Source organism: Streptomyces sp. NPDC001599, from assembly GCF_042893535.1.
Classification (GTDB): Bacteria; Actinomycetota; Actinomycetes; order Streptomycetales; family Streptomycetaceae; genus Streptomyces.
Genome location: NZ_JBIAVA010000019.1, coordinates 1 through 57,671 on the forward strand (window position 1 = coordinate 1; position 57,671 = coordinate 57,671).

Consider the following 57,671-nt stretch of genomic DNA (forward strand, 5'->3'; position numbering starts at 1 on the left):
AAACTCGACCGCACCGCCCTCCCCGCACCCGCCTACACGGCATCCACCGCCGGACGAACCCCCCGCACCCCCCGCGAAGAAATCCTCTGCACCCTGTACTCGGAGATCCTCTCGGTGAACACCGTGGGCATCGACGACAGCTTCTTCGACCTCGGCGGTCACTCCCTCCTCGCCACCCGCCTGGTCAGCCGGGTCCGCACCACTCTCGGGCGGGAGCTACCGATCCGGCAGCTCTTCGAGACGCCCACCGTCGCGGGCCTCTCCCGTGCCCTGGACACGTCCGGCACCCTCCGCACCGCGCTCACCGCGAGGCCGCGCCCGGAGCGTATTCCGCTCTCCTACGCCCAGCAACGCCTCTGGTTCCTCCACCAGCTCGAAGGACCGTCGGCGACCTACAACATCCCCACCACCCTCCGCCTCACCGGCACCCTCGACCCCGACGCCCTGCACGCCGCGTTCAGCGACCTCCTCGCCCGCCACGAAAGCCTGCGCACCATCTACACCGAGGACGACCGGGGCGCCCAGCAGATCGTGTTGCCCGTGGAGGCCGTCGCGACGCCGTTCGCCGTCGTCGACGTGGCCGCGGAGGACGTGGCGGAGCGGGTGGCCGAGGCGGCGGCGCACGCCTTCGACCTGGGCGCGGAGATCCCCGTACGGGCGAGGCTGTTCCGGGTCTCGGAGCGGGAGCACGTGCTGCTGCTGCTCGTGCACCACATCGCCAGCGACGCCTGGTCCCGGGCCCCGCTGGCCCAGGACCTCACCACCGCCTACACCGCCCGCTGCGCCGGCGACGCACCCACCTGGCAGCCCCTGGCCGTCCAGTACGCCGACTACGCGCTCTGGCAGCAGGAGATCCTCGGCGACGACACCGACCCCGACACCCTCGCCGGCAGGCAACTCGCCTACTGGAAACAGCAGCTCGCCGGCCTGCCCGAACGCCTCGACCTCCCCACCGACCGGCCCCGACCGGCAGTCGCCGACCACACCGGCGACCGCGTGACCTTCACCCTCCCCGCCGACCTCCACACCCGACTGACCGAACTCGCCCGGGAGACCAACACCACGGCGTTCATGGTGATCCAGGCGGCGTTGGCGGCGTTGCTGACGCGGCACGGCGCGGGTGAGGACATCCCCATCGGCACCCCCGTCGCCGGACGCACCGACGACGCCACCGACCACCTCGTCGGCTTCTTCGTCAACACCCTCGTCCTGCGCACCGACACCAGCGGCAACCCCACCTTCCGCGAACTCCTCACCCGAGTCCGCGACACCGACCTCACCGCCTACACCCACCAGGACCTCCCCTTCGAACGCCTCGTAGAAGCCCTCAACCCCACCCGCTCCCTCACCCACCACCCCCTCTTCCAGACGATGCTCACCCTGCACAACACGCAGGGCACGAAGACGGACCGGTTCGCCGGGCTGGCGGCCGAGGTGGTGGCGTCGGAGTCGGTCTCGGCGCGCTTCGACCTGTCGTTCGCGCTGGCCGAGCACTTCGGCGCCGACCATTCCTGCCAGGGCATGAGCGGCGGCGTCACGTACAGCACGGCGCTCTTCGACCGTGCCACGGTGCGGGACCTCGCCGACCGGCTGGTGCGGTTGCTCGCGGCGGCGGTGGCGCACCCGGGGCGGCCCGTGGGGCAGTTGGAGATCATGGACGCGGCCGAACGGCGGCTGGTCCTCCGGGAGTGGAACGACACCGCGGCCGAGCCGCCCGCCGCGTCGGTGACCGGCCTCTTCGAGCGGCAGGCGCGGCGGTCGCCGGGGGCGACGGCCGTGGAGTTCGGCGAGGTGCGGCTGACCTACGCGGAGCTGAACGCGCGCGCCAACCGGCTGGCCCGGCATCTCGTCGCGCGGGGCGCGGCGCCGGGCCGGTTCGTGGCGGTGGCGCTGCCCCGCTCGGCGGAGCTGGTCGTGACGCTGCTGGCGGTCCTCAAGTCCGGGGCCGCGTACCTGCCGATCGACCCGCACTACCCGGCCGAGCGGGTGGAGTACATGCTGGCCGACGCGGGGCCCGCGCTCACGGTGAGCGAACCGGTGGCGGAGGCAGGGCTGTCGGGGTACGGGGACACGGACCTCGAGGCGGGCGAGCTGCGGGGTCCGGTCCGCGGGGCGCATCCGGCGTACACGATCTACACCTCGGGTTCCACGGGGCGGCCCAAGGGTGTGGTGGTGCCGCGCGGGGCGCTGGACAACTTCCTGGCCGACATGGGCCGGCGGTTCACGCCGGGGGCCGGTGACCGGCTGCTCGCCGTGACCACGGTGGGCTTCGACATCGCGGGCCTGGAGATCTTCCTCCCGCTGCTGCACGGCGCGGTGCTGGTGCTCGCCGACGAGGAGACCGCGCGCGATCCGCACGCGCTGCTCGACCGGGTGTCGGCGTCGGGGATCACCATGGTCCAGGCGACGCCGAGCCTGTGGCAGGGGGTCGCGGCCGTGGCCGGGGACGAGCTGGCCGGGGTGCGTGTGCTGGTGGGCGGGGAGGCGTTGCCGTCCGAGCTGGCGCGGGCGCTGGCGGACCGCGCCCGCTCCGTGACGAACCTGTACGGGCCGACGGAGGCGACGATCTGGGCGACGGCGGCCGACGTCGCCGAGTCCGGGCCGGTCATCGGCCGGCCGCTCGCCAACACCTCGGCGTACGTGCTGGACTCGGCGCTGCGGCCGGTCCCGGTCGGCGTGCCGGGCGAGTTGTACCTGGCCGGGGAGCAGCTGGCGCAGGGCTACCACCTGCGTCCCTCGCTGACGTCGGAGCGGTTCACCGCCGACCCGTACGGCCCGGCCGGTACCCGGATGTACCGCACGGGCGACCTGGTGTGCCGGCGCCGGGACGGTGCGCTGCGCTATCTGAGCCGGGTGGACCAGCAGGTCAAGCTGCGGGGCTTCCGTATCGAACTCGGCGAGATCGAGGCGGAGCTGTCCCGGCATCCGGCGGTCGCCGAGGCCGCGGTGACGGTGCGCGAGGACCGGCCGGGCGACCGGCGGCTGGTCGGCTACGTCGTACCGAAGGGACCGACGGGACCGACGGGTCCGACCGGTCCGACCGGTCCGGCGGCTCCCGCGGGACCGGTGCCGAGTGTCCCGGAGCTGCGGGAGCGGCTGCGCGGACGGCTGCCGGAGTTCATGGTGCCGACGGCGTTCGTGGTGCTCGACGCGCTGCCGCTGACGCCGAACAGGAAGCTGGACCGCAAGGCGCTGCCCGCTCCGGAGTACGACGGTGAACCGGTGGGCCGGGGGCCGCGGGATCCGCGCGAGGAGATCCTGTGCGCGCTGTTCGCCGAGGTGCTGGGCGTCGTCCGGGTCGGCATCGACGACGGCTTCTTCGACCTGGGCGGGCACTCGCTGCTCGCGAGCCGGCTGGTCAGCCGGATCAGGACGGCGCTGGGCGTCGAGCTGTCCGTGCGCCAGTTCTTCGAGACGCCGACGATCGCCGGGCTCTCCGGCGCCCTGGACCGGGCGGCGGGCGCACGGGCGCCGCTGGTGGCCCGGCCGCGTCCGGAGCGGGTCCCGCTGTCGCCGGCGCAGCAGCGCCTGTGGTTCCTGCACCAGTTCGAGGGGCCGTCGGCGACGTACAACATGCCGACGGCACTCCGGCTGTCCGGTCCGGTGGACCGGGCGGCGCTGGAGCGGGCGATCGGTGACGTGCTGGTCCGGCACGAGAGCCTGCGGACCGTGTTCGCAGCGGACGACGGGGGTTCGTGGCAGGTCGTGCTGCCCGCCGACCGGGCCGCCCGCCGCCTGGACGTGGTCGACGTGGCCGCCGGGGAGGTGGCGGAGCGGGTCGGCGAGGCGGCCCGGCACGCCTTCGACCTGACGGTCGACATCCCGTTCCTGGCCCGGCTGTTCCGCGTCTCGGACACCGATCACGTCCTGCTGCTGCTCATCCACCACATCGCGGGCGACGGCTGGTCGATGGCACCGCTGGCCCGTGATCTCACGGCGGCGTACGCGGCGCGCTGCGCGGGCGCGGCACCGGACTGGGAGCCGCTGCCGGTGCAGTACGCCGACTACGCGCTGTGGCAGCGGGAGGTCCTCGGCGACGAGTCCGACGCCGACAGCGTGGCGGCGCGGCAGCTGGCGTACTGGAAGGACGCCCTGGCGGGGCTGCCGGAGCAGTTGGAGCTGCCCACCGACCGGCCCCGCCCGGCGACCGCCGGCTACACCGGCGACCGCATCGCGTTCACGGTGCCGACGGCGCTGCACGCGCGGCTGACGGAGCTGGCGCGGTCCACGCACTCCAGCCTGTTCATGGTGGTGCAGGCGGCGTTCGCCACGCTGCTGACGCGGCTGGGGGCGGGCGAGGACATTCCCGTCGGCACGGCGGTCGCGGGGCGCAACGACGCCGCGACGGAGGAGCTCGTCGGGTTCTTCGTGAACACGCTGGTGCTGCGCACCGACACCGGCGGCAACCCGACCTTCCGTGAGCTGCTGGGCCGGGTGCGCGAGCGCGACCTGGCCGCGTACGCGCACCAGGACGTGCCGTTCGAGCGGCTGGTGGAGGCGCTGAATCCGGCGCGCAGTCTGGCCCACCACCCGCTGTACCAGGTGATGATCACCTTCAACAACACGGCCGGTGCGGGCGACCGCGCCGCTCCGGACGCCCCGGACGCCCCGGACGCGTCCGGTGAGGCGGGCGCGCTCGTGAACGCGACCCGGATGACCGCCGGTACCGGGGTGGCCAAGTTCGACCTGGCGCTGACCTTCGGCGAGCGGCACGACCCGTCGGGCGGGCCGGCGGGCATGCGCGGTTCGCTGGAGTACCGCACGGAGCTGTTCGACCGGGGAACCGCGGAGTCGGTGATCTCGCGGCTGCTCGGGGTGCTGGGCTCGGTCACGGCCGACCCGGACCGGCCGATCGGCGGGATCGGCCTGCTGGACCCGGCCGAGCGGCGGCAGGTGCTGCGGGAGTGGAACGACACGGCGCGCCCGCAGCGTGAGGGGACCCTGCCGGAGCTGTTCGAGGAGCAGGTCGCCAGGACTCCGCGCCGCCCGGCGTTCTCGGCCGGCGGGACGACGCTGACGTACGCCGAGCTGAACTCCCGCGCCAACCGGCTCGCCCACCTGCTCGCGGAGTCCGGGGCGGGGCCGGAGCAGGTGGTGGCGATCTCGTTGCCGCCGTCGGTGGAGATGGGCGTGGCGGTGCTCGCGGTGCTGAAGACGGGGGCCGCGTACCTGCCGGTCGACCCGGGCAGTCCGCGCGAGCGGATCGCCACCATGGCCGAGGACGCGGCGCCGGTGTGCGCGCTGACGACGTCGGCGGTCCCGGCCGGGGTGTTCCCGGCGGAGCTGCCCCGGCTGCTGCTGGACGACCCGGACGTCACCGCCCGGCTGGCCTCACAGCCCGCGCACGACCTGACGGACGAGGACCGCACGCAGCCGCTGTCGCCGTGGAACGCGGCGTACATCATCTACACGTCGGGTTCCACGGGCCGCCCCAAGGGGGTGCTCGTCGAGCACCAGCCGGTGCTGAACTACCTGGCGGTGTCGGCGGAGCTGTACCCGGGCGTGGCGGGCAACGCGCTGCTGCACTCGCCGCTCTCCTTCGACCTGACGGTCACGGGTCTGTTCGCGCCGCTGCTGAACGGCGGCTGCGTGCACCTCGCCGACCTGGAGGAACTGCACGAGCGCGCGCTGGACGGCGAGGTGCCCGACCTGCCGCAGACGACGTTCCTGAAGGCGACGCCGAGCCATCTGCCGCTGATCACCGGGCTGCCCGGGGTGTGCGTGCCGGACGGGGAACTGGTCCTGGGCGGGGAGTCGCTGACCGGCCGCGCGGTGCGGACGCTGCTCGCGGCGCATCCGGGGGCGCGGGTCCTCAACGAGTACGGCCCGACCGAGACGATCGTGGGCTGCACGACCTGGCGGGTCGAGGCGCCGGACGACCTCGCGGACGGCGTGCTGACCATCGGCCGCCCGTTCCCCAACACGCGCATGCTGGTCCTCGACCCGTACCTGCAACCCGTGCCGGCCGGGGTGCCGGGCGAGTTGTACGTGTCCGGGGTGCAGCTGGCGCGCGGCTATCTGAACCGGCCCGGGCAGAGCGCGTCCCGGTTCGTCGCCAACCCCTTCGAGGGGCCGGGCGAGCGGATGTACCGCACCGGCGACATCGTGCGCTGGAACCGGCGGGGCGACCTGGAGTTCATCAGCCGGGTCGACGACCAGGTGAAGATCCGCGGCTTCCGGGTGGAGCTGGGCGAGGTCGAGTCGGCCCTGTCGCGGCACCCGGGGGTGCCGGAGGCGGTGGCCGTGGTGCGCGAGGACCGGCCGGGCGACCGGCGCCTGGTGGCGTACCTGGTGACCGGGGCCGGACCGGTGCCGGTGCCCTCGGACGAGGAGCTGCGGGAGCGGCTGCGCGAGACGCTGCCCGACTACATGGTGCCGTCGGCGTTCGTGCGCCTGGCGGAGCTGCCGCTGACCGGCAACGGCAAACTGGACCGGGGGCGGCTGCCCGCGCCGGACTACGCGGCCGCCGGTACGGGCCGGGCCCCGGCCACGGCGCGCGAGGAGCTGCTGTGCGCGCTGTTCGCCGAGGCGCTGGGCCTGGAGTCGGTCGGTGTCGACGACGGGTTCTTCGACCTGGGCGGCGACAGCATCCTGTCCATCCAGCTGGTCAGCCGGGCCCGTGCGAAGGGCCTCGCGCTCTCCGTGCGGGACGTCTTCGAGCACCAGAGCGTCGCCCGCGTCGCCGAGGCACTCGATCTCGCCGAGGCGCAGGCCGCCGACGGCGCGGCGGGGCCGTCGGCGGGCGCCGTAGCAGGAGCGGCGGAAGAGGAGGAAGCGGCGTGCGGGCCGGTGCCCGCGACGCCGATCATGGGATGGTTCGCCGCGCTGGGCGGGCCGGTCGCGCCGTTCAACCAGTCGGTGGTGGTGTCCGTGCCCGCGGACCTCGACGCGGAGCGGCTGGTGGCCGCCCTCGGAGCGGTCCTCGACCGGCACGACTCGCTGCGGCTGCGGGTCGCCGCGGACTGGTCCATGTCCGTGCCCGAGCCCGAGCCCGGCGGCACGGACGCCGCCGGTCTCCTCACGCACCGCGCGGCCGGGGACGTCGAAGACGCCGGGCTGCACGCTCTGGTGGCCGAGGCGGCCGCCGCCGAACGCGACCGGCTGTCCCCGGCCGACGGGCGGATGCTGCGGGCCTGCCACGTCGACCGGGGGCCGGACCGGCCGGGGCTGCTGGTCCTGGTCGCCCACCACCTGGCCGTGGACGCGGTCAGCTGGCGGCTGCTCGTGCCGGACCTGGCCGCCGCCTACGAGGACCGCCCGCTCAGCCCGGCGGGCACCGGCTGGCGCCGGTGGGCCTCGGCGCTGCGGGACCTGGCCGGCTCCGCCGTCACCGAGGCCGAGACGGACCACTGGCTGGATGCGGCCCGCCTGGCCGCCGAGCCGGCGGACCCGGTACTGGATCCGGCGCGCGACACCCACGCCCGCTCGGGGCAGGTCGTCCTGGACCTCGACGCGGACACCACCGACGCCCTGCTCACCTGGGTGCCCGGGGTGTTCCGGGCGGAGATCAACGACCTGCTGCTCACCGCGTTCGGGCTGGCCGTCGCCGACTGGCGGCGCGAGCGGGGCGCCCGGGGTACGGCGCCCGTCACGGTGGACCTGGAGAGCCACGGCCGCCACGAGCACCTGGTGCCCGGCGCCGACCTCACCCGCACCACCGGCTGGTTCACGTCGATGCACCCGGTGCCGCTGCGCCCGGAGGTCGACGACCTGGAGTGGGCCGAGGTGTGGGACGGCGGTGCCGCGGCCGGGCGGGCCCTGAAGCGGGTCAAGGAGCAGCTGCGCGCCGTCCCGCGCGACGGCGTGGGCCACGGCCTGCTCCGTCACCTCAACCCGCGCACCCGGGACCGGTTCGCCGCCCTGCCGGCACCGGCGTACGGCTTCAACTACCTGGGCCGCTACACCGGCGGCCGGGGCGGCGGCGCACCGGGCGGCGCACCGGGCGGCGGTGCCGGGCCCGAGCCGTGGAGCGTGCTCGGGCGGGGCGTTGCGGGCCAGCACCCCGACACCCCGCTGGCGCACCCGGTCGAACTGGTCGCGGGCGCCCACGACACCGACGAGGGGCCCAGGCTGCACAGCGTGTGGACGTACGCGGACGCCGTGCTGTCCGAGGCCGAGGTGCGGCGCCTGGGCGAGGGCTGGTTCCGGGCCCTGAAGGCGCTGGTCGAGCACGCCGGGCGGCCCGAGGCTAGCGGTCTGACCCCCTCGGACGTCTCCCTCACCTCGCTCAGCGAGGACGACATCTCCCGACTCGAGAGCGAATGGGGTTCCCTCTGATGGCCAAGTCCGGCTTGGAAGACATCCTGCCGCTGTCCCCGCTCCAGGAGGGGATGCTGTTCCACAACCTCTTCGACGACGAGGAGCTGGACGCCTACAACGTCCAGGTCTTCATCGACCTGGAGGGCGGCACGGACCCGGAGCGGCTGCGCCGGGCCGGGCAGGCGCTGCTGGAGCGGCACGCCAACCTGCGGGCCGCCTTCCGGCACGAGGGGCTCAAGCGCCCGGTGCAGCTCATCCCCCGCCGGGTCGTCCTGCCCTGGGGCGAGGAGGATGTGGCGGGCGTTCCCGAGGAGGAGCGGGAGGCGGCGGCGGAGCGGGTCGCCGAGCGGGACCGCTGGACGCGCTTCGACCTGTCCCGCCCGCCGCTGATCCGCTTCACCCTGGTGCGGCTCGGCCCGGCCCGCCACCGGCTGCTGCTGACGCTGCACCACATCCTGGCGGACGGCTGGTCCATGCCGATCCTGCTGCGCGAGCTGATGACCCTGTACACGGTCCACGGCGACGGCACGGCCCTGCCCCGGGTGCGCCCCTACCGCGACTACCTGGGCTGGCTCGGCGGCCGGGACCGGGACGCCGCCAAGGACGCGTGGACCGAGGCGTTCGCCGGGTTCGACACCCCGAGCATCGTCGCCCCCGACCGGGGCGCCCTCACCGCGGCGCCCGAGCGGATCGACTTCTCCGAGGACGAGGCGGCGAGCGCCGCGCTGACCCGGTTCGCCCGGTCCAACGGGCTGACGGTGAACACGGTGATCCAGGGCTGCTGGGGGCTGGTCCTGTCCCATCTGACGGGCCGGGACGACGTGGTGTTCGGCGTGACCGTCAGCGGCCGCCCGCCGGAGCTGCCCGGCGTCGACACCATGGTCGGCCTGTTCATGAACACCCTGCCGCTGCGGGTGCGGCTGCGGCCCGCCGAGACGGTGACCGGGTTCCTGCGCCGGCTGCAGGGCGAGCAGGCGCGGCTCATCGACCACCAGTGGGTGGGCCTCGCGGAGATCCAGCGCTGGGCGGGCTCCGGCGAACTGTTCGACACGGCCATGGTGTTCGAGAACTATCCGCTCAACTCCAGCCGCGGCCGCCCCCCGGGCGCCGCGCCGGACGCGGACCTCCCGACCGTCCTCGGCGTCCGTTCGAAGGACCAGATGCACTACCCGCTGGGTCTGCTGGCCCTGCCCCGCGAGACCCTGCGGTTCTCGCTCGGCTATCTGCCGCAGGTCTTCGAACCGGCGCGGGTCGAGGCGGTGATCGCCGCGTTCCGCCGGGCGCTGCGCACCGTCCTGGACGGCCCGGACACCCGGGTCGGCGCGGTAGAACTGCTCGACCCGGAGGTGCGCGGCACCGTCCTGGAGAAGTGGAGCGGCTCGGACGACGTAAGGCCCGCCGAGCGGTTCACCGACCTGTTCGAGGAGCAGGTGGCGCGCACCCCCGGCAAGACGGCGCTGATCGCCCCCGACGGGCGGCTGACCTACGCCGAACTCGACGCCGCCGCCAACCGGCTGGCCCGGCGCCTGGTCGAGCTGGGCGTCGGCCCGGAACGGCACGTGGCGGTCGCGGTGGGGCGCCGCACGGAACTGGTCATCGGCATGCTGGCGGTGCTCAAGGCGGGCGGCGCCTATGTGCCGGTCGACCCGGAGTACCCGCCGGACCGCATCCGCCACATGATCCAGGACGCGGATCCCGCGCTGGTCCTCACCACCTCCGACGTGGACGACCGGATCGGCGAGGAGTGCTGCGGGCCGCTGACCTTCGTCATGGACGACCCCGGCACCGGAACGTCGCTGGGCAGGCACTCCGGGACCGTCCTCACCGACGCCGACCGCGCGGCGCCGCTGCTGCCGGACCATCCGGCGTACGTCATCTACACCTCGGGCACGACGGGCCGCCCCAAGGGAGTCGTCGTCGAGCACCGGGCCCTGTCGGCGTTCGTGCGGCACTGCCGGTCCTCCCAGGCGCCGGACATCTCGGGGCTGTCCGTGATGCAGGCGTCCGCGTCCTTCGACCAGAGCGTCGGCTCGCTGCACGCCCCGCTGATCAGCGGCGGCTGCGTCCGGCTGACGGATCTGCGCGCCCTCGCCGAGACGGCCGGGTCCGAACCCGGCTTCCAGCGTGCCACCTTCATGAAGGGCACCCCGTCCCACCTGGCGCTGCTGGCCACCATGCCGCCACAGGTCGCGCCCTCGGGCACCCTGACCCTGGGCGGCGAGGAGCTGCGCGGGGAGATCCTGGCGCCCTGGCGCGAGACCGCGGGGGACGTGACGGTGGTGAACGTCTACGGGCCCACCGAGGCCACCGGTCACTGCCTGGAGCACTGGATCGCCCCGGACCGCACGGTGGAGCCGGGCCCGGTGCCGATCGGCACCCCGCACGAGGGGGTGCGGGTGTACGTCCTCGACTCCGCGCTGCGCCCGGTCGCGCCGGGTCTGGACGGCGAGGTGTACCTGGCGGGCGTGCAGCTGGCGCGCGGCTACCTGGGCCGGGGCGGGCTGACCGCCGAGCGGTTCACGGCCGACCCGTTCGGCGCGCCGGGCAGCCGCATGTACCGCACGGGCGACGTCGCGCACTGGAACGAAGCGGGCGAGCTGGTCTTCGCCGGGCGGGCGGACCGGCAGGTCAAGCTGCGCGGGTACCGCATCGAGCTGGGCGAGATCGAGGCCGCCGTCGCGGGCGGGCCGGGTGTGCGCCAGGCCGCGGTCGTCCTGCGCGAGGACCGGCCGGGCGACCAGCGCCTGGTGGCCTACGTCGTCCCGGACCCCGGCCACTGGGACGAGGCCGCCGCCCGCGCCCGGCTGGCGCTGTCCCTGCCGGACTTCATGATGCCCTCGGCCTTCGTCGCCCTGGACGCCCTGCCGCTCAGCCCGAACGGCAAGCTGGACCGGGCGGCGCTGCCCGCCCCGACGTACACCGGCCGGACCGCGGGCCGGGCGCCGCGCACCCCGGCCGAGGAGATCCTCTGCGACCTGTACGCGGAGGTCCTGTCGCTGCCGGGCGTCACCGTCGACGACGACTTCTTCGACCTCGGCGGTCACTCCCTCCTCGCCACCCGCCTGGTCAGCCGGGTCCGCACCACGCTGGGGGCCGAGCTGTCCATCCGGCAGTTCTTCGAGGCGCCGACCCCGGCCGCGCTCGCCGTGGTGCTCGCCGGGGCGGGCCGGGCGCGGGCCGCGCTCACCGCACGGCCCCGTCCCGAGCGCCTCCCGCTCTCCTACGCCCAGCAGCGCCTGTGGTTCCTCCACCTGCTCGAAGGGCCGAGCCCCACCTACAACATCCCCACGGTGCTCCGGCTGTCCGGCCCGCTGCGCCCGGACGCGCTGCGCGCGGCGCTGCTGGACGTGGTCGGGCGGCACGAGAGCCTGCGGACGACGTTCACCGAGGACGAGCTGGGGGCCCGGCAGGTGGTGCACCCCGCGGACGAGGTCCGGCCGGTCTTCGAGACGGCCGAGTCCACGGAGGCCGACTTCGAGGCCGACCTCGCCCGGGCGGCCCGGCACCCCTTCGACCTGGGCACGGAGATCCCCGTACGGGCCCGGCTGCTGCGGATCTCGGAGCGGGAGCACGTGCTGCTGCTGCTCGTGCACCACATCGCCAGCGACGCCTGGTCCCGCGGCCCCTTGTCCCAGGACCTCACCGCCGCCTACACCGCCCGCTGCGCCGGCGACGCACCCACCTGGCAGCCCCTGGCCGTCCAGTACGCCGACTACGCGCTGTGGCAGCAGGAGGTCCTCGGCGACGACACCGACCCCGACACCCTCGCCGGCAGGCAACTCGCCTACTGGAAGCAGCAGCTCGCCGGCCTGCCCGAACGCCTCGACCTCCCCACCGACCGGCCCCGGCCGGCGGTCGCCGACCACACCGGCGACCGCGTCGAATTCACCCTCCCCGCCGACCTCCACACCCGGCTGACCGAACTCGCCCGGGCCACGGACACGACCCTCTACATGGTGCTCCAGGCCGCCCTCGCGACCCTGCTCACCCGGCACGGCGCCGGTGAGGACATCCCCATCGGCACCCCCGTCGCCGGACGCACCGACGACGCCACCGACCACCTCGTCGGCTTCTTCGTCAACACCCTCGTCCTGCGCACCGACACCAGCGGCAACCCCACCTTCCGCGAACTCCTCACCCGAGTCCGCGACACCGACCTCACCGCCTACACCCACCAGGACCTCCCCTTCGAACGCCTCGTAGAAGCCCTCAACCCCACCCGCTCCCTCACCCACCACCCCCTCTTCCAGGTGGTGCTGTCGCTGCGCAGCACCGCCCCGCGGCGGGCGGACGGCGAGGGCGCGCCCGCGCTGCCGGGCGGGCTGACGGTGAGCGGCGCGGGCGGTGCGGCGGCGACGGCGGCCAAGGTCGACCTCGGGTTCTCGGTGACGGAGCGCCGGACCGCCGACCACACCCCCGACGGGGTGGCGGGCGTCCTCGACTTCCGCACCGACCTCTTCGACCGCGGCACCGCGCAGGGTCTGGTCGACCGGCTGGTGCGGGTGCTCGCCGACGCGGCCGCTCACCCCGACCGGCCGCTGAGCCGCATCGACGTGCTCGGACCGCGGGAGCGGCACCGGGTCGTCGAGGAGTGGAACACCACGGCGAAGGGGCTCGCCCCGGCCACCCTGCCCGAGCTGTTCGAGCGGCACGTGCGGGAGCGCCCCGACGCCGAGGCGGTGGTCGTCGGCGACACGTCGCTGAGCTACGCGGAGCTGAACGCGCGCGCCAACCGGCTGGCCCGGCTGCTGGTGGCGCGGGGGGCGGGCCCCGAGCGGCTGGTGGCGCTGGCGCTGCCCCGCTCGGCCGAACTGCCCGTCGCCGTCCTCGCGGTGGCCAAGGCGGGCGCCGCCTACCTGCCGCTGGACCCGGCCCACCCGGCGGAGCGGATCGCGGGCACCCTCGCCGACGCGGCACCGGTCGCGCTGCTGACCACGGCCGCGGTGGCCGCCGGCCTCCCGGACACGGACGTGCCCCGGCTGCTCCTCGACGAGAAGCCCGCGGCCGGCGGTGGGACGGGCGGCGAGAACGCGCGCGACCTCACCGACGCCGACCGGCTCGCGCCACTGCTGCCGGGGCATCCCGCGTACGTCATCTACACCTCCGGCACCACCGGCCGGCCCAAGGGCGTCACCGTGACGCACTCGGGCCTGCCCGCCCTGCTGGACATCTTCACCTCGCAGCTGGACGTCGTCCCCGGCAGCCGGGTCCTGCACCACCTCTCCCCCGCCTTCGACGGCGGGTTCTGGGAGCTGGCGATGGGCCTGCTGACCGGTGCGACCCTCGTCGTCGTGGAGCCCGGCACCGTGCCGGGGCCCGCCCTGGCCGCGCTGGCGGTCCGCCACCGGGTCACCCACGCGGCGATCACCCCCGCGGTGCTCCAGCTGATCCCCGAGGGCGCGCTGCCCGCCGCCACGACCCTGGTCGTCGCCGCCGAGACCTGCCCGCCCGAGCTGGTCGCCCGCTGGTCCGCGGGACGTCTGATGCGCAATTCCTACGGGCCGACGGAGACCACGGTCTGCGCAACCATGAGCGCCCCGCTGGCGGGCGCGGCCGTCCCGCCGATCGGCGCGCCGATCGCCGACACCGCCGTGTACGTCCTGGACGACGCGCTCCAGCCGGTGCCGCCGGGCGTGCCCGGGGAGCTGTACGTACGCGGGCCCGGGCTCGCCCGCGGCTACCTGGGCCGCCCGTCGCTGACCGCGGGCCGCTTCGTGGCCTGCCCGTTCGGGCCCGCGGGCGGCGTGATGTACCGCACCGGCGACCTGGTCCGCCACCGCGCGGACGGCGACCTGGAGTACCTGGGCCGCACCGACACCCAGGTCAAGCTGCGCGGCATGCGCGTCGAACCGGCCGAGATCGAGGCGGTGACGGCGGGCCTGCCCGGCGTGGCGCAGGCGGCCGTGCTGGTCCGCGAGGACACGCCCGGCGACCGCCGCCTGGTCGGCTACGTCGTGCCGGACGCCGGGGCGGGTGTGGACCCCGGCGCGCTGCGGCAGGCGCTGCGCGGCTCGCTGCCCGAGTACATGGTGCCCGCCGCCCTCGTGGTCCTCGACGCGCTGCCGCTCACCACCAACGGCAAGCTGGACCACCGCGCGCTGCCCGCCCCGGAGTACCGCACCGTCGAGGGCCGTTCGCCGCGCACCCCGCGCGAGGAGGCCCTGTGCCGGCTCTTCGCCGAGGTCCTCGGTCTGGAGCTGGTCGGTCTCGACGACGGCTTCTTCGGCCTGGGCGGCCACTCGCTGCTGGCGATCCGGCTCGTGGAGCGGGTCCGTGCCGAGCTGGGCGAGGAGCTGGGCGTGCGCGACCTGTTCGCCGCCCCCACGGTCGCCGACCTTGCGGTGCGGCTGACGGAGCGCGGCGGCCGGGAGCCGATGGAGCGGCTGCTCCCGCTGCGCGCCGCCGGTGCCGCCCGGCCGGTGTTCTGCGTCCACCCCGGTTCCGGCATGAGCTGGTGCTACTCCGGCCTGGTGCGCCACCTGCCGCCCGGCGTCCCGGTGTACGGCGTCCAGGCCGCCGGACTCGACGGCGACGGGCCGCTGCCCGCGACGCTGGAGGAGATGGCCGCCGAGTACGCGGACCTGGTCCAGCAGACGCAGCCCGAGGGCCCCTACCGGCTGCTGGGCTGGTCGCTCGGCGGCAACGTGGCCTTCGCCATGGCCCGCGAACTGCGCGCCCGCGGACAGGAGGTGGAGCTGCTGGCCTTCCTGGACGCCTATCCGCGGCAGGCGGGCGCGGGCCCGGAGGCCCCGCTGGCCGAGGTGTTCGCGCACAACCTGCGCGACGCCGGGTTCGACGTCGCCGAGGAGGAACTCACCGGCGGCCGCTTCCCCACGGCCCGCTACCGCGCGTTCCTGAACGCCGCCGGGGACCCGATGGGCCGCCTGGACGAGGCCGAACTGGCCGCCGTACTGCAGGTGTTCATGAACAACGCCGCCCTGATGCGCGGCCACACCCCCGGCACCTACGACGGCGACGTGCTGGTGCTGGCCGCCGAGCGGGCGGACGGCGACAAGCTGGCCCGCCGCGGCGCCGAGTCGTGGCGCCCGCACGTGGCGGGCCGGATCGAACGGGTCGGTGTCGACGCCGACCACCTCGGGCTCGTGCAGTCCGACGCCGCCCTCGCCGTCATCGGCCGCGCGCTGGCCGACCGCCTGGACCCGGCGACGGGTCCCGCGGCTTCCGCAGCAGTCCCCGAGACCGAAGGAGTCACCGCCATGAACCCCTCGCCCGAGCCCGCCCCGACGCCCCAGTCGCTCGATTCGACCGAGGTCGCCTGAGCCATGCCCGTCCTCACCGTCAACGGCATCAGGATCAACTACTACGACGACGCGCCCCCGGCGGGTGCGCAGAACGCGCCCGCCGTGCTGCTCGTCATGGGCTCGGGCGGCAGCGGCCGGGCCTGGCACCTGCACCAGGTGCCCGCGCTGGTCGCCGCCGGATTCCGGGTGATCAGCTTCGACAACCGGGGCATCGCGCCGAGCGAGGAGTGCCCCGAGGGCTTCGGCATCGACGACCTGGTCGCCGACACGGCGGCCCTCGTCGAGGAACTGCGGCTGGGGCCCTGCCGGGTGGCCGGCATCTCGATGGGCGCGCACATCGCCCAGGAGCTTGCCCTGTCCCGGCCCGACCTCGTGGACCGGCTGGTCCTGATGGCGACCCGGGCCCGCCCGGACGCGCTGCGCGAGGCGCTGTGCCGCGCGGAGATGGAACTGTACGACCAGGGGATCCAGCTGCCCGCCGCCTACGAGGCGGTCGTGCAGGCCATGCAGAACCTGTCGCCGCGCACCCTCGACAACGACGTGCAGGCCCGCGACTGGCTGGACGTGCTGGAGCTGACCAGGCGCTCCGGTGCGGGCTACCGGGCCCAGCTCGGAGTGCGGGTGGACGGCGACCGGCGGGAGGCCTACCGCGGCATCCGGGCCGCCACCCGGGTCGTCGCCTTCCAGGACGATCTGATCGCCCCGCCCCACCTGGGCCGGGAGGTGGCCGACGCGATCCCCGGCGCCGAGTACGAGCTGGTGCCCGACTGCGGGCACTACGGCTACCTGGAGTCGCCGGACGCGGTGAACAAGAGCCTCGTCGAATTCCTGCGCCGGTGAAGGAGAAGCCGTTGAAGACCGAGTCCGACGTCCAGACGGGTGCGCCGACGCCCGCCGACGGCCCGCTGATCGCGCTGGCCCGTGAGGTGTGCCCCGGCTTCTCCCCCGGGGAGGTCGTCTACCGCAGCCGCACCTCGCTGGTGGTGGGCGGCTCGCTGGACGGCGTCGAGGCGCTGGCCAAGGTGCGCACGCCCGACTGGCGGCGCCAGTGCCTGCGCGAGATCGACACCTACGACCTGTTCGACGCGGTGCCCCCGCCGGTGCCGGTGCCGCGGCGGTTCGCCTCCGACCGGGAGCGGGCCGTGCTGGTCATGGAGCGGCTCACGGGGGAGGTGCTGGCGCCGGACCGGTTCCCGGTCACCCCGGTCTCCCGGGAGGACCTGGCCGGGGTGCTGGAGGCCGTGGAGCGGCTGCGGCACTGGCGGCCCGCGGCGGCCGGTGCGTGGGCGGTGGACTACCGGGGGATGCTGGAGGGGGTGCACGCCCAGGGCGTCTTCGACGACGCACACTGGGCGGACCTGCTCAGGCTCCTCGAACTGTCCGGCGCGCCCCGCGAGTTCGGCCACGGCGACCTGGTGCTGGCCAACGTGGTCCGCAGCCGGGGACGGCAGGTCCTGATCGACTGGGCGAGCAGCGCCCTGTACCTGCCCGGCCTCGACCTGGCCCAGCTCTGGATGCTCCTCGGCGACGTCCCCGGGGCCCGGGCCCGCGTCGAGGTGGAGGTGGCCGAACGCGCCGACGAGCGGGACGGGATGATGCCGTTCCTGGTGAACCTGACGCTGCTGCTGTACCGCGAGCACCGCGCCCACCGGCGGTTCACCGACGAGGCCTCACGGGCCCGGGCCGTGGGGCTCGACGCCGCCTGGGAGCTGACCCGGCACCGGGTCCGGCAGTGCCTGGCGACGGCCGGCTGACCGGCCCGGAGCACGCGAAGGGGCCTCCCGGTGACGTGCGCCGGGAGGCCCCTTCGTGTGGGGGGGGTGAAAGGCGGTCTACTGGATGAGCAGTTGGTGGCTGGCCAGCTCCCGGTACAGGGGGCTGGTGCCGGTCAGTTCCTCGTGCCGGCCCGCGGCGACGACCCGGCCGTGCTCCAGGACGACGATCTGGTCGCTGTCCACGACGGTGGACAGCCGGTGGGCGACCACGAGCAGCGTCCGGTCCGCGGAGACGGTGCCGATCGCCTCCCGCATCAGGGCCTCGTTGCGGGCGTCCAGGTTGCTGGTCGCCTCGTCGAGCAGCATGATCGGCGGCGCGGCGAGGAAGGTCCGGGCCAGCGCCAGGCGCTGCCGTTCGCCGCCGGACAGCAGGACGCCGCCCTCGCCGACCTCCGTGTCCAGACCGAGCGGCGCTCGCTCGATCACGCCCATGAGGTTGACCGAGCGCAGCACCTCCCGCATGTCGTCGTCGGTGGCGTCGGGCGCGGCGAGGGAGAGGTTGTCGCGGACGGTGCCGGCGAGGACCGGCGCCGACTGCTCGACGTAGCCGAGGCGTCCGCGCAGCTCGCGGCGCGGCAGGTCGCGTACGTCGGTGCCGCCGACCCGGACGGTGCCGGAGGTGACGTCGTAGAACCGTTCCACCAGCGACAGCAGGGTGGACTTGCCCGCTCCGGAGGGGCCGACCAGCGCGGTGCGGGTGCCGCGGGGGACGGTCAGGGACACGTCCCGCAGGACGGTCTCGCCGTCGCCGTAGCCGAAGCTGACGCCGTCGAACTCGATCGCGGGCGGCCGCGGTTCCGCGTCGGCGGGTTCGGTCCCGGGCCGGGTGCGCTCGCGCACCGTGAGCGGTCCCGCGCCGGCGTCGGTCTCCTGCGGCAGGTCCACCATCTCCTCGATGCGCTGGAGGGCGCCGAGCCCGGACTGGAGCCGGGAGTAGGCGGTCAGCGCGCGGCCGAGCGGGAACCACAGCATGAACAGGAAGAGCACGAAGGCGACCATGTCGCCGACCTGGATGGCGCCGCTGGCCACCCGGGCGCCGCCGAGGCCGAGGACGACGAGGAACGCCACCTGGATGGTGGTCGAGGTGATCGGGTTGATCATGGCCTGGAGCCGGGCGATGCGCATCCCGGCGTGGTAGGCCTGCTGCGCGTACCCGTCGACGGCCTGGCCCTCACGGTCCTCGGCGCCGCTGGCGCGGATGGTGCGCACGGCGGAGATGGCGCGCTCGACGGCGGAGGTCATCTCGCCGATCCGGTCCTGGGCGTCGCGGGAGGCGCCCCGCACCCGCCGGGAGAGCCCGACGACGGCGAGGACGCCGAGTCCGAGGCCGAGGGCGGTGGCCGCGAACAGGGTGGGGTCGATCAGGCACATCATGAGCGCGGAGCCGCCGACCATGACGACGTTGGTCACGGTGTCGAAGAGCCCGGAGGTGACCACCGCGCGCAGCATGGTGGTGTCGGCGCCGACCCGGGAGAGCATGTCGCCGGTGCGGCGCTGGTCGTACTCGGTGATGGGCAGCCGCAGCAGCCGGGCCACCAGCCGGCGGCGGGCGGTCAGCACGAGCCCTTCCGCCGCCCGCTGGAGCAGGTAGTCGCGGACCCCGCCGAGTACGGCCACCACCACGAGGACGCCGATGAGCAGGGCCACCAGCCGCCCCACCGGCTTGTCCGCCTCGATGTCGGCCAGGACGTCCCGGGTCAGCACCGGCTGGCTGAGGGTCAGCAGGGTGACCACGAGGGAGAGCACCGCGACGATCCCCAGCGTCGGCCAGTAGCCCTGGAGATACGGGAACAGGGAGCGCAGCCCGACCTTGCGGACCGGTGGGGCGGGCGGTCCGGACTCCGGCGCGCTCTTCGCGCCGGTCTCCCGGGCGGGCGGTCGCTCCCTGGTCTGCGTGCTCGTCATCGCACTCCTACTCCTGTTTCACTGCGGGGGCTTGGCCGGTCAGGCGGGCTGCGGGGCCGCTCCGAGCACGTAGCCGTCGGCCGGCCGCAGCGCGCGCGAGCGGCGCAGGTCGCTGAGCACGAAGGTGCGCTGGAGCCAGCGGTCGGTGCCGTCGTAGCGGGGGGTGAACTCGGTGCGGCCGTGCACGGTGACGCGGTTGTCGACGATCGCCAGCTCCCCGGGCAGGAGGCGGTGGGTGACGGCGGTGGCGTCGAAGCGGGCCTGGAGTTCGCGCAGGGCCTCGGCGGCCCGCTCGGTCACCGGCTCGGTGGCCGCCAGGTCCACCCGGAGGTCGGGGTCCGAGGGGTCGCCGAGGAGTACCGGCGCGGGTGCCTCCTCGGGGCCGCTCAGCTGGAAGGAGGGCGGCGGGGCGGTGCGGAACTCCGGTGCCCACAGGGCGTCCACGGTGCGGTCGGACAGCAGCGGCAGCACCCGCCGCACGCAGGCGGTGCGCAGGCCCGCCCGGCCGGTGGGGTCGGCGCGCAGGCACAGCAGCATCACGAAGTCGGGGCGGTGCTCGTGGAAGGCGTTCTCGTTGTGGAACGTCAGCAGGGTCGAACCGGCGTTGCCCTGGAACTCCTCCATGCCCGGCACGGGGACGACGTCCTGCACGAGGGCGCCGTTCTTCTCCGGCAGGAACGCGCCGGGGTCGCCGAGCCCGCAGGCGGTCATCAGCAGCACGGCGGCGCCCAGCGAGGCCTCGCGCTGCACGGAGCCGTTGACCCGCGGGGTCGGCGGCAGCCCCATGGAGTCGACGGGCAGGCCGCGCAGCACGATCGCGCCGTCCGGCCCCGAGTCCCGGCGGAATCCGGCGAGGTCCCGGCGCAGGGCCGCCGGCCAGGCGTGCCAGGCGTTCCGGGCCGCCTCGACCCATTCGGCGTCGTCGGGCCGCCCGGTCGCCTGTGTGGCGAGTTTCCAGGCGATCTCCTCGACGAGTTCCGCGTCCGACTGATCCAGCGTCACGTCGTAGCGCGACGCCGGTCCCGCGGCATTCGCAGCCATGGTCAAAGCCTCCGTCCACCGTCGTTTTGTGTGTACTCGGGACGCTATGGGCCGTCGTTATCGGCCGCGTATCGAGCGGGCATGGGGGGAGATCCCGGCCAGGGAGAGCAGCAGGTCCTTGACCTCCGTCGCGGCGACGGACTCCCCCAGGGGCGCGTCCGGGTCGGAGACCAGCAGCACCGGCGCGTCCTCGGTACGGCCGGGCAGGCGTCCGTGGCTGCCGCGGACCCGGGCGCCGTCCAGCGGGACGACGTTCATGGTGTAGCGCAGGCCGAGCTTCTTGCGGGCCAGCGCCGCCGCCGCGCGGAGCCGGGCCGCCGCCGGGGCGTGGTGGTCGAAGCCCAGCTCGGCCGGGTCGTAGCCGGGCTTGCGGTGGATCTCGACGGTGCGGGCGAAGTCCGGGGCGCGGGCGTCGTCCAGCCAGTAGTAGTAGGTGAACCAGGCCTCGGGCCGGGCGACGGCGACGAGTTCACCGGCCCGCTCGTGGTCGAGGCCGTGCTCCTTCTTCCCGGCCTCGCCGAGCACCTCGGCGACGCCGTCCAGACCGTGCAGCAGTTCCGCCACGCGCGGCAGGTCGGCGGCCTCGCGCACGTAGACGTGGGCGACCTGGTGGTCGGCGACGGCGAAGGCCCTCGACGTCCACGGGTCCAGGTACTCCATGCCGTCCTGGGTGTGCACGGCCAGCAGCCCGGCCCGGCGCAGCGCCCGGTTGATGTCGACGGGCCTGCTGACGGGGGTGATGCCGTACTCGCTCAGCACCACGACGGTGACGCCGTCGCGGCGGGCCTCGTCGAGCAGCGGCGCCAGGGTGCGGTCCAGTGCGGCGGCGGCCCGGCGGGCCCGGCGGCCGTCGGGGCCGAAGCGCTGGAGGTCGTAGTCGAGGTGCGGCACGTAGACGAGGTTCAGGTCGGGCCGGTGGGTGTTGTGCAGGTGGCGGGCGGCGTCGACGATCCAGCGGGAGGAGGCGAGGTCCGCGGTGGGCCCCCAGTAGTGGAAGAGCGGGAAGGGCCCGAGGCGGCCGGTCAGCTCGTCGTGCAGGGAGGCCGGGTGGGTGTAGCAGTCGGGTTCCTTGCGGCCGTCGGCGTAGTAGACCGGCCGGGGCGTCACCGTCCAGTCGACGTCGGCTCCCATGGCGTACCACCAGCAGACGTTGGCGACGGTGTAGCCGGGGTGCAGCGCGCGGGCCGCCTGCCACACCTTCTCGCCGCCGACGAGCCGGTTGTGCTGCCGCCACAGCAGTACCTCGCCCAGGTCGCGGAAGTACCAGCCGTTGCCGACGACGCCGTGCTCCGCGGGCGGCCGGCCGGTCAGCAGCGTGGACTGCACCGAGCAGGTCACGGCGGGCAGCACGGTGTCCAGGCGGGCGCCGGTCCCGGCGTCGCGGAGCGCCGAGAGGCGCGGCATGTGGGCCAGCAGGCGCGGGGTGAGCCCCACGACGTCCAGCACGAGCAGGCGCTTCACGGGGTGCTCTCCTCCGTCAGGCCGAGGGCGGTCAGGGTGTCGCGGGTCCAGGCGAGTTCACCGGCGATGCCGTCGACGAGGCCGCCGCCGTCGGGGGCGCCGGGCAGCACCGGCCAGGTGTACGTCTCGACCTCCACGTGGTCGGTGAGCGCGGTCGGCCCGCCGAGCAGGGTGGTCAGCGCGGCGACCAGTTCGGGGCGGGTGCTGCGCAGGGGCGGCGGCAGGTCGCGCTGGACGGGCACGTGGTAGTGGACCCGCCAGGCCGCGTCGCCGGACAGCGCGCCCCGAAGCGCCTCGGGCAGGTCGTCGGCGGCCGACGGGCCGCCCGGTGCGGCCTGCCGCGTCTGGTGCAGGAACCGCCGCTCGGCGAAGGCGGCCAGCGCGGCGCGGGCGGCCGGGTCGGCCGGCCGGTCGGCGTGCACGGCGCAGGACGCCTGGGTCTTGACGACGGGCAGCGCGGCGGCCAGCCGGGTCAGCGCGGGACCCGGCTCCTCGAAGGCGACGGCGAGGTGGCAGGTGTCGACGCAGACGCCGAGCCGTTCGTGGTCGGCGTCGGCGAGCCGTGCCACCGCCTGGCCGGTCGTCTCGATCAGGCACCCGGGCTCCGGTTCGAACCCGACCCGCACGGTGCGCCCGGTGTCCGCGGCGAGCGCCGCCAGCCCCTGGGAGAGCAGGTCGAGGTGGCGCCGGGCGAGGTCGTCCCGGTGCGGGGTCCAGGGGGTGCGCCAGGCCAGCGGCAGCGTGGAGACGGAGCCGCGGGCGGCGTCGGGCGGCAGCAGCTCGGCCAGCACGCGGGCGCAGGCCAGGGTGTGGTCGAGGCGGGGCCGCTCGGTCCAGTCGGGCCGGTAGACGGCCTTCTTCACGGTCGGGGCGTGGAAGCCCGCGTAGGGGAAGGCGTTGAGGGTGACGACCTCGATGCCGCGCAGGTCCAGTTCCTTGCGGAGCAGGTCGAGCGCGGACCGGTCCGCGGCCAGGGCCGTCACCACCGGTGCCGCCAGCCACAGTCCGAGGCCGATCCGGTCGGCGCCGAGCCGTTCGCGCACCGGCTCCCCGTAGCGGGCGAGCTGGGCGAGGACACCGTCGAGGTCCTCGGCCGCGTGGACGTTGGTGCAGTAGGCGAGGTGGACGGTGGTGCCGTCGGGGTGCCGCAGGCGCACCGCCCGTCACCTCTCCCCGCGGCGGATCGAGCTGCCCTCGAACTCCTCGCGGGCGCCGGGGGCTTCGGAACCCTCGGGGCCGTCGAGTTCGAGGCGTCCGCTCTGCCCGTAGAAGGCGACCGGGTTGCGCCAGAGCACCTGGTCGACGTCGTCCTCGCCGAAACCGGCGGCGCGCATGGCGTCGGCGGTGCGGCGGGTCTTCAGCGGGTCGCTGCGGCCCCAGTCGGCGGCGGAGTTGACGAGGATCCGCGCGGTGCCGTACTCGCGCAGCAGCGCGACCATGCGGTCCTCGCTCATCTTGGTGTCGGGGTAGATCGAGAAACCCATCCAGCAGCCGCTGTCCGCGACGTCGCGCACGGTCACCTCGTTGAGGTGGTCGACGACGACCAGGCCCGGGTCGATGCCGGACTCGCGGACCACGTCCAGGGTGCGGCGGGTGCCGTTGGCCTTGTCGCGGTGCGGGGTGTGCACCAGGACGGGCAGCTCGTGCCGCACGGCGAGCTCCAGCTGCACGGTGAACGCCTTGTCCTCCTGCGGCGTCATCGCGTCGTAGCCGACCTCGCCGACCGCCACCACCCGGTCCCGGACCAGGTAGTCGGGCAGGACGTCGAGCACCCCGGCGAGCCGGGGGTCGTTGGCCTCCTTGGGGTTCAGGGCGAGCGCGCAGTGGTGGCGGATGCCGAACTGCTCGGCCCGGTAGGGCTCCCAGCCGAGCAGCGCGTCGAAGTAGTCGGTGAACGAGCTGACGCCGGTGCGCGGCTGGCCCAGCCAGAAGGCCGGTTCGACCAGCGCGCGGACCCCGGCGGCGGCCATCGCCTCGTAGTCGTCGGTGGTGCGGGACGTCATGTGGATGTGCGGGTCGAAGATGCGCGTCACGCCGTGGCCTCCGTGGATACGCGGTGGGTGTGCAGATAGGCGGCGACGTCGGACGGGAGTGCCCGTCCCGCGGCGCGCCGCTCGGCGGCGAAGTCGGCCATCATCCGGTCCAGTTCCGCGTCGGCGCGTGCGTCCAGAGCGGTCACCAGGTCCAGCGGGACGCCGACGAACACGCACTTGAGGACGGCCTGCCGGAAGGCGTGCGCACCGAGCCGGCGGGAGCCGTACGGGCCGACGGCGGCGGCGATCAGCCTCGGGTCGTTGCACCGCAGCGCGTCCTCGACCAGCGGCAGCCCCAGGTCGCCGAGGTCGCCCGCGGCCTCCAGCAGCGGCAGCGACCGCAGGACGGCCCGCCGTTCGGGCCCGCCCCCGATCCGGTACAGCCGGGAGACGACGGCCGCCAGCGCGGCACCGCGCACCGGAAGCGCGGCGAGCAGCAGCACGCGTACGGCGTCGTCGACGCTCCACCCCGTACCCGGACCCGCGTCCGCGCCCGCGCCTGCTTCCGCGCCGGCGTCCAGCGCGCCCCGACCGCACCGCCGGGCGGCGACCGCGAACTTCCCCTCGACCTCGCCCGGCTCGCACCGCACCGCCGCGCACGCCTGCTCCAGCCACCCGGCGGCGTCCGGGGTGAGCGCGCGCTCGAGGGCGCCGGACAGGGTGCCCGGCAGGAACCGGGCCCCGTCGCCGCCGGGGATCACGCGGCCGCTCCCCGGGCCGCTGCGCGGGCGTCGGCCTCGGCCGCGCGTAGGAAGTCCAGGGACCGGCGGGCCACTTCGGGGGCGGCGTGGCTGTGGCGGGGCAGCTCCACCGAGACCAGTCCGCGGTAGCCGGTGGCGGCCAGCGCGGACAGCACGGGCGGGAAGTCGATCTCCCCGCTGCCGAACTCCAGGTGCTCGTGGGTGCCCCGGCGCATGTCCTCGATCTGCACGTTGACCAGCCGGTCGGCGACCCGTCGTACGCAGTCGGCGACCGGCTGCGGCTCCAGGCAGCGGCAGTGCCCGATGTCCAGGGTCAGCCCGAGGGGGTGCGGGCCGCCGAGCCTGCGGCACATTTCGTCGTAGGCGTCCAGGGTGTCCACGAACATGCCGGGCTCCGGTTCGAAGCCCAGCACGACCCCGGCCCGCGCGGCGGCCTCGACGACGGTGCCGCAGCCGGCCAGCAGCCGGTCCCAGACCACCTGCCGCGGCGTGCCGACGGGGGCGGCACCGCTCCAGAAGGAGACGGCCTCCGCGCCGAGGTCGGCGGCGATCCGCACGGCCCGCAGCAGCAGGTCGACCCGGCGCTCCGCGCCCTCGGCGGACATCAGCACCGGCTGGTGCTTGCGCCAGGGGTCGAGCACGTACCGTCCGCCGGTCTCGACGACGACGGCCAGCCCGAGCCGGTCCAGCCGCGCCGCGAGCCGCCGCAGCCGGTGCGGCAGGTCGTCGGCGAACGGGTCGAGGTGCCGCGGGTCCAGGGTGAGTCCGACGCCCTCGTAGCCCAGGTCCGCGAGGACGGCCAGGGCGTCCTCCAGCGGATGGTCGCCGAAGCCGTTCGTGCCGTACCCGAATCTCGTACCGGCGCTCATGTGGGGGACACCTTTCTGCCCAGTCGTCGGGCCCACGGGAGGGCGCAGGCCAGCGCGGCGCCGGCGGCGCCGCGCCCGGCGGTCGCGGTCAGTGCCGCCTGGAGCGGGATCAGCGCGTGGATGCCGGCCGCCACCGCCCGCCGTACCTGCGGCGCGGCCGGACTCCGCGCGGCCGCGAGCTGCGCCGCCGCGCCCCCGTACGCGTACGCGGCCGTCAGGCCCCCGGCCAGGACCCGGTCCCGGGCCGGCCGGCCCCGGCCGCGCAGCAGTACGGCGGCCCCGACCGCACCGCCGACGGCGAGCGACTGCCGGGGCACCGCGCGGGGCGCGCCGCTCACCTCGTACCGGCTCAGCCGGGTGACCATGCCGGTGTGCAGGGCGACGGTGGCCGCCGCGGGCAGCGCCCGGCGCAGTCCGCCGGGTCCCGCGCCGCCCAGGACGTTCAGCGCGCGGGCCGCGGCCATGGCGGCGGCGCCGGCCGGGGTGGGCTTGAGTACGAGGTCGTACGCCCAGACGGCACCGGCCAGGGGCAGCGCCGTGGCCAGGCCCCGGCGGCCGCGGGCCAGCGCCGCGAGGCCGAGCCCGGCCGCGGTGAGTCCGCAGCCGACCGCGAGGGCCGCGGCCGGGCTCACCGCTCCGGAGGGCACCGGGCGTTCGGGCCGCTCCACGGCGTCGAGGTCGCGGTCCGCGTAGTCGTTGAGCGCCATCCCCGCCCAGTACAGGCAGACCGACGAGGCCGTCATGCCGAGCAGTTCGGGGCCGAGCGGCAGCCGGGCCGCCGCCGCTCCGGCGAGGACGTCCCCGGGCACCGACAACGCGGCCGGGGCCCGGACCAGGCGGGCCAGGTCGTGCACCCGCGGCAGGGCACTCACGCCGGCGCCCCCACCGAGCGCGCCCAGTCCACCAGGGTCGCGTACTGGGCGGCCAGGTCGTGCTCGGCGGAGCCCACCGGGTCCTTGAAGAAGAAGCCCAGCTCCGGCACCGGCCCGGCGACGCCCGCGCGGTGCGCGAGGGCCGTGAACCGGGCCAGGTCCAGCACGAGCGGCGCGGCCAGCGAGGAGTCACAGCCCTGCCAGGTGAACTGCAGGGTCATCCGGGCCCCGAGGAAGCCCTCGAACGTCACGTGGTCCCAGGCGGTCTTCCACTCCCCGAGGTCGGGGACGTGGTGGATGTGCACGCCGCCCTCGACGGCGTGGCCCAGCTCCGCCTCCAGCACCAGGCCCTTGGAGGCGTTCTTGCTGACCACCCGCTCCGGGTCGGCGAGGGTGGCCCCGTCGCCGCCGCCGAGCAGGTTGGTGCCGGACCAGGAGCGCACCCGCAGTGCCCGGCGCGCGAACATCGGCGCGAGCACCGACTTGACCAGGGTCTCGCCGGTCTTGCCGTCGCTGCCGGCGTAGGGCAGGCCCCGTTCCCGGGCGAGTTCGTCCAGGGCGGGCAGGCGCGCCCCCGTCGACGGGGTGAAGTCGACGAAGGCGCAGCCGGCCCGCAGCGCCGCGTAGGCGTACAGGGAGCTGACGGGCAGCGGCCGTTCGCCCCGCGCCAGCGCCTCGCGCAGGGCCGCGGCCGAGGCGTGCGCCGGCTGCGGCACGGCGGGCGGCTGGGTGGAGGAGACGTTCACGACGACGACCCGGTCAAGACCGAGGCGTTCCCGGAAGCCGGTGAGGTCGGCGACGATCGCCCCGGCGGCCGACGCCTGGTCCGGGGTGCCGTCGCCGCCCTCCTCCGTGCCCGGCGGCGCGGGCCTGATCTCGGCGTCGGCCGCGTCCAGTTCCGCGGTCAGCACACCCGGCAGGCCGCGGGGCAGGACGCCCGCCTCGGCGAGCTGCTCGGCCCGTTTGACCAGGCCGGTGCCGACGACGTCGTGGCCGCCGAAGACCAGCTCGTCGAAGCCGGGCAGCGGCACGCCGTCGAAGGCCTCGAGCGTGCTCACACAGCCGGTGGCCGGCACCAGCCCGGCGCGCAGCGCGGCGGCGCCGACGACGGTCGTGGTGGCCACCGAGCCACGGGCGCCCACCAGCCAGATTCCGGTACGCATGATGTCTCCTCCTGTCCTTGCCGTCGGACTTCCCGTCGGACTTGCCGTCGGACTTCCCGTGGGAGCCGGGTCCGTCAGCTCATGCCTTCGGGCAGCGGGTAGGACAGGAAGTCGCGGTCGAGTTGGTGCACGCTGCGCGGCAGCCACTTGGCGGCCTCCCGGGCCACGACCCGGCGCGGCAGCGGCTCCTTGACCTCGAACTGGGAGGGCTTGGCGATGGTCTGGATCGCCCACGCCATGGCGTTGATCGGGGCCATCCGCTCCCAGCGGTGCCGGCTGATGTCCAGCAGCATCATCGACCGCATGAAGATGAACCAGATGTGGTAACCGGGCGGCGGGTTGCCGTTCATGGTGTGCACCGGGCGCTCGCGGCGGGGGTCGTTGAGCACGCCCTGGGCGAAGTCCGCGAAGGCGCCGACGATGCCGTGGCCGTAGGGCCGGTAGTAGGTGTCGAAGACGCCGAGCTGGGCCTTGGAGAGCACCTGGAGCGGGCCCTTGATGGGGGTGACGTACTCGATGAAGTTGTTCGGGTAGTCGCTGGTGGCGGCCATGGCCATCCAGGCGTCGAAGATGGCCCGCTCCCAGCCGTCGCCGAGCGCGGTCTCGATGTCGGTGAACGCCTGCTCCAGCTCCGGGCCCACGTTGTAGAGCGTGGTCTCGTCGAACATGTACCAGAGTTCGTTGGCGCGGCGGTCGCCGAGCATGCCGGGTACGTCGGGGAAGTCGCCGTGGCCGCGGTGCGGGGTGACGGGGCGCTCGGCGGCACCGGCCGGAGCGGCGCCCAGCAGACCGGCGCCGGCGCCGAGGCCGACGGCCGCGGCGCCCCCGAGGGCGGTGGTCATCAGGCGTCGCCGGTCGAGGTGGTTCGACATGGGTTCTCCTTGGTTCTCTCGCGCGGGCAGGGTTGGGTCGGGGGTGGGTTCAGGGGGTCGCCGAAAGCGGCGGCGGCAGCGGTGGGAGGCCGGCCTCGGCGTCGTGGCGCTGGATCCAGGACACGTCCTGGACGAGGGACGACATCGTGCCCGTGGACTCGGCCCCGTCCTCGTCGGGCCGCAGCCGCTGGGAGCCGCCGCCCCGCGAACCGAGCTGGACGCGGGTGGTGTGCGGCCTGCGGACACCCTCGTAGGCGTCCAGCGCGGCCGCGATCGCCCGCCGGGCAGCGGGAGCGGAGGCGGCGGAGGCGCCGGTGCCCGTCGGGGCGTCCAGGCAGTGCGCGAGGACCGCCGCGTCCTCGACGGCCTGGCTGACGCCCTGGCCGTGGTGGGGCAGCATCGGGTGGGCCGCGTCGCCGAGCAGCGTGACGGCGCCCGCGCTCCAGCGGGCCAGCGGCTCACGGTCGTACAGCGCCCAGCGCCGGGACTCGCGCACCGCGGCCACCAGGGACTTGACGTCGGTGTTCCAGCCGTCGAAGCGGGCGGCCAGTTCGTCCAGGTCGCCGGGGGCGCTCCAGGACTCCAGGCGCCACCGCGGGTCGGGTACGACGGCGACGAAGGTGAGGAACCGCCCGCCGCGCACCGGGTAGACCAGCATGCGGGCGTCCGGGCCCGCCCACACCAGGAGCGTGTCGCCGGGCAGGCCGGGGACCTGGTCGCGGGCGACGACGCCGCGGAAGGCGCTCTGGCCGGAGAAGACGGCGGTGTCGGGCCCGGCGAGCGTGCGGCGCACCACCGAGTGCGCGCCGTCCGCGCCGATCAGGACGTCCGCGCCGGCGGTGGAGCCGTCGGCGAACTCCAGCCGGACCCCGCCCTCGGTCTCGGTGAACCGTTCGAGCCGGTGCCCGGCCCGCACCGTGCCGGCGGGCAGCGACTCGGCGAGCATGGTGTGCAGGTCGGCCCGGTGGATCGTGTAGTACGGCGCCCCGAACTCGGCGAGCCACTCCTCGCCCATCGGCTGCCGCACCAGGGTCCCCCCGTGCGACCAGTCCCGCACCTCCATGCCCGCGGGCCGCACGCCGAGGGCGCGCAGCCGCTCGCCGAGCCCCCAGCGTTCCAGGAGGCGGCTGCCGTTGGGGCCCAGGTGCATGCCCACGCCCGCTTCCCTGAGTTCCGGCGCCTGCTCGTAGACGCGTACCTCGTGGCCCTTCCGGGTCAGGGCGAGGGCGGCGGCGAGTCCGCCGATGCCCCCGCCGACGACTGCGATCCGCAGCTTCGGCACCACGTTGTCCCTTCCTCTCGTGCGCCAGGTTCGCCGCTCGGTCCGGTCAGCTCCGCTGGTCCTGGACGGGTTCCGCGCCCGACCAGACGACGGCGGCGGAGCCCCAGGTCAGCCCGCCGCCGAAGGCGGTCAGGAGCAGTCGGTCCCCGGAGCGGATACGGCCCTGCGCGGCCGCGTCGGCCAGCGCGAGGGGGATGGACGCGGCGGCGGTGTTGGCCACGTCCGCGATGTTCGACACCACCCGTTCCCGGGGCAGGCCCAGCCGCTTCGCCACCGAGGTGAGGATGCGCAGGTTCGCCTGGTGCCCGACGAAGGCGTCCACGTCCGCGAGGTCCCAGCCCGCGTGGGCGGCGGCGGAGCGCGCGGACTCCGCCATGGTGGTCACGGCACGGGCGTAGACGTCGCTTCCGCGCATGGTGAGGTACGCGCCGTCCGGCGGGATGGTGATCAGCTCGTCGCCCGTGCCGTCGCTGCCGAGTTCGGTGTGCAGCACGGCGCCCGGGTCGCCGGTGCTGCCGCGCTCCAGGAGCACGGCGCCCGCGCCGTCGCCGAACACGACGGCGGTGCCCCGGTCGTCGGGGTCCACGATCGAGGAGTAGACGTCCGCGCCGATGACCAGGGCCCGGTCGCAGGTGCCCGCGGTGATCATCGCGTCGGCCACGGACAGCCCGTACACGAAGCCGGAGCACACGGCGGACAGGTCGAACGCAGCGGCGGCCCGCAGCCCGAGCCGGGACGCCACCCGGGGCGCGGTGGCGGGGCAGCGCCGGTCCGGTGTGGTGGTGGCGAGGACGACGAGGTCGCAGTCGTCCCGTCCGGCGGACTTCAGCGCGGCGGCCCCGGCGGTGACGGCGAGGTCCCCCGTGGTGGTCCCGGGGGACACCCGGCGCCGGCGCTCGATGCCGGTACGGCTGTGGATCCAGGCGTGGTCGGTGTCCAGATGCCGCGACACCTCGTCGTTGTCGACCACGGTCTCCGGCAGACAGGTGCCCACCCCGGTGACGACGGCCCCGGTCCGACCGCCGCGCGCGGCGCTCACGGGCGTACTCCGGCCCGCACGGTGCCGGACGCCGGGACGGTACCGGCATGGGCCGCCGCGGCGTGCCGTTCCGCGAAGTCCGGGTGGGCGATCGGGGCGCTGATCAGACCCTCGGGCACGGACAGTTCGCGCAGCAGCGCGTCGGGGTCGAGGGGGGCGCCCGCCGCCTCGTGCCGGGCCGCCTCGAAGGCCAGGAGGGCGTCCTGGTCGAGGACCCCGGCCCGCAGGGCGTCCAGCGCGTGTTCCAGCACGCAGACCGCCGCGTACTGCGCGAGCAGCCGCTCGGACAGCGGGGTCGGGGCGTGGCGGGCCCAGTGGCCGATCGCCAGCGTCTGGTGGACGGCGCGGCTCCACCGCGCGCTGGCCTCACCGGCGCCGTCCCGCTCCACCCGGTCGAGCAGGTGGTCGCAGACGGCCCGCAGCACCCGGACGGCGTCCAGCCGTCCGGCCCCGGCGGCCGCCTCGTCCAGCACCCGGTCGAAGTCCTCGCGGTGGCGCAGGGCGAACCGGGTCGCCTGGTAGCCGAGGACGGTGTTGTCGCCGCCGAAGGTGACGGCGATCTCGTAGTCGTGCAGCAGGGGCGTGATCTGGTTGGCGTCGTGGTAGCCGAGCCCGCCGCACAGTTCCCGGGTCTCGGCCAGCGTGTGCCGGGCGTCGCCGGTGCAGCCGGACTTGCCGCAGGAGATCAGGGCGTGCAGCACCTGGTCACGGGCCGGCGCCCCCGCAGCGCTCCGGGCCACCGCCACCTCCGCCAGCGCCGCCATGGCGTGCCGGGCGGCCAGCGAGCGCCCCACGGCCGCCGACAGCCGCATGCGGTAGTGCTCGTGGCCGATCAGCGGCCTGCCGAAGGTCTGCTTGACGGCCGCGAACCGCGTGGTGATCGCGCAGGCGAGCAGTTGCGCGTACGCCGCTCCCACCGACGGGAAGAGCCGCTCGTGGGTGAAGGTGGCGAGGCACTCCTCGAACCGCCGGTGGCGCGGCAGCGGGGACCGGTAGGTGCCCTCCTCGTCGATCGACGCCCAGCGGTTCATCAGCGCGGACAGCGGCAGCCGGTGGTCCGTGAAGGTCAGTACGCCGGTCTGGTTGGCCGTGACGCCGCCCTTCGGCTCGGCCCGGCCGATGCGCACGCCGGGCAGCACGGCCCCGGCCTCGCGCAGCGGAACCCGCAGCCAGTGGTGTCCCTCGTCGCGCCCGCCGACCTCCAGCCGGGCCAGCACCATGGCCACGTCGCCGGTGTGCAGGCTGTTGCCGGTCCACACCTTGCTGTCGGCGGGCCGGGGCGTGTTCAGCACCAGGCTCCGGTCGTGCGGGTCGTAGGCCGCGGTGGTCCGCACCTGCTTCAGGTCCGAGCCGGCGAGCAGCTCGGAACCGGCGAAGCAGTACATCCGCTCCATCGCGTCGATCTCCCCGGCCCAGGCGTCCAGTTGCTCCGGACCGCCGTGACTGAGCAGCGCGTCGCCCGCGATCTGGTGCGAGACCAGGACGTTGAGCAGCGACAGGTCGTACGCGCCGATCCAGCCCATGGTGCGCAGGAACTCCGGGAAGCGGGCGCTGTCGCCCCGGCCCAGCCAGCGGGAGTTCGCCGAGAATCCGGCGCCGTTGAGGAGCCGCGCCCGGCGCAGCGTCAGCAGGCTGTAGTCGAGGACGCTCAGGTCGTCCGGTCGGATGGTGGCGAACTCGGGCCCGGACAGGACACGGGCCAGCTCTTCTTCGCGTTGCGTCATGGGCTCTCCAGGAAGGGAAGCTCGGATCCGGGGACGCCGTGGCGTCGTTCAGCCGGCGTCCAGCACCAGCGCGCAGTTGCTGCCCCCGAACCCGAAGGAGGTGCTCACGGCGACGTTCCCGTCGTGCCGGCGCACCCCGCCGAGGACCAGGTCGAGCTCGGGCAGGTCGGGGTCGGCCCGCTCGGTGTGCGCGATCGGCGGCAGCACTCCGCTGCGCAGGCCGCGCAGGGTCAGTACGGCCTCGATGGCGCCCGCCGCGCCGAGCGTGTGGCCCAGCAGGCCCTTGTTCGCGGTGACGGACGGGCCGTGCGGGAAGAGGCGGGCGATGAGCCGGGCCTCCGTCAGGTCGTTCTGCGGGGTCGAGGTGCCGTGCGCGTTGACGGTGGTCACGTCCTGCACCGACATGCGCGCCGCCGCCAGCGCCCGCTCGACGGCGGCCGCGGCGCCCGCACCGTCCGGGCGGGGGGCCGTCGGGTGATGGGCGTCGGAGGTGTCGGCATGCCCGAGCAGCCGCCCCAGCACCTCCGCGCCCCGGGCGCGCGCCTTGGCCGGCTTCTCCATGACGACGGCGGCGGCACCCTCGGAGATCACGAAGCCGTCGCGGTCGGCGCCGAACGGCCGGGACGCGTCGGCAGCCTTCTGTTCGGACAGCGCGCCCATCCGGGCGAACCCGGAGACGACGAGGGGGGTGACGGCCGCGTCCGTGCCGCAGACGACGACCGTGTCGCACACACCGGCGTCCAGCAGCGTCTTGCCGAGCCCGAGCGCCGAGGCCCCCGACGCGCAGGCGGCGGCCACGGTGTGACCGGGGCCGGTGATTCCGTACCGGGCGCCGATGGTCCCGGCCGCCATGTTGATCAGGGCCCGGGGATGCAGGTACGGCGACACCATGGCCGCCCCCTGCCGCTCCAGCCGCCGGTGCTGCTCGTCGTGCGTGGTCACACCCCCGAAGGCGCTGCCCACGACGACCCCGACCCGGCTGCCGTCCCAGCTGTCCGGGTCGAGCCGCGACTGCGCCAGCGCCTCCGCCACCGCCACCAGCGCGAACCGGATGAACGGATCGGTACGGGCGGTCCCGCGCCCGGTCAGCTGCCCCGGCCGCAGCGCGGGCACCCGCAGGCTGTGCCACGCCCCGGTACCGGCCAGCGGCTCGGGGTCACCGGCCTCCAGGGACCGGGCGGCGCACATCGCCTCCCAGGTCGAGTCGGTGTCGGTACCGGCCGGCGTCACCAGTCCGACACCGGTGACGGCGGCGGGCCCCTCGGTCACGCCGCTTCCAGACCCGAGCCGGCCAGCAGGACCACTTCCCCGACGGTGAGGTCCGCGATCCGCGTCTCCTCACCGCTGAGGTCCACGCCGGTCTCCTCCTTGATCCGCACGATCAGCTCGGCGACGGCCAGCGAGTCCAGCTCCAGGTTCCGCAGCGAGGCACCGTCCGTGATCTCCGCGGGGTCCACTTCCAGATCCTCGGCCAGGATCCCGTGCACAACCGACTTGGGGTCCGTACTCATCGCGTTCACCTCTGGGGCTCAGGGTTGATTCGACACCTCGAAACGAGATCGGGCTCCACTGTGCTGGCGACGGATATGCGGGACCTATCGCGCCGTTATCGGGGAGCGGAGACGGCTCGAAAAGAAAGACGGGCGGCCACTGTTCGGCCGCCCGCGGGAGTTCTGTCGTTGTACCGCTACTTCGCCGCCCGGCGTGCGGCCGTCCAGTCCGTCAGCGCTTGCGAGCAGCGCTCGAGCTGAGCGAGGAGACCGGCGGCCTCGTCCTCGCCCAGCCTGCTCGCGAGGAGGTCCTCGATGTCCCGGACGACCTCGTCGGCGCGGCGCACCAGCGCGTGGCCCGACCGGGTCAGTCGCGCTTCGAGGATGTGCTGGTGGATCGGGTGGGGCTGACGCTCGACAAGGCCACGCCCCTCCAGGTTCGACAGTACGGACGACATGGTCTGCGGGGTCACCATGCTGCGTCGCGCCAGTGCCGCACCGGACAGTCCGGGCTCCTGCTGCAGGGCGCGCAGCACGGTGTACTGGGGGACATTGACCTTGAGAGGCCTCAGGGCGGCGTGCTTGGTGGACGTGAGCTCCTGCTCCACCCGCTTGATGTGATCCCCGATTCGTCTTTCCATAGCTGATGACACCATGTCCTGGAGAGTACCTGCGCACCTCTTATTAGTGTATGTCTGCTGCGACTCATTCCAGATCGAAGAGTCGTCCCCCCGGACGCCGCCAGGCGAAGAAGAGCCGCACGGCATCGGGCCGGCCCCGCGAGGGACTCAGCGCGACGGACAGGAGCGACTCGCGCACGGCGGACCTCCGGGACGCCTCGTCGAGAACGAGGTCCCACTGCCGCATGGCGTGCGCCACGGACACGGGTACGGGCTCCGGGAGTTCGTGACCGAGGCGGCGCAGGAGCTCCTGCGCGGCCGCCATGCGGGCCAGCCCCGCCGGGGTGCACAGGCGTTCCATGACGGCGCGCCCCACCCGCGTCTCCAGTTCCGCGGCCGGGACCGCGGGCTGGCAGCCCGACGGGCAGCAGTACCCGGCCGGCTCGCCGGGTGCGGTGTGCGCGTACCGGCACGGTTCGCCGCACAGGCCGCAGACGGCACACTGGTCCAGGAGCGGCTCCTGCGGTTCCTGCGCTTCCCGCCTCTTCCCGGCCTGTTCTTCGGACACCGCTGTCATGTCCGGGAGCGCCGTCGCAGAGAGGCGTCGGCGAGGGCCGGCGGCGTGTGGTCGGCGTCGGACGGGTTCAGGTCCGTGCCCGGCGGGACGAGCTCGTCGATGCGGTCCAGGACCGCTTCCTCCAGCTCGACCGTGTCGGCCGCGAGCAGGTCCGCGAGCTGTTCCCGGGTGCGCGGGCCGATGATGGCGCTGCACACCGCGGGGTGGTTGAGCACGAAGGCCAGCGCCAGTCGGGTGAGCGGGACACCGGCCTCGGCCGACAGCTTGAGCAGCTCCTCGACCACCTGGTACTTGCGGACGTTGCCGGGCAGGTCCAGGTCGAACTTGTGCGGGATGAGGTTGCTCCGGAAGTCGTTGAGTTCCAGCGGGGCGCCGCCGCGGAACCTCCCCGTGAGCCACCCGCTGGCCAGCGGGCTCCAGGTGAGCACGCCCACCCCGTAGCGCTGGGCGGTGGGCAGTACGGCACGCTCCACGCCCCGCATGAAGATCGAGTACGGCGGCTGTTCGGTGTGGAAGGGCGTATGGCCGCGGCGGTCGGCCACCCAGCGGGACTCGACGATCTGTTCCGCCGGGAAGTCCGAGCTTCCGATCGCCATGACCTTGCCCTCGCGCACCAGGTCGGACAGGACCGAGAGGGTCTCGTCGAGGTCGGTGTCCGGGTCGGGGCGGTGGACCTGATACAGGTCGATACGGTCCGTGCCCAGGCGGCGCAGGCTTTCTTCCACGGCGCGCCGGATCCACAGCCGGGAGTTCCCGGACCGGTTGAGGCCGTCCCCCATGGGGAAGTGGACCTTGGTCGCCACCACCACCTCGTCCCGCCGCCCGCGCAGCGCCTTTCCCACGATGCGTTCGGACTCGCCGTCCGAGTACATGTCGGCGGTGTCGACGAGGTTCACGCCGGCGTCCAGGGCGTCGTGGACGAGGCGTTCCGCCTCCGCGTGATCACGCTGCCCCCACGCCCCCAGCATCATCGTGCCCAAGGCGATGCGACTCACCTTGATTCCGGTACGCCCCAGGGTGGTCGTGCGCACAACTCCTCCGTTCGTAGGCAGCCACGACGGGCACACCAGGTCGGTGCGGCGCCGTACATCTATCAGAGAGCTTATACATATGCGCCGTCTGCTGAACAGAGGGCGGGCCGGGAGGATCCCGGTGGCCGGGGCAGGCGCGTGGCGGGCCGCCGCGCGCCTGCCTCGGCTCACGGTGCTTCGGACTCCGTGGCACCACCGGAGTCGCCACCCAGGAGCCGGTGCCTCAAGGAGTGCTCCGCGGCCTGTCGCAGGCCCTCGCGTCTGCGACGCTCGATGTGCCGGAGAACGAGTCCGCGAAGCTCCGGGTGCGCCAGCACGGAGTCGAGGGCCGTCGCGGGAGGCGGGCGCACGGTCAGCCGGCCGTGACCGCGACGGGCCGCCGGGTGTCACCGGCCCGGGCACACGCGGTCGGCGCCCACTGGGCCAGGATCGCCCCCACGGTCATCCCCCCGCCGAAGCCGGCCATCAGGACGGTCTCGCCGTCGGCGAACTCCCCCTTGCGATGGGCGACGTCCAGCGTGATGGGCACCGAGGCCGACCCGGTGTTGCCGTACTTCTCGAGAGCGAGGTGCATCGTCGCCCTCGGGAGCTCCAACCGGGGCCACACCTCCCCCAGCATCACGCCGTTGGCCTGGTGCGGGACGAAGTGCCGCACCTGGTCACGGTCGACCCCGGCCCGGTCCAGCAGCTCGTGCAGCGCACCGGGGAGGTTGTCCTGCACGAAGGAACGCACCCCGCGGCCGTCCATGCGGAAGAAGTGGCCGCCTTCCCGCAGGGTGCGGTCGCTGGCCGGCCTGCGACTGCCGCCCGCGGGAACGCTGATCAGGCGGTACTGGTCTCCACGGGTCAGCAGGCTGGTCTCCTGGATGCCCCGCGCCTGGGGCACACTGCCCAGCAGGACGGCCCCCGCGCCGTCCCCGAAGAGAATGGCGGTCTTCCGGTCGGAGTAGTCGAGGATGCGCGAGTAGATGTCCGCGCCGACGACCAGGGCGTAGCGGCCCTCGCCGGCCCCCCGCAGCAGGCGTTCGGCCACGGCGGTCGCGTACACGAACCCGCTGCACACCGCGTTGATGTCGAACGCGGCCGCGTTCACCGCGCCGAGGAGATGCTGCACGATGCTTGCCGTGGCGGGCTGCGGATGGTCGGGCGTGGACGTCGCGAGGACGATGTAGGCCACGTCCCGAGGGGCGACGCCGGCCTGCTCCAGTGCCGCGCGGGCCGCTCTCGCCGCGAGGTCCGAGGTGGCGTCGCGGTCGTCGGCCCGCCGCCTCTCACGGATTCCGGTCTTGCGTACGATCCACTCGTCGGAAACCCCCGCTCCCCGTGCGACTTCCTCGTTGCTGACCACCGTGTCCGGTACGTACGAACCGGTGGCCACGATTCCCACTTGGGGCACGACCCCTCCTCTCGATCAGGGCGAGGAGCCGGATGCCCCCCGCCTGCCGTGCCGGGCCGCGTCGGCCGTGCGGCCCCGCGTCCGTCATCGCCTCGCCGCACCGGTGATCAGACGTCCCCATCCGGCGCGCCGGGCATGGGCCAGGAGCTCGGGGTGGTCGCCGACGGCGATGGGCCGACCGACCTCCCGCAGCATCGCGAGGTCGCTGATGTGATCGCCGTAGGCCGAGCTGCGGGCCAGGTCGAATCCGCCCAGCACTCCGGCGAGCCGTACCGCGCGCCCCTTCGTCGGGCCGATCATCGGCGCGAGCACCTCGCCGGTGAGCCGGCCACGGCGGATCACGGGGCGGGTGGCCAGCACCCGGCCGGCCCCGACGTCCGCGGCGATCGGGTCGAGGCACGCGAAGAACGACCCCGAGACCAGCAGGAGTTCGTGGCCGGACTCGCGGTGGCCGGCGAGGGCCTCCTCGACCTCGGGCACGTACAGGCCGCCGGGCGACTTGTGCCACTCCTCGGTGAACCACGCCCGTCCGGCCGCGGCCAGGCGGTCGGCGCTCTCACCGGCCAGGAGCCGGTAGTAGGCCCGGTTGATGTCACTGCGGGGGGCCCCGCGCCGCGCGGACTCCCGCAGCCCGGCCACGAGGCGCTGATACGTGGCCGCGGGCTCGCCACGCCGTTCCAGGTAGAACTCCAGGAAGCGGAACATGCTCTTGACGCGGATCAGCGTCTCGTCCACGTCGCAGAACACGCCGGTGCGCGACGTCGTCGGGGGTGCCGGGCGCATCACCCCGAGGGCTGTGGCGGTCATACCGGCATCCGGGCCAGTACGAGGTCGAAGGAGCACAGCGTCTCCCCCTTCTGTGTCGCCTCGACGTGCACGGGAAGCCTCGCGTCCACGCCGCCGCGCGAGTCCAGGACTCCGCCCAGCGTGTAGTCGGTGATCTCCTCGGCTCCGCTTCCCGTGAGCGGCGGTACGGTCGCGCTCAGGACCGTGTCGTCCTCCAGCTCTCCGAAACGCGTGAAGCGCACGTCCAGTTCGGTGATCAGCGTCTTGGAGGGGGCGAGCCCCCGGATGTCGAGTGCGGCGAACAGCGCGAGCTGCCGGGCGCCCTCCGCGATGACCATGCCCGGCAGGTGATCCTGCGGGTGGTCGAAGAGGCTGGCGTGGTGGGCCGGTATGCGCAGGAGTGCCTGGGCGCTGTCACCGATCACGACGCCGTCCAGCAGCACCACGTTGTCCGGGTTGGCCCGGCCGACGAGGTGGGGAGTGAGCGGCGCCCCGGGCGTGGCCGCGGGATGGCTGGCGGAGGACGGCAGGGCCATGCCGTCGCGGTTGTTGAGGCGCAGCGTGAGGTAGCCGTTCGGGTTCTTGAAGCGGAGCCCGATGGCGGCGGTGCCGATCGGTGAACCGTCGACGTACAGGTCGATCTCGTAGTCGAGCCCCGTGACCCGGTTCTCCCGCTCCTTGCGGCTCGCTATGCGTACGCGCATGGAGAGGCGGAACGGCGAGGTCCCCACGTAGGTCAGACTCGGGCGGTCCAGCCGCAGCCGCAGGTGCGTGAGGATGAACTTGTGGTCGGCGGGGACGGCGAAGAAGCGGTGGGCGCCTGCGAGCGCGGCCTGTCGGCACGCCTCCAGGATCAGCAGCGGATCGTGGCAGCTGGGCCGCAGCAGGTGGTCTCCGTAGTAGGCGTGCGAGCGGGGCAGTTGGGCCCCGGCGGCGTAACCGGCTGCGTCGATGGCCTGCAGATCCGTCAGGAACACCTCGCCCAGGGCGTCCCGATGGACGAGCAGTCGGTCGACGGTCCGGGTGTAGTCCAGCGACGGCAGCGCCGGTGATGCGACTTGGGGTGCTGTGGTCATGGGTGGCCTGGCTTCCTGTTCGCGGTCGTGAGTTCCTTGCTCTGAGAATGCGGAGGTGGGCGTTTCGCCGGTCGGGGGAACTCAGGCCGGATACACGTCGCCGGGCAGCTTGCGGTCGGAGCCCTCGCGGCCGATGTGCCAGTAGGGGTAGGGCGCGGTGGTCTCGCTGACCTTGTCGAGCCGGCCCAGCTCCTCCTCGGTCAACGACCACTCCATGGCCTGGAGGTTGTCGGCGAGCTGGTGCGGCTTGGTGGCGCCGACCACGGCGGAGGTGATGCCCGGCTTGGCGAGGACCCAGTTCAGCGCGACCTGTGCGACGGACGCGTCGTGGTCGGCGGCGATCCTCGCCATCTCGTCGACGATGTCGTACGCCTGGGCCTCGTCGGTCAGCGGCGTGGTCTCGGACGGCGTGCGCTGGGCGAGGCGGCTGCCCTCGGGGCGGCCCTCGCCACGCCGGTACTTCCCCGTGAGGAAACCGCCGGCCAGCGGCGACCAGGCGGTGATGCCGACGTTCTGGTCGACGGCCAGCGGGACGATCTCCCGCTCCAGGTCGCGGGCGCCGATGTTGTAGTAGCCCTGGTAGCAGACGAAGCGGTTGAGGTTGCGGCGCTCGGAGACCGAGAGGGCCTTCATCAGCTGCCAGCCGGCGAAGTTGGAGACCCCGATGTAGCGGATCTTGCCGGAGCGGATCAGGTCGTCCAGGGCGCGCAGCGTCTCGTCGAGCGAGGTGCGTGGGTCGAATCCGTGTATGTGGTAGAGGTCGATGTAGTCGGTGTTCAGCCGGCGCAGGCTGTTCTCGACCGCCGCGTACAGGTGGTGGCGGGTGGCTCCGAGGTCGTTGGGGTCGTCGGTGATGCGCCACCGGCCCTTGGTGCCGATGATGACGCGGTCGCGCACCTTGCCGAGGGTGCGGCCGAAGAACTCCTCGCCCTTGCCGTTCTTGTAGACGTCGGCGGTGTCGAAGAAGTTGATGCCGGCGTCGAGCGCCTGGTCCATCATCCGCGCCACGTTGGCGTCCTCGACCGTGCCGAACTCCGACCAGTTGCGGTCGGAGGCGCCCAGGAAGGTCGCCCCGCCGCCGAAGGTCATGGCGCCGAAGCACAGTTCGGAGACGGACAGACCGGTGTCTCCCAGGTAGCGGTATCGCATCTTCGCCTGCTTTCCCTTGATGTGTGCGTGCGTTGACTGGCCGCGGGGGCGCGGACGGCGCTGTCCGCGCCCCCACCGGAGGGGCCCGCCGGGGGGAACGCGGGCCCGCGGGAGGGGGATCCCGTGGGGTGGAGGGAGTGCCCGGGACGGGGGGAGACCGGGCACTCCCGGCTCTCGGCGGATCCATCGGCATCCGGTGGTCCAGGAGACCGGGGCGTACTCCTGGACGGATCCCCTTTCTTGCCGCTTTGGCTCGCCGAATCCCTGCGGCCGGATGTACGATTCCTTAGGACCGTAAGACATCTGATGGCATTCGTCAATGAGAGGCGGGACCACCCCATGCCGAGTTCTTCCGCATCCCGACCGCAGGCCGAGGACCCCGAGGCGCACGAGGTCCTGATCGTGGGCGCCGGACCGAGCGGCATGGTGGCCGCTTGCGAGCTGCTGCGCCGAGGCGTGCGCGTACGCATCGTCGACCGCGCCCCGGCTCCCTCGCCCTTCCCGAAGGCCCTGCTCGTCTGGCCGCGCAGCATCGATCTCTTCGAGGACCTCGGCGTGCTCGCGCACCTGCGTGACGCGGGCACGCAGATCAACGCCTTCAGCTACTTCTCCGAGCGCCGGCTGCTGGCCAGCTTCGACTTCCCGCAGCACCTCAGCCCCGTATGCCTGCCGCAGAACGAGACCGAGCGGATCCTGCGCGAGCGGATGGAGGCCCTCGGCGGCAAGGTGGAGCGGGGCGTGCGGCTGCTCACGCTCGAGGGGCTGGACTTCTCCGGCCGCATAGCGGGAACCGGGGACGTCACCGCGGTGCTCGAGCACGAGGACGGACGCGTCGAGCGCACCGGCGCCCGCTTCGTGATCGGGGCCGACGGTGCGGGAAGCGCCGTACGGGGCCTGCTCGGAGGCGGCTTCACCGGCAACACCTACGAGAGTTCCTTCGCCCTGGTCGACACCCGCATCAAGGGCTTCCTGCCTCCCGACCAGGCCCTCTACTACCAGTCGCCCGCCGGGGCACTGGTGGTGGTGGCCCTGCCCGACGGGGTGTTCCGGTTCTTCTGCAGCCTGCCCGCCGGCGAGCGGGTCACGGTGGAGCGTATGCAGCGGATCGTGGACGACCGCGGCCCGGCCGGAGTGACCCTGACGGATCCCGTCTGGGTCTCGGACTTCCGCATCCACGCGCGCCACGCCGACCAGTTCCAGCTCGGCCGCGTGTTCATCGTCGGTGACGCGGCGCACGTGCACAGCCCGGCCGGCGGCCAGGGACTCAACACCGGTATCCAGGACGCCCACAACCTCGCCTGGAAGATGGCGGCCGTCCTGCACGGAAAGGCTCCCTCCGACCTGTTGCGCACCTACGGACCCGAACGCGCCGCGGTGGCCCGGCGGGTGGTGCGGGACACCGACATCCAGACGAGGAGCTGGCTGGTCAAGCGCCCCACCGCGGTCGTGGCCCGCGACGCCGCGTTCCGGGTCGCCGAGCGCACCGGTCTGTTCCGGCTCTACGCGCCGGTGATGGCGGGGCGCCGGCTCGCCTACCCGGCGGTGCGGCAGACCCAGCTGCCGGCCGGGCGGACCTCCTGCCACCTCCGCTCGCGGCTCCCCGGCGGGCTGACCGTCGGCGCCGTCTTCCCGCGCTCCCTGGCCGTCCCCGCCGGCTTCGCGGGAACCGCCTGCGAACCCGCCGGGTGGACCCTGGCGGTGACCTGCCGGGGCGACGCGGTGGCCTGGCGCGAGCAGGCGCGCGCGCTCGCGGCCGCCTGGCCGCAGGTCCGGGCCGTCGACCTGTCCGCCAGGTCCGCGCGGACGGAGACGGGATGCCGGCATCAGGGCTACTACCTCGTGCGCCCGGACGGGCACGTCGCGGCGCACGGTCACGCCGGCGACCTGGACCGCCTGCACGTCGAACTGACCCAGTGGCTGGGCCCGGCGGACCGGGTCGCCGCCCGCTGAACCGCCGGGAACAGCGTGAAGGGGGGTGCGGCCGAGAGCCGCACCCCCCTTCACCTGGGCTCAGGCGGTGGCCTTCGCCTCGCTCCGGGTCGCGCCGAACGACAGCTCGCCCGTGGTCATGAGGTCGAGGAGCTGCGCCAGCCCGCGGTCCTCCGGCGTCGCCGTGCGGAAGACGAAGTGCCGGAGCCCGGCCTGCTCCGGACCGCCGAAGAACCGGAAGAAGCTGATGTCCTCCGGGTGAGCGGCGAAGCTCTCGTAGAGGTAGACGCTGCCGCCCTCCGCCATGAGGCCCCTCGCGGCGGCCGCGAAGACGCCGTCGGCCGCCTCGTAGACGAGGTCGAACGGGCCCGCCACGGCGGCGATGTCCGTCACGGCCCGAGCCGCTCCCGACCCCACCGCGAGCGCGGCCTGCTCGTGGTCGGCGACCACGGCGGTGACCTCGGCGTTCAACGCGGACAGCAGCTCGACCAGGAGCCGTCCGACCCCCACGTCGGCTCCCGTGACCAGCACGCGCCGGCCACGGATGACCCCCGCGCCGCGGACCAGACGCAACGCCGTGAGCACCGCGACACGCAGCGCCGCCGCCTGCTCGAAGCTCACGTGGTCGGGCAGCACCGTGGCGTACTCCGTGGGCAGCGCCATGCACGGAGCCCATCGCGTTCCGGTCGCCACACCGACGACACGGTCGCCCGGCTGCGGGCTGAAGCCCTCCGGCGCGGCCCGCATGACCACTCCCGCCACGTCCCAGCCCGCCACCCATCCCTCCGGCAGCGGTTCGGCTTTGATCATCTCGTCGAGCTCCGGCGCCACCGCGCGCACCGCGACGAGTATCTCGTCCTCGGCCTGTGCCGTGATCGCGTCCTTCATGCTGCTGAGCTGCTCGGACATGGCTTCATTTCCTCTCGTGCCTACGGTTCGTGCGTGCGGATTCGTGCATGCGGATTCGTGCGTGCGGATTCGTGCGTGCGGTTCATACGTACGGTCCGTGCGCGCGGTTCGTGCGCGCGGTTCGTGCGTGCGGTTCGTGCGTGCGGTTCGTGCGTGCGGTTCGTACGCGCGGTGTCCTTCGTCGACGACGCGCCCCGCCGTCAGAACTCCCCCGGGGCCAGGGGGGACGCGCCGAGCGGGTGGTCCACCGGGACGACCTCGAACGCCTCCGGCTGCTCGGCGACGCAGTCGGCGAGCACAAGATGGTGTTCGAGGACCTGGTACCTGACCCAGGCCCGGCTGTGGTGGTCGTCGACGGCGTCCGGGGCCAGGCGGATCCGCAGGTGGAGGCACTGCTCCGGGGTGACGGCGACCTGGGCCTGCTCGACCTCGTCGCAGGCCGTCGCCAGCGCGACCAGTTCCCGGGCGTCGATGGTGCGTCCGCAGAAGCGGAAGGAAGGGGGCGTGGGGCCGAGCGCCCGGAGGGCGGGGCCCCGCCGGCCGCATGAGCAGTGCGTGAACTCCGCGCGTTCCCGGGTCTCGTACCGGATCAGCGCAGGCGTGCGCACGGGGCTGAGCGTGGTGAGCAGGACGCGGCCGTCGACCACCTCGACCAGCTGGTGCGGCAAGGGGTGGTAGACGTCCGCCAGGCACTGCGGACCGTGGTGGCCGATCACCCACGACGTCGGCGTGCCGTACAGGCGCCAGATGTCGGTGTAGGGGAAGCGGTCGGCGAGGACGGCGTCCGGCGTGGTGTCGTGGGTCGTCCCGCCCAGGAGGAGCGTTCGCAGCCAGGGGATCGGCCGTCCCGCGGTGACGCCGCCGACCAGGCGCGCCATGGTCTGCGGCGGTGCCGCCAGTGCGGTCACGCCCTGCCCGGCGAGCAGGGCCAGCCAGCCCTCGGCGTCACCCGGCGGCAGTTCGCCGACGGGGAGCACCGTGGCCCCGGCCGTGGCGGCGAACCGGTTGAAGAGGTAGTGGTCGGGGCGGAGCCGGCCGGACGGGTGGAGGTTGGCCACGACGTCCCGAGGGCCGAGCGGGCTCCAGGCGGAATGGATCTCGGAAGCGAACATGCCCTCGGGCAGCAGGCTCAGGCCGGGCGCCGCCAGTGTCCCGCCGTGGGCCCAGAGCAGGCCCGGATCACCTTCGCGACAGGCGACCGCCTCCTGGGTAGCGGCTGCCAGCTCCTCCTGCGTCAGCACGGGAAGGTCCCGCAGCGCGAAGGTCCCGCGAGCGGTGTACGGCTCGTACTTCGCCGCCAGCGAAGGCAACCGGACGGCGCTTCGCACCAGATCCTCCAGCGAGGACGCCGGTGCACGTGCTCCCTTCGGCCGCTTGGCGCCGGTGCGCGCCTGGAACACGGGCGTGCCGCTCAATGGGGGCATCGGGCGGGCTGTTCGCGAAACCATCGGGCTCCCCCTCATCGCTCGTACAGCCGAACCGCAGCGAACCGCCGCAGCACCAGCATGCGTTGACTCCAGGCCACCTTATGACCGTGGTCGCAGATTAGTCTAGAGTCTTAGTTAGTACTCCAGAGCAACTTACCCACGGCCCTCACGCACCCCACTCGATTGCGCCACTGGCCATTTTCGAGTCAATCCTTGTATCGAGAACTAATGCTGGCCTGGAGTCCACATTTGGACTACGCTCCCTCCGTTGGCGCTGCCGGGGCGGCGCCACCTGCGTGTTCTTCGACGACACCTGGAATCCATAGGGGGATTTGAACGTGGGCATAGGCAGAGAAGGCACGATCATCGCGGTGGTGGGCATGGGGTGCCGTTTCCCTCAGGCCGACAGCGTTGAGGAGTACTGGTCCAACCTGGTCGAGAACCGGGACTGCGTCACACCCGTCCCGCCCGAGCGCTACGACGTCGAGGCCTTCTACGCGCCTCAGCCGGGCACACCCGGACGGACGGTCAGCCGGTACGGCGGCTTCCTGGACGACCCGTTCGGCTTCGACCCGGGGTTCTTCGAGATCTCTCCGGCGGAAGCGGCCAGCATGGACCCCCAGCACCGACTGCTGCTCCCCGTGGTGCGGGAGGCGCTCGAAGGCGCGGGCATCCGTCCGAGCACGCTCGCGGGAACGAACACCGGCGTGTACATGGGCCAGGCCACGGCCGACTACGCGCACGACAGCCGCATCGAGACCCACGACCTGCACGAGGCCACCGGAAGCCACATCCGGGCCATGGGCTCCGGCCGTGTCTCCTACGACCTGGACCTCCGCGGGCCGAGCCTGACGGTCGACACCGCCTGCTCCTCCTCACTGGTGGCCGTGCACATGGCCCGGCAGGGACTGCTCACCGGGGAGACCGATCTCGCCATCGCCGGCGGCGTCAACCTCATCCTGTCTCCGCTCGACGCGGTGGCCTACTCGCAGGCCGCGATGCTCTCGCCGGAGGGGCGCTGCAAGTTCGGAGACACCGCCGCGAACGGCTTCGTGCGCAGCGAGGGCGTCGGCATCGTGGTGCTGGCCCGGTTGAGCGACGCCCAGAAGGCCGGCTACCCCGTCCTGGCGCTGCTCCGGGGCAGCGCGGTCACCAACGACGGGCGGGACAGCGGGTCGCTGATCAAGCCCGCGGAGTCGGGCCAGGTCGCCTTGGTGGAGAGGGCGTGCCGGGACGCCGGCATCACCCCGGAGGAGCTCGACTACGTCGAGGCGCACGGAACGGGGACACCGGTCGGAGACGCGGTGGAGCTGCGGGCCCTGGCCGCCCTCGCCCGGCGGCGCGGCCCGCGACGCGGCCCGCTCCGGACCGGGTCGGTGAAGACCAACATCGGGCACACCGAAGCGGCCGCGGGGATCGCCGGGTTGATGAAGGCGGTTCTGATCGCCCGCCACGGCGTCGTACCCGGCTCGCTGCACCTGCGGGAGCCGCAGCCCGCGCTGACCGACTCGGACGGAGCGGTGCAAGTCGTCGCCGCCAACCAGGCGTTGGCCGCCGAGACCGGGCACGCACTGCTCGGAGTCAGTTCCTTCGGACTCTCCGGCACCAACGCACACGTCGTGGTCGCCCGGGCCGAGGAAGAGAAGGCCCGCGCTCCGCACGGCCGCACGGAGCTGCCTGCGGCCAGGCCGGCCCACCTGCTCGTGCTCAGCGCACGGTCCCGTACGGCGCTGCTGCGCCTGGCGGGCGACTACGCCGACTTCCTCTCGCCGGGCGGCCCGGGCAACGAGCTGCCGCTGTGGGACGTCTGCGCGACGGCCGCACTCCACCGCGACGCGCACCCCTACCGGCTGTGGGCCACCGGCGCGGACCACGAGGACCTGGCTCAGGCGCTCCGGACCCTGGCACAGGGCGGGGACACCGACCGGGCGGGCCTGGGAGAAGCGGGTTTCCAGGCCGCCAGGCGCACGGTGTTCGTCTTCCCCGGACAAGGCTCGCAATGGGCCGGCATGGGGCAGTCCCTGCTGCATTCCACCCCTGCGTTCGAGACGGCGATCACCGCGTGCGACGCGATCGTCCGGGCCGAGACGGGCCGCTCGGTGACCGAGGCCCTCGCCGACGGGACCATCGGTGAGGACGTCGCCGAGGTCCAGCCGATCCTGTGGGCCATGGAGGTGGCGCTCGCCGCCACGTGGCGGGACATGGGCGTCGACCCGGCCGTGTGTGTCGGCCACAGCATGGGCGAGGTCGCGGCGGCGGCGGTGACCGGCGCCCTGCCGCTCGCGGACGCCGCCGCGGTCATCTGCCGCCGCAGCGCACTGATGCGCCGTACCGTGGGGCAGGGCGCGATGATGTCGGTGGACGTCTCGGCCGAGCAGGCCGCGGACCTCGTCGCCGCCGAGAAGAACGTGTGCGTCGCCGCCGAGAACGCCCCCTCGTCCACGATCCTGGCAGGCGACGCCACCGCCCTGCGCCGCATCGGCCGGCGCCTGGACCGGTCCGGGGTCTTCCACCGGATCGTCCGGGTCAACGTCGCGTCCCACTCGCCCGCCATGGACCCGCTCCGCGACGACCTGCTCGCCGCGCTGGCCGGCCTCACGCCCCGGGACGGCACCGTCCCTCTCTACTCCACCGCCCGCGACACCCTCCTGCCGGGGTCCGAACTGGACGCCGGGTACTGGATGGAGAACCTGCGGCAGCCCGTGCGGTTCCTCGACGGGATACGGCACTTGGTGAAGGAGGGGGACAACGTCTTCGTAGAGGTCAGCCCGCACGCCGTTCTCCAGATGGCCGTCGACGACATCGCGCGGGAGGCGGGTGCCGCTTCCGGGGTCGTCGCCTCCACGACGCGGAAGTCGCGGGAGGAGCCGCTCGCCCTGGCCCGCTCCCTGGGAGCGTTCTTCGCCATGGGCGGGACGGTCGACTGGGAGCGCTGGTTCAGGGGGGAGGCACGGCAGGTGCCCCTGCCGCGCTACCCGTGGGACCGCGAGGTCCTGCGCCGGGAACCGGCCGCACCCCTCGCTCCGGCCGGGGCCGGCGGCCAGGTCACCGACATCACGACGAACCTGACCGACGCGACCGTGAGCCTGCACGGCTTCGAGGCCATTCCGCCGGTGGTCCATCTGGCCACGCTCCACGAAGCGGTGAGCGCCACGGCCGGCCGGTCCACCGTCACGCTGGAGCAGGCCGAGGTCAAGGAGCCGATCGAACCGCCGGCCGGAGGCGAAACGACTCTGCGGGTCCGACTGGCGGCCACGCCCGGCGCGATGGCGGCCACGGTCCACCCGGCGGACGACACCGGTCGAACGGCACTGTCTGCCCGGGTCCGCGTCGAAGGCGAGGCCGTCGTCGAGCAGCGGCACTCGTTGGCCCGGCTGGACGCGGCCCTCGCCCGGTGCCGGACTCCGCGCACGTCGGCACAGTTCGCGGAGGATCTCGTCGACCGCGGCTACACCGTCGGTTCCCGCGTACGGACCCTGCGACGCCTGTGGCGGCGCGACGGCGAGGCCGTCGCCCTCGTCGCGAGCCCGCAGGGCTCACCGCACGTCGCCTGGGAGAGCTGCCTGCTGGTGCTCCTCGCCTGCGTGGCGGACCACGCGTACACCGTCACGTCCTTCGCGCGGGTCCGGTTCCACCGCCCGCTCACCGGTGACGTGTGGGTGCGCGCACTCGTGGCGCCCAGGGACTCCGGCCGGACCGCCGTGGCCCACGTGTGGGTGCTCGACTCGCAGGGACGGCCGGTGGCCGATTTCGGCGGCATCGAGCTGCGTCGCGCCGCGTCCCCGCGCGGCGGGGGCACCCCCGACGGACTCGGCCTCGCGCGCATGGTCCGCAGGCCGGCCCGGCGCCTGGCGGCGGCGACACGCATGCTGCGCGGACCACGCCCCGCGCAGGCCGACCTCTCCGTGGCGATTCCCTCGCCACGCGCCGGCGAGGAGCGGTCGCCGCTCGCGGACACCGGGAACACCGGGGCCGGGGACACTGGGATCACCGGGGCCGGGGACACGGGAGACCTGTTCCTGGCCCAGATCTCGCAGGTTCTGCGGCTCCCCGTCGAGCGTCTGGACCTACGCCGTTCGCTGCGGGACTACGGGATCGACTCCTTGAGCGCGGCCAAACTGCGCGTCGGTTTCCGGCACGTCACCGACCGGGACATCGCGCTCTCCCGCCTGCTCAGCGACAGCGCCCTGAAGGAGCTGGTCTCGGAGGCGAGCTCCCTCCAGCCGACCGTCTGAGTCGCGGACGGCCCGGGTCGCGGACACGAGGGCAGGGCCGGGGGGGGTGACTGACCACCCACCCTTGGTAAACCCCAGGTCAATTCTGCACTACTCATCATTCATGGATCGTGATACAAGTGAACATGATGCAAGTGCGCAGCCGGGGCACGCGAATCCGTGACCCGCGGCAGCCGGACCGTGCACGCCGTCCCGTGCGCTACTGGAGTTGAAGATGGTCGAGACGATTTCTCCCACTGCGGCGCAACCACAGGGGCGCCGGGAGCGCAACAAGATGCGCGTCAAGAACGGCATCTACGAAGCCGCCCTGGAGCTGTTCACCCAGCAGGGCTACGACCAGACCACAGTCGAAGAGATCGCCGAGAGGGCCGACGTCGCGCGCGGCACCTTCTTCAACCACTTCCAGCGCAAGGAAGACATCATCGGCGAGTGGAGCGAGCGGCGGCGGGTCCTGCTGCGCGAGGGGCTGGACCCGGAAGGGATCGAGGGCCCGGAGGTCGCCGACATCCGGCACACCCTGTCGCGCTGCATGAGCATCCTCGCGCAGATCACCCTCGCCAACTCGGCCCAGACCAAGGCCCTGCTGAACGCCTGGGTCCGCGCGGGGGCACCCCTGCACGAGGAGCCGCACACCGCCCACATGTTCAGCCGCTTCATCGAGGCGGGGCGAGCGAGTGGCGGCATCCCCGAGAGCGTCGACTCCGAACTGGCGGGCCACCTGCTGCGCGACGTCTACCTCGGCACCCTGTTCCGGTGGGCACGCAAGCCCGCCGGCCAGGGCGACCTGGAGGCCGAACTGCAGGCCGCCTGCACCGCCCTGCTGGCCGGGCTCGCCCCGCACTGAACCGGCGCACCTCTCACACGCCACCTCCGGAGCCCCGGGACGACCCAGACGTCGCCCCGGGGCTCTGCCGTTCCCCCGTCCCGATCAGGCCCCCGAGGGGTAAGGTCTCAGCCAACCCGCCTCCTCCTGAGCCATGTGGATTGACTGCTATGGATAAGACCTCTTATGGTCGACAGGAATCATCCAACAGATCGCATCCATATACCTCAGACAAGGAGGAGCTCCGTGTCCGACCACCGTTCAGGCGCCCGTCCGAGCGCAGTGGCCATGACTGTGGGGCTGACCCTGCTGGCCCTCAACCTTCGGCCCGCCGTCGGCAGCGTTTCCCCCCTGCTCGACGACATCCAGGAGTCCGTCGGGCTCTCCGACTCGGCGGTGAGCGTTCTCACGACGCTGCCGGTCGTGTGCCTGGGTGTCTTCGCCGCCGTGTCCCCCGCCCTGTCCCGCCGCTTGGGTACCCCCCGCGCCCTGGTGCTCGGCTTCCTCTTCCTGATCGCCGGAATCCTCGTCCGGCTCGACGAGGCCGCCTGGGCGCTCTTCCTCGGTACCGCTCTGGCGGGCGCCGGCCTCGCCATCGGCAACGTGCTGATGCCGGCCGTCATCAAGAGCGTCTTCCCTGACCGGGTGCGCCTGTACACCGGCATCGGCACCGCGGTGCTCAGCGCCGGCGCCGCACTGGCGGCGGGCGTGGCCGTCCCCCTGCGCAACGCCACCGACAGCTGGAGCGGCTCGCTCGCCCTGTGGGTCGTCCCCGCGGCACTCGGCCTCATCGTGTGGCTGCCGCTCGCCCGCCGGAGTGAGCGTCCCGCTCCCGCCACCGGCTCCACGGCCCGCGGATCCCTGCTGGGCGACGCCATGGCCTGGCAGGTCACCGGATACCTGGCACTGCGCGCGCTGGCCTACTTCACCGCACTGGGCTGGCTGCCCACGATCCTCGCCGACCTCGGACACAGCAACGCCGCCTCCGGAGCGCTGCTCTCCGTGGCCATGCTGGTGAGTGTTCCCGGAGCACTCTTCGCCCCGATCCTCGTCGGGCGCAAGGGCACCGCCCCCATGGTGATCGCCATCGCCGTCGGCGGCGCGATCAGCCTGCTGGGTCTGCTCTGGGTGCCGGGAATCGCCGCCCTGTGGGTCGTGGTCCTGGGTCTCACCCTGGGGGCCGGACACGCCATGGCCCTCACCTTCATCGGGCTCAGGTCCCCCAACCCCCAGGTCGCGGCGCAGCTGTCGGGCATGGTGCAGACCATCGGCTACCTGGTCGGCGGCATCGCCGGCCCGCTTCTGCTGGGCCTGCTGCACGGCGCCACGGACGGATGGACGGTCTCCCTCGTCCTGCTGGCCGCGTTCACCCTGCCCGAGCTGATCCTCGGCCTGTGCTCCGGCCGTGGCCGGGCGGTGCGCCCGCGCTTCCGCCAGACCAGTGCCGCGCCGCAGCAGACGACCACGCCGCCCGTGCTCGTCGACTGACCGTCCCGCATCCCCAAGGAGGAACCCCATGTACCACGTTGCCGTCGCCTTCGACGTACAGCCCGACCGGCGCGAGGACTTCATAGCCGCCTGCCACGCCGACGCCCGCGACTCCGCCGTGGACGAGCCGTTCACGCAGCGGTTCGAGCTGGTGGCGGACGAGAACGACCCCAACCGGTTCTACCTGGACGAGGTGTACGACGACGCGGCCGCGTTCGACAAGCACATGGCCGGTCCGCACTTCGCGAAGTTCTTCGAGCGGATCGGGGACATCGCCGAAGGCCCCACCTGGCTGATCCGCGGCACCCGGGTCGTGGACCCCACCGCGTCCTGACCTGTTCACAACCGGCGGTCGGCCGAAGCCGAGGGGCTCACGAGCCCCTCCGCCCGCGCCGGCCGCCGTGCCCGTTTCCGCGCTTCCGCGATTCCGCACTTCCGCCCCTCACATCCAAGGAGCATCCCGTCATGTGCAGCCCCAAGGTCATGGAGCAGGTCTACGGAGAGGCCGGCCACGACTGCGCCGGTCACGGCGCCGACTCCGGGGACGAGCGGCAGACGACCGGTCGGCCCAGCGGCGGCACCCCACTCATCAGGGGGAGCCGCGTCAGCGATCTGACGCACACGTTCGGCAACGACTTCCCCGTGCTGGAGCCGATCGTCCTCAAGCCGAACATCGATCACTTCGCCGACGTGGCAGGCGAGGGGTTCAACGCGAACAAGCTGGAGATCGACGAGCACACCGGCACCCACGTGGACGGTCCCGCGCACCTCGAGGACGGTCCGATGTACACCGACGAGATCCCCATCGACCGCTTCATCGCCCCCCTCTGCGTCATCCGCATAGGCGACCGCGCCGCGAAGGACCACGACACCACACTCACCGCAGACGACATCCTCAGGTACGAGAGCCGCCACGGCCGGATCCCCCAGGGCGCCCTGGTCGTCATGGACTCGGGCTGGTGCGACCGGATCAACACCCCCGGCGCCTACATCAACCGCGACTCCGAGGGCGCGGCCCACTTCCCCGGCCTGGGCTTCGACGCCGCGGAGCTGCTGGTCCACGAGCGGGCGGTCCACGCCGCCGGCACCGACACCCCCAGCCTCGACGCCGCCAAGAACCTCCAGGTGGACGACCCGGGGGCACACCGCATCGTCCTGGGAGACATGCGTTACGGGGTGGAGAACATCGCGAACCTGTCCACCGTGCCGGAGTCCGGTGCCACCGCCGTGATCGGGCTCATCAAGCACCGCAAGGGCTTCGCCGGGCCGTGCCGTGTGTTCGGCATCTACTGACGGGGCCGGTGCCCAGGTGACGGCCACCGCACCGCACCGCCCGACGGCCGCCGAACCGTCGCCACCGCGGCGGACGGGGCGCCGTGCGACGGACCTGCTGAACGCCGTCCCGGCCGCGCGGTCGGTCGCCGGGCACGGGGCGGACGCCGCGGACCGCGACGGCCGGCTCGCACCCGGGACGGTCGCGGCGCTGACGGACGCCGGGTTCCACCGGCTGTTCGTGCCACCCGAACGGGGCGGCGTCGGCGGCGGCTTCGCCACCCTGGTCGGCGCCGTCGCCGCGGTCGGCGAGGGCTGCGCGTCCGCCGCGTGGGTCGCGGCCGTCTTCGCCAACTTCGGCCGGCTCGCCGGGTTCCTGCCCCCCGAGGGCCGGAGCGTGATCTGGGGCGACGGCCCGGACGTGCGTCTGGTCGGTGCCGTCGCGCCCACCGGACACGCCCGGCCGGGCCCCGGAGGGTGGCTGCTCTCCGGAAGCTGGCAGTACGTCAGCGGGGCCGCCTTCGCCCACTGGGCCCTGCTCGCCGGGAGGACGGCCGAGGACGGCGGCGAGGCGGTGCGGTTCTTCGCCGTACCCCGGCACGCGTACGAGATCACCGGCACGTGGTCGGCCCCGGGCATGCGCGGCACGGGCAGTGACACGGTCCGGGTCGACGAGGCCTTCGTCGCGCGGGAGCTGTCCTTCCCCCGGCGGCTGGCCGCCGACGGTGCGCTCTCGGCGCACCCCTGGCTGACCGTGCCGTCCGCGGCCGTGACCCCCCTGTGCTTCGTGGCGCCGGCCCTGGGCGCCGCGGCCGCGGCCCTGGCCGCCTGGACGCAGCGGCTCCGGGACGCACCGACCAGGTCCACGGACGCCGCACGCGTCGCGCTGGCCCGGTCCATGGGCGAAGTGGACGCCGCCCGCCTCCTCGTCGACCGGGCGGCCGCCACCGCCGACCTCGGCCGCGTCGGCCCCTCCGAAGCGGTGCGCAACGCACGCGACGCGGCCCTGGCCATGGAGCTGATCTCCACGGCCGTCTCCCGGCTGTACCGCCTGGTCGGAACCAGCGGTCAGTCGGACCCCCGGTTCCAGCGTCCTTGGCGCGACATCACCACCGCGGCCGGCCACGCCCTGCTGGGCTTCGAGGCCGCCGGCCGCTCCTACACCGAGCAGTTGACCACCTCCCCCGGAGCGCCGTACGGCGCCCGACGAGACGCAAGGAGCCATCGTGAGTGACACGGAACCGAGTAAGACGGAGCGCACGGAACGGACGGAACGGACCTGTGCCCTGATCACGGGAGCCAACAAGGGGCTGGGCCGCGAGGTGGCACGCCAACTGGGCCTCCGCGGCATGACCGTACTCGCGGGCGCCCGCGACCGTTCCCGGGGCACCCGCGCCGTGGAGGAACTGCGGCAGTCCGGGATCGACGCCCACTTCATCCAGCTCGACGTCGACGACGAGTCGTCGGTGTCGGCCGCCGCCGACCGCATCGCGCGCGAATTCGGCCGCCTCGACGTGCTCGTCAACAACGCGGGCGTCGTCGAGGACGACATCGCCCCCAGCGCGACGACGTCCACGCTGGCCGAGCGGATCTACCGCACCAACGTGTTCGGCGTGATCGCGACGACCCACGCCATGCTGCCCCTGCTGCGCGCGTCGGACGCCGGCCGGGTCGTCAACCTCTCCAGCAGGCTCGGCTCGCTGGCCAAGGCCGCCGACTTCTCCGCCCCCCACCGCGCGCTGCTCGCGTACAACTCCTCGAAGGCGGCCCTCAACTCGCTGACCCTGCACTACGCCCGCGAGTTCGCCGGAAGCCCCCTGAAGGTCAACTCCGCGACGCCCGGATATGTGGCGACCGACCTGAACGGCCACCGGGGCACCCGCACGGTCGAGGAGGGCGCTCGGGTGGTCGTGACCCTGGCCACGCTGGACAAGGACGGACCGACCGGCGGCTTCTTCGACGAGGACGGACCGGTGGCCTGGTGACCGCAGCGACGAACGACGCCCCCGGGACGAGGACGGCGAGCGAACGCTACGGCGAGACCCTCTTCGTCCGGGACACCCCGGAACACAGGCGCCTGCGACTCCTGGGCGAGGTCTTCGACCCACTCTCCATACGGACGCTGGACGCCATCGGCGTGCGCCCCGGCATGCGCTGCCTGGAGATCGGGGCCGGCGGCGGCTCCATGGCGCGGTGGCTGTGCGCCCGCACCGCGCCGGCCCAGGTCGTGGCCACGGACCTTGACGTCTCGCCGCTCGTGGCCCAGCCGGAGGAGAACCTCCTGCCGATGGTCCACGACGTGACCCGGGACACCTTTCCCGCGCACTCCTTCGACCTGGTCCACGCCCGCTTCGTACTCAACCATCTTCCCGAACGGGACGAGGTGCTGAGGCGGATCGTGCGGTGGCTGCGGCCCGGCGGTGTCCTGGTGGTCGAGTCGTTCTCGTGGTTCCCCGTCGACAGTTCCCCGGACGCCGGGTACCGCAAGGTGCTGCTCCGGTGGAGCGATCTGCTGCGGGACACCATCGGCACCGACAGCAGGTGGGCCCGCAACTACCCGTCCGCCCTCGCACCCCACGGCCTGCGCGACCTCGGCGCGAACACGGTCACCCAGCACCTCAGAGGAGGCAGCGACCTCGCCGACTTCTGGCGGCTCACGGTCGGCATGTCGAAGGAACAGCTCCTCGGCAAGGGATATCTCTCCGCGAAGGAGTACGAGGTGTTCGCCGCGCAGATGCGGGACACGGACTTCTGGGACCTGGCACCGGCCCTCACCCAGGCGTGGGGACGGAAGGCGTGGGGGAAATGACCGCTGCCCGGCCCCGCCTCGGCCACATCTCGTTCCTGAACAGCTACCCGCTCCTGTGGTCACTGCGCAGGACGGGCGTCCTGCCCACGGTGTCGCTGCACATCGACACCCCGGACAAACTGAGCGACGACCTGGTGGAGGGCCGGCTCGACGCGGGTCCGATCACCGTGGCCGAGTACCTCAGGCACCACGAGCGCCTGCTGCTGCTCCCCGGCCTCGCCATCGGCTGCGACGGCCCGGTCCTCTCCTGCAACATCGTCAGCAAGGTTCCGTTGCGGGACCTGCACGACCGCCCGGTCGGTCTCGGCACCACAAGCCGCACCACGGTGCTCCTGTCCCAACTGCTCCTGGAGGAGCACCTGGGCGTCCGTCCCCGCTACACCCCGTGCGTCCCGACGCTCTCCGCCATGCTGCGCCATGCCGATGCCGGTGTGCTGATCGGGGACGTGGCCCTGCGCGCCCGGCTGGAGGACGGGCCGCGTCTCGGCCTGGAGGTCCATGACACCGGCGCGCTGTGGAAGGACTGGACCGGGCTCCCCATGGTGTTCGCGGTGTGGGCGGTACGGCGCGAGTTCGCCGAACGGCATCCGGCCGAGACCGACGCCCTGGCGCGTGGCCTGCGGCTGGCCCGCGCCCACAGCGAGGCCCACCTCGACACCGTCGCCCGAGATGTCACCCTGCTCGGCACCACCGTCGCGCCGCGTCAGGCCGCCGACTACTTCCGGCACCTGTCGTTCGACCTGACGGCACGGCACCTGGAGGGCATGCGGACGTTCGCCGGCCTCGCGGCCGAACGGGGCGCGGTCCCGGCGTGCCCGCCGTTCTCGTTCCTCGGCTCCCCCCGTCCGGTGGGGAGCGACGCATGAACGCGGCACCCGCCGTCGACGGGAGGGCACGCACACGTGGCCCGCACACCGCCCCGCCGACCGCCCCACTGGCCGGTGTCACGGTCGACGGTACGGCCGCGGGACCGGCCGGCGCGGTCGCGCTCGACCACCTCCGCGCACTGGGCGCCAGGCACCGTCCCGGCGTCCGGACCCCGCGGCATGCGGCGACGGAGCACCTCACCGTGCTGTCCGAGGACGGCCTGCATCCCCTGGTCTGCGAGATACTCCCGTTCCCGGACGCTCCCGGGTCCCGGCTCGGCGAGACGGCCCTCCAGGCCATGGCGGGCCTGATGGCGGTGAACGGCCGGCAAGGGAACGCACCACGCCGCCTGCCGCTCGACTACGTCGCCGCCTGCGCCGGGGTGCTCGCGGTGCAGGGGGTACTCGCGGCCCTGATCGCGCGGACGCGTGGAGCGCGGTTGGGACGGATCCGCACGGCCCGTTCGAGCGCGGCGCTGCTGAGCGTCTCGCAGTACCTGGCCGCCGAGACCGCCCCGGACGGCACAGGGCCGCACGGGACAGGGCCGCACGGGACAGGGCCGGACGGGACAGGGCCGGACGGACCAGCGGAACCTCGGCCCACAGCCAGGACCAGGACCGGAACCGGAGCCGGAGCCGAAACCGGAGCCGGGACCCGGACCGGAACCGGCCCGCCGTTCCTCAGCCGGGACGGAGTCTGGTTCGAACTGGAGGCGCTGGACGGCACCCCCTGGCGTGACTTCTGGGCCGCTCTCGGCCTTCGAGGCCGTGAGGTCCCGCTGGGCTGGCGGACCTTCGTCAACCGCTACTCCGCGGCGAGGGCACCGCTGCCCCCGCTCCTGCACCGGACGCTCGGCACCCGCGACTTCACGGACATCGCCGCCGCCGGAGCCCGCAGCGGCCTCAGCGTGTGCCGCATCCGTACGACGGCCGAGCGGTACGCGGAGGAGGAACCGCTCCCGGCGCCATGGAGCCTGCGCCCGCCGGGCACGCAGCACACGCAGCACCCGGAGCACACGGAGCACACGGAGCGTCCCTTCTCCCGCCCGGCCCCGCAGTCCGCCCCCCACGTTCTTCCGACGGCCGGGCAACCGCTGCGCGGCATCACCGTCGTGGAGGCGACCCGGCGTATCCAGGGCCCGATGGCCGGGCACGTCCTCCAGATGCTCGGCGCGCACGTCGTACGCGTCGAACCCCCGGGCGGCGATCCGCAGCGCGCCGCGGAGCCGGTGGTCGGCGACTGTTCCGCCCGGTTCCTCGCCCTGAACGAGGCCAAGAGCGTGGTCGAGGCCGACCTCAAGACCGCCGAGGGCCGGCGCACGGTCCGGGACCTGGCCCTGCGGGCCGACGTCTTCCTCCACAACTGGGCGCCGGGCAAGGCCGAGGTCTTCGGCCTGGACGCCGAGGCCCTCTGCACGGCCAACCCCGCCCTGGTGTACGCCCACGCTTCGGGGTGGGGACCCTCGTCGGCTCCGGACCTCTTCCCCGGTACGGACTTCATGGTCCAGGCCCGATCCGGTCTGGCCTGGG

Annotated in this window: 39 protein-coding genes (1 of these 39 running past the window's edge); 15 read left to right on the forward strand and 24 right to left on the reverse strand. The window is 73.7% G+C overall.

Features of this window, described 5'->3' with window-relative positions; all coding sequences use genetic code 11:
* The 4 genes from ACFYZ3_RS33155 to hasP all read left to right on the forward strand — a co-directional run.
* On the forward strand, positions 1–8,277 hold an 8,277-nt coding region (locus ACFYZ3_RS33155), incomplete at its 5' end, for an amino acid adenylation domain-containing protein (RefSeq protein ID WP_388525577.1).
* Positions 8,277–15,539, forward strand: a complete 7,263-nt coding sequence (locus tag ACFYZ3_RS33160; protein WP_388525580.1) for an amino acid adenylation domain-containing protein — start codon at positions 8,277–8,279, stop codon at positions 15,537–15,539. The genes ACFYZ3_RS33155 and ACFYZ3_RS33160, both read left to right, overlap by 1 nt.
* A gap of 3 nt (positions 15,540–15,542) precedes the next feature.
* Positions 15,543–16,361: an alpha/beta fold hydrolase gene (locus ACFYZ3_RS33165; RefSeq protein WP_388525583.1), complete on the forward strand. Its 819-nt coding sequence runs from the start codon at positions 15,543–15,545 to the stop codon at positions 16,359–16,361.
* Between the two features lie 11 nt (positions 16,362–16,372).
* Complete coding sequence (hasP, locus tag ACFYZ3_RS33170; RefSeq protein ID WP_388525586.1) at positions 16,373–17,275, forward strand: 3-hydroxyasparagine phosphotransferase; 903 nt, start codon at positions 16,373–16,375, stop codon at positions 17,273–17,275.
* Positions 17,276–17,353: 78 nt separating this feature from the next.
* On the opposite strand, the gene ACFYZ3_RS33175 is transcribed toward hasP, so the two are convergent.
* The 22 genes from ACFYZ3_RS33175 to ACFYZ3_RS33280 form a co-directional block, all read right to left on the reverse strand.
* On the reverse strand, positions 17,354–19,201 hold the full coding sequence (locus ACFYZ3_RS33175) for an ABC transporter ATP-binding protein (protein ID WP_388525589.1): 1,848 nt from the start codon (positions 19,199–19,201) through the stop codon (positions 17,354–17,356).
* A 39-nt stretch (positions 19,202–19,240) separates the two neighbouring features.
* On the reverse strand, positions 19,241–20,242 hold the full coding sequence (asnO, locus tag ACFYZ3_RS33180) for an L-asparagine oxygenase (protein WP_388525592.1): 1,002 nt from the start codon (positions 20,240–20,242) through the stop codon (positions 19,241–19,243).
* A gap of 57 nt (positions 20,243–20,299) precedes the next feature.
* On the reverse strand, positions 20,300–21,703 hold the full coding sequence (locus ACFYZ3_RS33185; RefSeq protein ID WP_388525595.1) for an alkaline phosphatase family protein: 1,404 nt from the start codon (positions 21,701–21,703) through the stop codon (positions 20,300–20,302).
* Positions 21,700–22,860 (reverse strand): metabolite traffic protein EboE, encoded by a 1,161-nt coding sequence (gene eboE, locus ACFYZ3_RS33190; protein ID WP_388525598.1) that lies wholly within the window; start codon positions 22,858–22,860, stop codon positions 21,700–21,702. Before eboE ends, ACFYZ3_RS33185 begins: the two co-directional genes overlap by 4 nt.
* A 6-nt stretch (positions 22,861–22,866) precedes the next feature.
* Positions 22,867–23,736, reverse strand: a complete 870-nt coding sequence (locus tag ACFYZ3_RS33195) for a TatD family hydrolase (protein WP_388525601.1) — start codon at positions 23,734–23,736, stop codon at positions 22,867–22,869.
* The gene (locus ACFYZ3_RS33200; protein WP_388525604.1) at positions 23,733–24,437 is read right to left on the reverse strand and encodes an EboA domain-containing protein; all 705 of its coding nucleotides are present in this window, start codon (positions 24,435–24,437) and stop codon (positions 23,733–23,735) included. Before ACFYZ3_RS33200 ends, ACFYZ3_RS33195 begins: the two co-directional genes overlap by 4 nt.
* A complete protein-coding gene (locus ACFYZ3_RS33205; protein WP_388525607.1) occupies positions 24,434–25,306 on the reverse strand; it encodes a sugar phosphate isomerase/epimerase family protein in 873 nt (290 codons plus the stop codon). Before ACFYZ3_RS33205 ends, ACFYZ3_RS33200 begins: the two co-directional genes overlap by 4 nt.
* Complete coding sequence (locus ACFYZ3_RS33210) at positions 25,303–26,178, reverse strand: SCO3242 family prenyltransferase (RefSeq protein ID WP_388525610.1); 876 nt, start codon at positions 26,176–26,178, stop codon at positions 25,303–25,305. The genes ACFYZ3_RS33205 and ACFYZ3_RS33210 overlap by 4 nt, the downstream gene beginning before the upstream one ends.
* Positions 26,175–27,341: an inositol-3-phosphate synthase gene (locus tag ACFYZ3_RS33215; protein WP_388525613.1), complete on the reverse strand. Its 1,167-nt coding sequence runs from the start codon at positions 27,339–27,341 to the stop codon at positions 26,175–26,177. Before ACFYZ3_RS33215 ends, ACFYZ3_RS33210 begins: the two co-directional genes overlap by 4 nt.
* 74 nt (positions 27,342–27,415) lie before the next feature.
* The gene (locus ACFYZ3_RS33220; protein WP_388525616.1) at positions 27,416–28,213 is read right to left on the reverse strand and encodes a hypothetical protein; all 798 of its coding nucleotides are present in this window, start codon (positions 28,211–28,213) and stop codon (positions 27,416–27,418) included.
* 49 nt (positions 28,214–28,262) lie between these two features.
* Positions 28,263–29,498, reverse strand: coding sequence for an FAD-dependent monooxygenase (locus ACFYZ3_RS33225; RefSeq protein ID WP_388525618.1), 1,236 nt, complete (start codon positions 29,496–29,498; stop codon positions 28,263–28,265).
* A gap of 43 nt (positions 29,499–29,541) precedes the next feature.
* Positions 29,542–30,534, reverse strand: a complete 993-nt coding sequence (locus ACFYZ3_RS33230; protein ID WP_388525621.1) for a beta-ketoacyl-ACP synthase III — start codon at positions 30,532–30,534, stop codon at positions 29,542–29,544.
* Entirely contained in the window at positions 30,531–32,258 is a 1,728-nt protein-coding gene (locus ACFYZ3_RS33235) for an acyl-CoA dehydrogenase family protein (RefSeq protein WP_388525624.1), read from the reverse strand. The genes ACFYZ3_RS33230 and ACFYZ3_RS33235 overlap by 4 nt, the downstream gene beginning before the upstream one ends.
* A 48-nt stretch (positions 32,259–32,306) precedes the next feature.
* Positions 32,307–33,527, reverse strand: a complete 1,221-nt coding sequence (locus ACFYZ3_RS33240; RefSeq protein WP_388525627.1) for a beta-ketoacyl-[acyl-carrier-protein] synthase family protein — start codon at positions 33,525–33,527, stop codon at positions 32,307–32,309.
* Entirely contained in the window at positions 33,524–33,769 is a 246-nt protein-coding gene (locus tag ACFYZ3_RS33245; RefSeq protein ID WP_109034895.1) for an acyl carrier protein, read from the reverse strand. The genes ACFYZ3_RS33240 and ACFYZ3_RS33245 overlap by 4 nt, the downstream gene beginning before the upstream one ends.
* A 176-nt stretch (positions 33,770–33,945) precedes the next feature.
* Positions 33,946–34,389 (reverse strand): MarR family winged helix-turn-helix transcriptional regulator, encoded by a 444-nt coding sequence (locus ACFYZ3_RS33250; RefSeq protein WP_388525631.1) that lies wholly within the window; start codon positions 34,387–34,389, stop codon positions 33,946–33,948.
* 64 nt (positions 34,390–34,453) lie between these two features.
* Positions 34,454–34,945 carry a hypothetical protein gene (locus ACFYZ3_RS33255; protein ID WP_388525634.1) on the reverse strand — a complete coding sequence of 164 codons (492 nt, stop codon included), beginning with the start codon at positions 34,943–34,945 and terminating at the stop codon, positions 34,454–34,456.
* The gene (locus ACFYZ3_RS33260; protein ID WP_388525637.1) at positions 34,942–35,976 is read right to left on the reverse strand and encodes an aldo/keto reductase; all 1,035 of its coding nucleotides are present in this window, start codon (positions 35,974–35,976) and stop codon (positions 34,942–34,944) included. The genes ACFYZ3_RS33255 and ACFYZ3_RS33260 overlap by 4 nt, the downstream gene beginning before the upstream one ends.
* Positions 35,977–36,328: 352 nt before the next feature.
* Complete coding sequence (locus ACFYZ3_RS33265; RefSeq protein WP_388525640.1) at positions 36,329–37,372, reverse strand: 3-oxoacyl-ACP synthase III family protein; 1,044 nt, start codon at positions 37,370–37,372, stop codon at positions 36,329–36,331.
* An 84-nt stretch (positions 37,373–37,456) separates the two neighbouring features.
* Positions 37,457–38,179: an HAD family hydrolase gene (locus ACFYZ3_RS33270; protein ID WP_388525642.1), complete on the reverse strand. Its 723-nt coding sequence runs from the start codon at positions 38,177–38,179 to the stop codon at positions 37,457–37,459.
* Positions 38,176–39,234 carry a ScbA/BarX family gamma-butyrolactone biosynthesis protein gene (locus ACFYZ3_RS33275; RefSeq protein WP_388525645.1) on the reverse strand — a complete coding sequence of 353 codons (1,059 nt, stop codon included), beginning with the start codon at positions 39,232–39,234 and terminating at the stop codon, positions 38,176–38,178. Before ACFYZ3_RS33275 ends, ACFYZ3_RS33270 begins: the two co-directional genes overlap by 4 nt.
* Before the next feature lie 81 nt (positions 39,235–39,315).
* The gene (locus tag ACFYZ3_RS33280) at positions 39,316–40,383 is read right to left on the reverse strand and encodes an aldo/keto reductase (RefSeq protein WP_388525648.1); all 1,068 of its coding nucleotides are present in this window, start codon (positions 40,381–40,383) and stop codon (positions 39,316–39,318) included.
* Between the two features lie 339 nt (positions 40,384–40,722).
* Between ACFYZ3_RS33280 and ACFYZ3_RS33285 the strand changes: the two genes are divergently transcribed.
* Positions 40,723–42,333 carry an FAD-dependent monooxygenase gene (locus ACFYZ3_RS33285; protein WP_388525651.1) on the forward strand — a complete coding sequence of 537 codons (1,611 nt, stop codon included), beginning with the start codon at positions 40,723–40,725 and terminating at the stop codon, positions 42,331–42,333.
* Positions 42,334–42,393: 60 nt separating this feature from the next.
* On the opposite strand, the gene ACFYZ3_RS33290 is transcribed toward ACFYZ3_RS33285, so the two are convergent.
* Both ACFYZ3_RS33290 and ACFYZ3_RS33295 read right to left on the reverse strand, forming a co-directional pair.
* Complete coding sequence (locus ACFYZ3_RS33290; RefSeq protein ID WP_388525654.1) at positions 42,394–43,221, reverse strand: alcohol dehydrogenase; 828 nt, start codon at positions 43,219–43,221, stop codon at positions 42,394–42,396.
* 200 nt (positions 43,222–43,421) lie between these two features.
* On the reverse strand, positions 43,422–44,669 hold the full coding sequence (locus ACFYZ3_RS33295) for a hypothetical protein (protein WP_388525658.1): 1,248 nt from the start codon (positions 44,667–44,669) through the stop codon (positions 43,422–43,424).
* A gap of 317 nt (positions 44,670–44,986) precedes the next feature.
* Here ACFYZ3_RS33295 and ACFYZ3_RS33300 point away from each other — a divergent pair, with 317 nt between their 5' ends.
* The 10 genes from ACFYZ3_RS33300 to ACFYZ3_RS33345 all read left to right on the forward strand — a co-directional run.
* The gene (locus ACFYZ3_RS33300; protein ID WP_388525661.1) at positions 44,987–48,883 is read left to right on the forward strand and encodes a type I polyketide synthase; all 3,897 of its coding nucleotides are present in this window, start codon (positions 44,987–44,989) and stop codon (positions 48,881–48,883) included.
* 274 nt (positions 48,884–49,157) lie between these two features.
* Complete coding sequence (locus tag ACFYZ3_RS33305) at positions 49,158–49,727, forward strand: TetR/AcrR family transcriptional regulator (protein ID WP_388525664.1); 570 nt, start codon at positions 49,158–49,160, stop codon at positions 49,725–49,727.
* A gap of 267 nt (positions 49,728–49,994) precedes the next feature.
* Entirely contained in the window at positions 49,995–51,194 is a 1,200-nt protein-coding gene (locus tag ACFYZ3_RS33310; protein WP_388525667.1) for an MFS transporter, read from the forward strand.
* A gap of 28 nt (positions 51,195–51,222) precedes the next feature.
* Positions 51,223–51,528 (forward strand): putative quinol monooxygenase, encoded by a 306-nt coding sequence (locus tag ACFYZ3_RS33315; protein WP_361008134.1) that lies wholly within the window; start codon positions 51,223–51,225, stop codon positions 51,526–51,528.
* Between the two features lie 131 nt (positions 51,529–51,659).
* Positions 51,660–52,487 carry a cyclase family protein gene (locus tag ACFYZ3_RS33320; RefSeq protein WP_388525670.1) on the forward strand — a complete coding sequence of 276 codons (828 nt, stop codon included), beginning with the start codon at positions 51,660–51,662 and terminating at the stop codon, positions 52,485–52,487.
* A gap of 16 nt (positions 52,488–52,503) precedes the next feature.
* A complete protein-coding gene (locus tag ACFYZ3_RS33325; protein ID WP_388525673.1) occupies positions 52,504–53,700 on the forward strand; it encodes a hydrolase in 1,197 nt (398 codons plus the stop codon).
* Positions 53,693–54,451, forward strand: coding sequence for an SDR family oxidoreductase (locus ACFYZ3_RS33330; RefSeq protein ID WP_388525676.1), 759 nt, complete (start codon positions 53,693–53,695; stop codon positions 54,449–54,451). The genes ACFYZ3_RS33325 and ACFYZ3_RS33330 overlap by 8 nt, the downstream gene beginning before the upstream one ends.
* Positions 54,448–55,275, forward strand: coding sequence for a class I SAM-dependent methyltransferase (locus ACFYZ3_RS33335; protein WP_388525679.1), 828 nt, complete (start codon positions 54,448–54,450; stop codon positions 55,273–55,275). Before ACFYZ3_RS33330 ends, ACFYZ3_RS33335 begins: the two co-directional genes overlap by 4 nt.
* Positions 55,272–56,141, forward strand: coding sequence for a menaquinone biosynthetic enzyme MqnA/MqnD family protein (locus ACFYZ3_RS33340; protein ID WP_388525682.1), 870 nt, complete (start codon positions 55,272–55,274; stop codon positions 56,139–56,141). The genes ACFYZ3_RS33335 and ACFYZ3_RS33340 overlap by 4 nt, the downstream gene beginning before the upstream one ends.
* On the forward strand, positions 56,138–57,671 hold the 5' portion of the coding sequence (locus ACFYZ3_RS33345; RefSeq protein ID WP_388525685.1) for a CoA transferase. 527 nt of this gene lie beyond the right edge of the window; only the first 1,534 of its 2,061 coding nucleotides appear in the window; the start codon lies at positions 56,138–56,140; the stop codon falls past the right edge of the window. Before ACFYZ3_RS33340 ends, ACFYZ3_RS33345 begins: the two co-directional genes overlap by 4 nt.

Excerpts from the sequence above, each read along its gene's own strand:
- ACFYZ3_RS33160 (WP_388525580.1), top strand. The coding sequence starts at position 8,277 with ATGGCCAAGTCCGGCTTGGAAGACATCCTGCCGCTGTCCCCGCTCCAG.
- ACFYZ3_RS33165 (WP_388525583.1), top strand. The coding sequence starts at position 15,543 with ATGCCCGTCCTCACCGTCAACGGCATCAGGATCAACTACTACGACGAC.
- ACFYZ3_RS33175 (WP_388525589.1), bottom strand. The coding sequence starts at position 19,201 with ATGACGAGCACGCAGACCAGGGAGCGACCGCCCGCCCGGGAGACCGGC.
- asnO (WP_388525592.1), bottom strand. The coding sequence starts at position 20,242 with ATGGCTGCGAATGCCGCGGGACCGGCGTCGCGCTACGACGTGACGCTG.
- ACFYZ3_RS33205 (WP_388525607.1), bottom strand. The coding sequence starts at position 25,306 with ATGAGCGCCGGTACGAGATTCGGGTACGGCACGAACGGCTTCGGCGAC.
- ACFYZ3_RS33215 (WP_388525613.1), bottom strand. The coding sequence starts at position 27,341 with ATGCGTACCGGAATCTGGCTGGTGGGCGCCCGTGGCTCGGTGGCCACC.
- ACFYZ3_RS33220 (WP_388525616.1), bottom strand. The coding sequence starts at position 28,213 with ATGTCGAACCACCTCGACCGGCGACGCCTGATGACCACCGCCCTCGGG.
- ACFYZ3_RS33235 (WP_388525624.1), bottom strand. The coding sequence starts at position 32,258 with ATGACGCAACGCGAAGAAGAGCTGGCCCGTGTCCTGTCCGGGCCCGAG.
- ACFYZ3_RS33245 (WP_109034895.1), bottom strand. The coding sequence starts at position 33,769 with ATGAGTACGGACCCCAAGTCGGTTGTGCACGGGATCCTGGCCGAGGAT.
- ACFYZ3_RS33250 (WP_388525631.1), bottom strand. The coding sequence starts at position 34,389 with ATGGAAAGACGAATCGGGGATCACATCAAGCGGGTGGAGCAGGAGCTC.
- ACFYZ3_RS33255 (WP_388525634.1), bottom strand. The coding sequence starts at position 34,945 with ATGACAGCGGTGTCCGAAGAACAGGCCGGGAAGAGGCGGGAAGCGCAG.
- ACFYZ3_RS33270 (WP_388525642.1), bottom strand. The coding sequence starts at position 38,179 with ATGACCGCCACAGCCCTCGGGGTGATGCGCCCGGCACCCCCGACGACG.
- ACFYZ3_RS33275 (WP_388525645.1), bottom strand. The coding sequence starts at position 39,234 with ATGACCACAGCACCCCAAGTCGCATCACCGGCGCTGCCGTCGCTGGAC.
- ACFYZ3_RS33280 (WP_388525648.1), bottom strand. The coding sequence starts at position 40,383 with ATGCGATACCGCTACCTGGGAGACACCGGTCTGTCCGTCTCCGAACTG.
- ACFYZ3_RS33285 (WP_388525651.1), top strand. The coding sequence starts at position 40,723 with ATGCCGAGTTCTTCCGCATCCCGACCGCAGGCCGAGGACCCCGAGGCG.
- ACFYZ3_RS33290 (WP_388525654.1), bottom strand. The coding sequence starts at position 43,221 with ATGTCCGAGCAGCTCAGCAGCATGAAGGACGCGATCACGGCACAGGCC.
- ACFYZ3_RS33295 (WP_388525658.1), bottom strand. The coding sequence starts at position 44,669 with ATGGTTTCGCGAACAGCCCGCCCGATGCCCCCATTGAGCGGCACGCCC.
- ACFYZ3_RS33305 (WP_388525664.1), top strand. The coding sequence starts at position 49,158 with ATGCGCGTCAAGAACGGCATCTACGAAGCCGCCCTGGAGCTGTTCACC.
- ACFYZ3_RS33310 (WP_388525667.1), top strand. The coding sequence starts at position 49,995 with ATGACTGTGGGGCTGACCCTGCTGGCCCTCAACCTTCGGCCCGCCGTC.
- ACFYZ3_RS33315 (WP_361008134.1), top strand. The coding sequence starts at position 51,223 with ATGTACCACGTTGCCGTCGCCTTCGACGTACAGCCCGACCGGCGCGAG.
- ACFYZ3_RS33320 (WP_388525670.1), top strand. The coding sequence starts at position 51,660 with ATGTGCAGCCCCAAGGTCATGGAGCAGGTCTACGGAGAGGCCGGCCAC.
- ACFYZ3_RS33340 (WP_388525682.1), top strand. The coding sequence starts at position 55,272 with ATGACCGCTGCCCGGCCCCGCCTCGGCCACATCTCGTTCCTGAACAGC.